This window comes from Pseudovibrio sp. Ad5 (assembly GCF_001623095.1).
In the GTDB taxonomy this organism is placed as follows: domain Bacteria; phylum Pseudomonadota; class Alphaproteobacteria; order Rhizobiales; family Stappiaceae; genus Pseudovibrio.
The window spans coordinates 115,344-161,226 of sequence record NZ_LMCH01000007.1 but is presented as its reverse complement, the minus strand read 5'-3'; the positions used below and the strand labels follow the sequence as shown (position 1 = coordinate 161,226).

The 45,883-nt window shown below is 51.9% G+C and carries 55 protein-coding genes (1 of these 55 running past the window's edge); 22 read left to right on the top strand and 33 right to left on the bottom strand.

Features of this window, described 5'->3' with window-relative positions; translation table 11 throughout:
• Nucleotides 1-94: 94 nt before the first annotated feature.
• Both PsAD5_RS05085 and ggt read right to left on the bottom strand, forming a co-directional pair.
• The gene (locus tag PsAD5_RS05085; RefSeq protein WP_063291295.1) at nucleotides 95-421 is read right to left on the bottom strand and encodes a hypothetical protein; all 327 of its coding nucleotides are present in this window, start codon (nucleotides 419-421) and stop codon (nucleotides 95-97) included.
• Nucleotides 422-982: 561 nt separating this feature from the next.
• The gene (ggt, locus tag PsAD5_RS05080) at nucleotides 983-2,581 is read right to left on the bottom strand and encodes a gamma-glutamyltransferase (RefSeq protein ID WP_063291294.1); all 1,599 of its coding nucleotides are present in this window, start codon (nucleotides 2,579-2,581) and stop codon (nucleotides 983-985) included.
• Nucleotides 2,582-2,696: 115 nt separating this feature from the next.
• On the opposite strand from ggt, the gene PsAD5_RS05075 reads away from it, so the two are divergent.
• From PsAD5_RS05075 to PsAD5_RS05065, 3 genes are all read left to right on the top strand, one after another.
• Entirely contained in the window at nucleotides 2,697-3,128 is a 432-nt protein-coding gene (locus PsAD5_RS05075; protein ID WP_057464711.1) for a GlcG/HbpS family heme-binding protein, read from the top strand.
• Between the two features lie 84 nt (nucleotides 3,129-3,212).
• Entirely contained in the window at nucleotides 3,213-3,845 is a 633-nt protein-coding gene (locus PsAD5_RS05070; protein WP_063291293.1) for an HAD family hydrolase, read from the top strand.
• 101 nt (nucleotides 3,846-3,946) lie between these two features.
• Nucleotides 3,947-4,651, top strand: a complete 705-nt coding sequence (locus tag PsAD5_RS05065; protein WP_208980650.1) for a methyltransferase family protein — start codon at nucleotides 3,947-3,949, stop codon at nucleotides 4,649-4,651.
• Nucleotides 4,652-4,704: 53 nt separating this feature from the next.
• On the opposite strand, the gene phaR is transcribed toward PsAD5_RS05065, so the two are convergent.
• Nucleotides 4,705-5,322 carry a polyhydroxyalkanoate synthesis repressor PhaR gene (phaR, locus tag PsAD5_RS05060; RefSeq protein WP_063291292.1) on the bottom strand — a complete coding sequence of 206 codons (618 nt, stop codon included), beginning with the start codon at nucleotides 5,320-5,322 and terminating at the stop codon, nucleotides 4,705-4,707.
• Nucleotides 5,323-5,673: 351 nt separating this feature from the next.
• Here phaR and PsAD5_RS05055 point away from each other — a divergent pair, with 351 nt between their 5' ends.
• The 3 genes from PsAD5_RS05055 (at nucleotide 5,674) to PsAD5_RS05045 (ending at nucleotide 8,568) form a co-directional block, all read left to right on the top strand.
• Nucleotides 5,674-6,858, top strand: coding sequence for an acetyl-CoA C-acetyltransferase (locus tag PsAD5_RS05055; RefSeq protein ID WP_063286141.1), 1,185 nt, complete (start codon nucleotides 5,674-5,676; stop codon nucleotides 6,856-6,858).
• A gap of 169 nt (nucleotides 6,859-7,027) precedes the next feature.
• Complete coding sequence (gene phbB, locus PsAD5_RS05050; protein WP_057464706.1) at nucleotides 7,028-7,756, top strand: acetoacetyl-CoA reductase; 729 nt, start codon at nucleotides 7,028-7,030, stop codon at nucleotides 7,754-7,756.
• 179 nt (nucleotides 7,757-7,935) lie between these two features.
• Nucleotides 7,936-8,568, top strand: coding sequence for a LysE family translocator (locus PsAD5_RS05045; protein WP_063291312.1), 633 nt, complete (start codon nucleotides 7,936-7,938; stop codon nucleotides 8,566-8,568).
• A gap of 127 nt (nucleotides 8,569-8,695) precedes the next feature.
• Here PsAD5_RS05045 and rpmF read toward each other — a convergent pair whose 3' ends face one another.
• The 3 genes from rpmF to PsAD5_RS05030 form a co-directional block, all read right to left on the bottom strand.
• On the bottom strand, nucleotides 8,696-8,881 hold the full coding sequence (gene rpmF / locus PsAD5_RS05040) for a 50S ribosomal protein L32 (RefSeq protein ID WP_057464705.1): 186 nt from the start codon (nucleotides 8,879-8,881) through the stop codon (nucleotides 8,696-8,698).
• 140 nt (nucleotides 8,882-9,021) lie between these two features.
• Nucleotides 9,022-9,738, bottom strand: coding sequence for a monofunctional biosynthetic peptidoglycan transglycosylase (gene mtgA, locus PsAD5_RS05035; protein ID WP_063291291.1), 717 nt, complete (start codon nucleotides 9,736-9,738; stop codon nucleotides 9,022-9,024).
• Nucleotides 9,735-10,679: a hydrogen peroxide-inducible genes activator gene (locus tag PsAD5_RS05030; protein ID WP_063291311.1), complete on the bottom strand. Its 945-nt coding sequence runs from the start codon at nucleotides 10,677-10,679 to the stop codon at nucleotides 9,735-9,737. Before PsAD5_RS05030 ends, mtgA begins: the two co-directional genes overlap by 4 nt.
• 246 nt (nucleotides 10,680-10,925) lie before the next feature.
• Between PsAD5_RS05030 and PsAD5_RS05025 the strand changes: the two genes are divergently transcribed.
• The gene (locus PsAD5_RS05025; RefSeq protein ID WP_063286144.1) at nucleotides 10,926-11,477 is read left to right on the top strand and encodes a peroxiredoxin; all 552 of its coding nucleotides are present in this window, start codon (nucleotides 10,926-10,928) and stop codon (nucleotides 11,475-11,477) included.
• Between the two features lie 274 nt (nucleotides 11,478-11,751).
• Entirely contained in the window at nucleotides 11,752-12,294 is a 543-nt protein-coding gene (locus tag PsAD5_RS05020; protein ID WP_057464702.1) for a carboxymuconolactone decarboxylase family protein, read from the top strand.
• A gap of 142 nt (nucleotides 12,295-12,436) precedes the next feature.
• On the opposite strand, the gene PsAD5_RS05015 is transcribed toward PsAD5_RS05020, so the two are convergent.
• The 3 genes from PsAD5_RS05015 to PsAD5_RS05005 all read right to left on the bottom strand — a co-directional run bounded on the left by PsAD5_RS05015 (nucleotide 12,437) and on the right by PsAD5_RS05005 (nucleotide 14,667).
• Entirely contained in the window at nucleotides 12,437-12,796 is a 360-nt protein-coding gene (locus PsAD5_RS05015; RefSeq protein WP_063291290.1) for an NINE protein, read from the bottom strand.
• A 150-nt stretch (nucleotides 12,797-12,946) separates the two neighbouring features.
• On the bottom strand, nucleotides 12,947-13,297 hold the full coding sequence (locus PsAD5_RS05010) for a hypothetical protein (RefSeq protein ID WP_208988487.1): 351 nt from the start codon (nucleotides 13,295-13,297) through the stop codon (nucleotides 12,947-12,949).
• Between the two features lie 128 nt (nucleotides 13,298-13,425).
• On the bottom strand, nucleotides 13,426-14,667 hold the full coding sequence (locus PsAD5_RS05005; protein WP_063291288.1) for an SAM-dependent methyltransferase: 1,242 nt from the start codon (nucleotides 14,665-14,667) through the stop codon (nucleotides 13,426-13,428).
• Nucleotides 14,668-14,967: 300 nt separating this feature from the next.
• Here PsAD5_RS05005 and PsAD5_RS05000 point away from each other — a divergent pair, with 300 nt between their 5' ends.
• On the top strand, nucleotides 14,968-15,873 hold the full coding sequence (locus tag PsAD5_RS05000; protein ID WP_063291287.1) for a polyprenyl synthetase family protein: 906 nt from the start codon (nucleotides 14,968-14,970) through the stop codon (nucleotides 15,871-15,873).
• Here the strand turns inward: PsAD5_RS05000 and PsAD5_RS04995 are convergent.
• Nucleotides 15,870-16,421, bottom strand: a complete 552-nt coding sequence (locus tag PsAD5_RS04995; RefSeq protein WP_063291286.1) for a cysteine hydrolase family protein — start codon at nucleotides 16,419-16,421, stop codon at nucleotides 15,870-15,872. The two genes, PsAD5_RS05000 and PsAD5_RS04995, sit on opposite strands and share 4 nt — an antisense overlap.
• A gap of 159 nt (nucleotides 16,422-16,580) precedes the next feature.
• Here PsAD5_RS04995 and PsAD5_RS04990 point away from each other — a divergent pair, with 159 nt between their 5' ends.
• Nucleotides 16,581-16,793: a hypothetical protein gene (locus tag PsAD5_RS04990; protein WP_063291285.1), complete on the top strand. Its 213-nt coding sequence runs from the start codon at nucleotides 16,581-16,583 to the stop codon at nucleotides 16,791-16,793.
• Nucleotides 16,794-16,797: 4 nt separating this feature from the next.
• Here PsAD5_RS04990 and PsAD5_RS04985 read toward each other — a convergent pair whose 3' ends face one another.
• Genes PsAD5_RS04985 through PsAD5_RS04970 form a run of 4 tightly spaced genes read right to left on the bottom strand, consistent with a single transcriptional unit; the run spans nucleotide 16,798 to nucleotide 19,084 of the window.
• A complete protein-coding gene (locus PsAD5_RS04985) occupies nucleotides 16,798-17,271 on the bottom strand; it encodes a YbaK/EbsC family protein (protein WP_063291284.1) in 474 nt (157 codons plus the stop codon).
• Nucleotides 17,272-17,299: 28 nt separating this feature from the next.
• Nucleotides 17,300-17,974, bottom strand: coding sequence for an alpha/beta hydrolase (locus PsAD5_RS04980; protein WP_208988486.1), 675 nt, complete (start codon nucleotides 17,972-17,974; stop codon nucleotides 17,300-17,302).
• Nucleotides 17,971-18,405, bottom strand: coding sequence for a hypothetical protein (locus tag PsAD5_RS04975; RefSeq protein ID WP_063291283.1), 435 nt, complete (start codon nucleotides 18,403-18,405; stop codon nucleotides 17,971-17,973). The genes PsAD5_RS04980 and PsAD5_RS04975 overlap by 4 nt, the downstream gene beginning before the upstream one ends.
• Nucleotides 18,406-18,442: 37 nt before the next feature.
• Nucleotides 18,443-19,084: a DNA-3-methyladenine glycosylase family protein gene (locus tag PsAD5_RS04970; protein ID WP_063286151.1), complete on the bottom strand. Its 642-nt coding sequence runs from the start codon at nucleotides 19,082-19,084 to the stop codon at nucleotides 18,443-18,445.
• A gap of 72 nt (nucleotides 19,085-19,156) precedes the next feature.
• Here PsAD5_RS04970 and gluQRS point away from each other — a divergent pair, with 72 nt between their 5' ends.
• Nucleotides 19,157-20,014 carry a tRNA glutamyl-Q(34) synthetase GluQRS gene (gene gluQRS, locus PsAD5_RS04965; RefSeq protein ID WP_063291282.1) on the top strand — a complete coding sequence of 286 codons (858 nt, stop codon included), beginning with the start codon at nucleotides 19,157-19,159 and terminating at the stop codon, nucleotides 20,012-20,014.
• Nucleotide 20,015: 1 nt separating this feature from the next.
• Here gluQRS and PsAD5_RS04960 read toward each other — a convergent pair whose 3' ends face one another.
• Entirely contained in the window at nucleotides 20,016-20,978 is a 963-nt protein-coding gene (locus PsAD5_RS04960) for an AEC family transporter (protein ID WP_063291281.1), read from the bottom strand.
• 30 nt (nucleotides 20,979-21,008) lie between these two features.
• Nucleotides 21,009-22,037 carry an AEC family transporter gene (locus PsAD5_RS04955; RefSeq protein ID WP_208980647.1) on the bottom strand — a complete coding sequence of 343 codons (1,029 nt, stop codon included), beginning with the start codon at nucleotides 22,035-22,037 and terminating at the stop codon, nucleotides 21,009-21,011.
• Nucleotides 22,038-22,135: 98 nt separating this feature from the next.
• Here PsAD5_RS04955 and PsAD5_RS04950 point away from each other — a divergent pair, with 98 nt between their 5' ends.
• Nucleotides 22,136-23,263: a hybrid sensor histidine kinase/response regulator gene (locus tag PsAD5_RS04950; RefSeq protein ID WP_063291280.1), complete on the top strand. Its 1,128-nt coding sequence runs from the start codon at nucleotides 22,136-22,138 to the stop codon at nucleotides 23,261-23,263.
• Here the strand turns inward: PsAD5_RS04950 and PsAD5_RS04945 are convergent.
• Nucleotides 23,260-23,862 (bottom strand): 2-hydroxychromene-2-carboxylate isomerase, encoded by a 603-nt coding sequence (locus PsAD5_RS04945; protein WP_063291279.1) that lies wholly within the window; start codon nucleotides 23,860-23,862, stop codon nucleotides 23,260-23,262. The two genes, PsAD5_RS04950 and PsAD5_RS04945, sit on opposite strands and share 4 nt — an antisense overlap.
• 211 nt (nucleotides 23,863-24,073) lie before the next feature.
• Between PsAD5_RS04945 and PsAD5_RS04940 the strand changes: the two genes are divergently transcribed.
• Nucleotides 24,074-24,913, top strand: a complete 840-nt coding sequence (locus PsAD5_RS04940) for a phosphatase PAP2 family protein (protein WP_063291278.1) — start codon at nucleotides 24,074-24,076, stop codon at nucleotides 24,911-24,913.
• A gap of 67 nt (nucleotides 24,914-24,980) precedes the next feature.
• Here the strand turns inward: PsAD5_RS04940 and PsAD5_RS04935 are convergent, their stop codons facing one another.
• Nucleotides 24,981-25,466, bottom strand: a complete 486-nt coding sequence (locus tag PsAD5_RS04935; RefSeq protein WP_063291277.1) for a low molecular weight protein-tyrosine-phosphatase — start codon at nucleotides 25,464-25,466, stop codon at nucleotides 24,981-24,983.
• A 155-nt stretch (nucleotides 25,467-25,621) separates the two neighbouring features.
• Between PsAD5_RS04935 and PsAD5_RS04930 the strand changes: the two genes are divergently transcribed.
• A complete protein-coding gene (locus PsAD5_RS04930; RefSeq protein WP_063291276.1) occupies nucleotides 25,622-25,915 on the top strand; it encodes a 4a-hydroxytetrahydrobiopterin dehydratase in 294 nt (97 codons plus the stop codon).
• A gap of 21 nt (nucleotides 25,916-25,936) precedes the next feature.
• On the opposite strand, the gene PsAD5_RS28445 is transcribed toward PsAD5_RS04930, so the two are convergent.
• Complete coding sequence (locus PsAD5_RS28445) at nucleotides 25,937-26,161, bottom strand: sulfurtransferase TusA family protein (RefSeq protein WP_057464685.1); 225 nt, start codon at nucleotides 26,159-26,161, stop codon at nucleotides 25,937-25,939.
• 94 nt (nucleotides 26,162-26,255) lie between these two features.
• Here PsAD5_RS28445 and PsAD5_RS04920 point away from each other — a divergent pair, with 94 nt between their 5' ends.
• The 4 genes from PsAD5_RS04920 (at nucleotide 26,256) to PsAD5_RS04905 (ending at nucleotide 29,600) form a co-directional block, all read left to right on the top strand.
• Nucleotides 26,256-26,828, top strand: a complete 573-nt coding sequence (locus PsAD5_RS04920) for a DUF924 family protein (protein ID WP_063291275.1) — start codon at nucleotides 26,256-26,258, stop codon at nucleotides 26,826-26,828.
• A gap of 364 nt (nucleotides 26,829-27,192) precedes the next feature.
• Nucleotides 27,193-27,531, top strand: coding sequence for a P-II family nitrogen regulator (locus PsAD5_RS04915; RefSeq protein ID WP_063291274.1), 339 nt, complete (start codon nucleotides 27,193-27,195; stop codon nucleotides 27,529-27,531).
• A 22-nt stretch (nucleotides 27,532-27,553) separates the two neighbouring features.
• Nucleotides 27,554-28,870 carry an ammonium transporter gene (locus PsAD5_RS04910; protein WP_063291273.1) on the top strand — a complete coding sequence of 439 codons (1,317 nt, stop codon included), beginning with the start codon at nucleotides 27,554-27,556 and terminating at the stop codon, nucleotides 28,868-28,870.
• A gap of 364 nt (nucleotides 28,871-29,234) precedes the next feature.
• The gene (locus PsAD5_RS04905) at nucleotides 29,235-29,600 is read left to right on the top strand and encodes a YybH family protein (RefSeq protein ID WP_063291309.1); all 366 of its coding nucleotides are present in this window, start codon (nucleotides 29,235-29,237) and stop codon (nucleotides 29,598-29,600) included.
• 76 nt (nucleotides 29,601-29,676) lie between these two features.
• Here the strand turns inward: PsAD5_RS04905 and PsAD5_RS04900 are convergent, their stop codons facing one another.
• From PsAD5_RS04900 to PsAD5_RS04850, 10 genes are all read right to left on the bottom strand, one after another.
• Nucleotides 29,677-30,045 carry a hypothetical protein gene (locus tag PsAD5_RS04900; protein ID WP_208981601.1) on the bottom strand — a complete coding sequence of 123 codons (369 nt, stop codon included), beginning with the start codon at nucleotides 30,043-30,045 and terminating at the stop codon, nucleotides 29,677-29,679.
• 144 nt (nucleotides 30,046-30,189) lie between these two features.
• Nucleotides 30,190-31,008, bottom strand: coding sequence for a carbohydrate ABC transporter permease (locus tag PsAD5_RS04895; protein ID WP_063291308.1), 819 nt, complete (start codon nucleotides 31,006-31,008; stop codon nucleotides 30,190-30,192).
• 224 nt (nucleotides 31,009-31,232) lie between these two features.
• Nucleotides 31,233-32,120 carry a cation diffusion facilitator family transporter gene (locus tag PsAD5_RS04885; protein ID WP_063291307.1) on the bottom strand — a complete coding sequence of 296 codons (888 nt, stop codon included), beginning with the start codon at nucleotides 32,118-32,120 and terminating at the stop codon, nucleotides 31,233-31,235.
• A gap of 168 nt (nucleotides 32,121-32,288) precedes the next feature.
• Nucleotides 32,289-33,032, bottom strand: a complete 744-nt coding sequence (locus PsAD5_RS04880; protein WP_057464681.1) for a DUF1223 domain-containing protein — start codon at nucleotides 33,030-33,032, stop codon at nucleotides 32,289-32,291.
• Nucleotides 33,033-33,154: 122 nt separating this feature from the next.
• The gene (locus tag PsAD5_RS04875) at nucleotides 33,155-33,748 is read right to left on the bottom strand and encodes a DsbE family thiol:disulfide interchange protein (RefSeq protein ID WP_063291271.1); all 594 of its coding nucleotides are present in this window, start codon (nucleotides 33,746-33,748) and stop codon (nucleotides 33,155-33,157) included.
• Nucleotides 33,749-33,753: 5 nt separating this feature from the next.
• Nucleotides 33,754-33,984, bottom strand: a complete 231-nt coding sequence (gene ccmD, locus PsAD5_RS04870; RefSeq protein ID WP_057464679.1) for a heme exporter protein CcmD — start codon at nucleotides 33,982-33,984, stop codon at nucleotides 33,754-33,756.
• Between the two features lie 5 nt (nucleotides 33,985-33,989).
• Nucleotides 33,990-34,769 carry a heme ABC transporter permease gene (locus tag PsAD5_RS04865; RefSeq protein WP_057464678.1) on the bottom strand — a complete coding sequence of 260 codons (780 nt, stop codon included), beginning with the start codon at nucleotides 34,767-34,769 and terminating at the stop codon, nucleotides 33,990-33,992.
• A gap of 178 nt (nucleotides 34,770-34,947) precedes the next feature.
• The gene (gene ccmB, locus PsAD5_RS04860) at nucleotides 34,948-35,607 is read right to left on the bottom strand and encodes a heme exporter protein CcmB (protein WP_181951980.1); all 660 of its coding nucleotides are present in this window, start codon (nucleotides 35,605-35,607) and stop codon (nucleotides 34,948-34,950) included.
• Between the two features lie 11 nt (nucleotides 35,608-35,618).
• Nucleotides 35,619-36,323: a heme ABC exporter ATP-binding protein CcmA gene (gene ccmA, locus PsAD5_RS04855; protein WP_108818758.1), complete on the bottom strand. Its 705-nt coding sequence runs from the start codon at nucleotides 36,321-36,323 to the stop codon at nucleotides 35,619-35,621.
• Nucleotides 36,324-36,472: 149 nt separating this feature from the next.
• Nucleotides 36,473-36,913 carry a cupin domain-containing protein gene (locus PsAD5_RS04850; RefSeq protein ID WP_063291270.1) on the bottom strand — a complete coding sequence of 147 codons (441 nt, stop codon included), beginning with the start codon at nucleotides 36,911-36,913 and terminating at the stop codon, nucleotides 36,473-36,475.
• A 335-nt stretch (nucleotides 36,914-37,248) separates the two neighbouring features.
• Here PsAD5_RS04850 and PsAD5_RS28655 point away from each other — a divergent pair, with 335 nt between their 5' ends.
• The 4 genes from PsAD5_RS28655 (at nucleotide 37,249) to PsAD5_RS04835 (ending at nucleotide 43,306) form a co-directional block, all read left to right on the top strand.
• Complete coding sequence (locus tag PsAD5_RS28655; protein ID WP_275078111.1) at nucleotides 37,249-37,383, top strand: hypothetical protein; 135 nt, start codon at nucleotides 37,249-37,251, stop codon at nucleotides 37,381-37,383.
• Nucleotides 37,380-40,055 carry an aconitate hydratase AcnA gene (gene acnA / locus PsAD5_RS04845; protein ID WP_063291269.1) on the top strand — a complete coding sequence of 892 codons (2,676 nt, stop codon included), beginning with the start codon at nucleotides 37,380-37,382 and terminating at the stop codon, nucleotides 40,053-40,055. The genes PsAD5_RS28655 and acnA overlap by 4 nt, the downstream gene beginning before the upstream one ends.
• 341 nt (nucleotides 40,056-40,396) lie before the next feature.
• Nucleotides 40,397-42,655, top strand: coding sequence for an AAA family ATPase (locus PsAD5_RS04840; RefSeq protein WP_063291268.1), 2,259 nt, complete (start codon nucleotides 40,397-40,399; stop codon nucleotides 42,653-42,655).
• A 378-nt stretch (nucleotides 42,656-43,033) separates the two neighbouring features.
• A complete protein-coding gene (locus PsAD5_RS04835; protein ID WP_063291267.1) occupies nucleotides 43,034-43,306 on the top strand; it encodes a hypothetical protein in 273 nt (90 codons plus the stop codon).
• Nucleotides 43,307-43,493: 187 nt separating this feature from the next.
• Here the strand turns inward: PsAD5_RS04835 and PsAD5_RS04830 are convergent, their stop codons facing one another.
• The 4 genes from PsAD5_RS04830 to PsAD5_RS04820 all read right to left on the bottom strand — a co-directional run.
• On the bottom strand, nucleotides 43,494-44,072 hold the full coding sequence (locus PsAD5_RS04830) for a hypothetical protein (protein WP_208988485.1): 579 nt from the start codon (nucleotides 44,070-44,072) through the stop codon (nucleotides 43,494-43,496).
• 596 nt (nucleotides 44,073-44,668) lie between these two features.
• Nucleotides 44,669-44,860 carry a hypothetical protein gene (locus PsAD5_RS27795; RefSeq protein WP_152986789.1) on the bottom strand — a complete coding sequence of 64 codons (192 nt, stop codon included), beginning with the start codon at nucleotides 44,858-44,860 and terminating at the stop codon, nucleotides 44,669-44,671.
• Nucleotides 44,861-44,918: 58 nt separating this feature from the next.
• A complete protein-coding gene (locus PsAD5_RS04825) occupies nucleotides 44,919-45,371 on the bottom strand; it encodes a GNAT family N-acetyltransferase (RefSeq protein WP_057464672.1) in 453 nt (150 codons plus the stop codon).
• Nucleotides 45,372-45,383: 12 nt separating this feature from the next.
• Nucleotides 45,384-45,883 carry the 3' portion of a carbonic anhydrase gene (locus tag PsAD5_RS04820; protein ID WP_244272061.1) on the bottom strand. 244 nt of this gene lie beyond the right edge of the window, so only the last 500 of its 744 coding nucleotides appear in the window; its start codon lies off the right edge, out of view; it ends in the stop codon at nucleotides 45,384-45,386.

Genomic DNA, 45,883 nt, shown 5'->3' with positions numbered 1-45,883 from the left:
TGGGACGGGTGGCCCGGCCGCAGACCAGCAGGACACTCATGAAGGGCTGTGCAAGGGTAGTTGAGGCAGCCCTTGGAGTGCCGTTCACAGTGATCTAATCAAGAGACACAATATTGGTTTCGACCGGTGGTGGAGAGGCGACGCTGCGTGTCGCGTGACCGGACGATCCTTTAGGGAAGGACGTGCCAGACAACGCATCGGTTAAAATTCCGCAGGTCTTATCAAGTGCCTCTAGGCGGTTACATAAAGCGTAGTGCAAAGTGAATAAAACGTCACGTTCACAACTGTTCTTCATCCGCTCGCTCAGCACCATATGCTGCACATAAGCAAGGTTCTGGAGATCAGAAACAGCAACATTTATTTCGTCAAATTCATTCTGAAGAGTATTTGTGGCGCCACAGGCGCATGCAGAGTCGTCCATTATCAAAGCCTTTCTGACTTGGCTGTTGAATGAACCGCACGACAATGAGCTTGTGACGGCCCGCTGGCGAGCGGGAGGTTCACAACCTGAGTCAGACAGGCGAGTTTATTCCCCCCCGAAGGAGGTGTTGTATTCACCGCCCTCCCGCTCATAGCAAAGGGTTTGCGCCCTCAGAAAAAAGGCACAAAAAATCCGCTAGTTGACGGGAGCGGTTACCGCTGACAAGAGGTTGTGAAGCCTCACATATGAATGTGGAATGGAACCGGCCACCTGTCAACGAAAAGTTGCAAAAGCGAAAGAACTGTTGCCGCAAGGATACGCTGGTGAGACCCCACCACCGTCATCCCGCACAAGCGCAGCGCTATGCGGAACCTAGAGCCCCAGCCCTCTCCCTCGTCTTCCCGCACTTGATGCGGGATCCAGAGCTGCCCTCACCAACACCAGCACCTTTGACACTGGATACCGGATCAGCGCTCCGCTTGTCCGGCATGACGGTTGAGGCCCCAGAGCAACCAACCTGTCACTCTGGATACCCATCACAGCCAACAAAACACCAGTGCTTTAATAACCCAGTGCGCAGCCGTCTTTGCGTGGGTCAGAGCCGCCAATCAGGCCGCCGCCGTTGGCTCGGTCAAACATGATGGCCTGTCCACCGCCGATAGGGGAAGCTACAATAGCAACCTCATGGCCTAAAGCTTGCAGTGCTTCAACCGTCTCCGCTGAGACACTGGTTTCAGCTTGCAAAGACAAGGACTTCTCGTCGATGAACATACGAGGGCAATCAATGGCTTCCTGCATGTTCATACCGTAGTCCAGATGATTGGAAAGCACATGGGCATGCCCGCACGGCTGATACCCGCCGCCCATCACACCAAAGCTCATATAAGGCAGTCCGTCCTTTAGAACCATCGCCGGAATGATAGTGTGCATTGGCCGCTTGCCGCCAGCAATCTGGTTTGGATGCCCCTCTTCCAACGTGAAGCACGCCCCACGGTTTTGCAAAAGCACACCGGATTTCGGTGTCGCGATACCAGAGCCGAAGCCGTGATAAATGGAGTTGATGAGCGAAATGGCCAGACCATTCTCGTCAACCACACTAAGATAAACCGTATCAGACTTCGGTGAGAGCACCTCTTCCGGCTGCCTCGGCAACACAGCATCCGTGCGGATCAACTTGGCAAGACCGTCGATGTAGTCGCTATCAAGAAACGCCTGCGGGTCAAACTCCATAGTCTCAGGATCAGCAAGAAAACGATCACGGCCAGAATAAGCAATCTTGGCAATTTCCATCTCCAGATGGAACCGCTCTGGCCCCATTGGATCCAGATCTGCCCAGTCAAACCGCTTCATCAGCTCCAGCATAACCAGAGCTACAATGCCCTGCCCGTTAGGTGGCAATTCAGCAACCGTCACACCGCGATAGTCCGTGGTGACGGGCGTCAGATCAACAGCCTCATGCGCTGCCAGATCGTCCGCTGTCAGGTATCCACCCTTCGCCTGCACTACTGCTGCAATCTCTTCAGCAATCGGGCCGTTGTAGAACGCATCCGCTCCACTCTTTGCAACAGCTTCCAGTGTCTCAGCCAAGGGAAGGTTACGCATCATTTCACCAACAACAGGCGCACGACCATCCTTCAAAAACAGCTCAGATGCACCTTCATCACGCTTGAGAAAGTCAACAGCACCTTTCCAGTCCGCAGCCACACGCGGGCAGACCGAGTACCCATCACGCGCATAACCGATCGCCCGCTTCAGAACCTTATCGAATGAAAATCGTCCATGGTCTTTGAGCAGCTTCTCCCACCCACGCAAGGCTCCCGGAACAGTCACGGCGTGAATTGAATCCACAGCAACATCAAGCAAACCATCCGCTATCAGCTTATCTGCACTCACATTTTTAGAAGCACGCCCAGAAGAATTCATGCCCGACAACGTACCATCCGGCTGCGCAACAATGGCAAAGCAATCACCACCAATGCCCGTCATATGCGGTTCAACGACAGAATGAACAGCCATCGCGGCCACAGCAGCATCAACGGCAGTACCGCCCTCTCTCAAAATTTCGAGCGCTGCGTTGGTAGCCAATGGATGGGATGTCGCTGCCATTGCATGTGGTGCATAAACAGCGGAGCGACCCGGAGCATGAAAATCTCTAAACACGAAAAATCCCTCTTTGTAATTACCAGTGAATCTCCGGTCCCCTAACGAAGAATTCCCCGTATCATCATCCTCTGCTAAAACAGGGTGATTCAGCAAAACCTATCAGGAAATACTTATGGTGCAATTCAATCTTGATCACGCCCGGACAATCATCTCAGCAGCACAGGCTAAAGGAAGCGAGCTAGGCCTCAAACCACTCACCGTCGCTGTGCTGGATGCAGGCGGCCACCTCGTCGCGCTCGAACGTCAGGATGGCTCATCAATTTTGCGCCCACAAATCGCAATGGGCAAAGCCTATGGCGCCGTAGCCGTTGGCGCAGGGTCCCGCTGGCTCAACGACAACGCCCAAAGCCGCCCTCACTTCGTGCAGGCACTCAACGGCGTTGCAGGCGGTGGCATTGTGCCGGTACCGGGTGGCGTTCTGGTCCGCAACACTGACGGCGAAATTCTCGGCGCAGTCGGCATCACCGGCGACACATCCGAAAACGACGAAGCTTCAGCCATTGCAGGCATTGAAGCAGCTGGTTTCACTGCTGACGCAGGCTGACACAACTTTACCGCAGTTGCTGGACTATATTGCGCCCAGCAACTGCACCATCATCACGGTTCACTTCATTTCAGATTGGTACCCATGCCCATTCGCTTTGTTATTTTTGATATGGACAACGTCCTTTACGATTATGACCACCCCTACCGTCTGAATGTCCTCGCTGACATGACCGGCAAACCAGCCGAAGAGATCGATCATATCGTCTTTAAGGGACCCGAAGAAAACGCCGCCGAAGCAGGCACGCCGCACACTGCAGCAGAATACCTCTCGCAGTATCAACGACTTCTGGGCCATCCTATTTCACGTGAAACGTGGGTCAAAATCCGCCGGGACATGATGACCGAATGGCCGGATATGCTCTCCCATGTGGAAGCAATCAAACAAAACCACGAAGTCGCCCTGCTCACCAACAACGGCATGATGTTGAAAAACGCGCTCTATGAAGTCGCTCCGGCACTTGAGCCAATCTTTGGTGACCGCGGCCATGCCTCCGCTGAATTCGGAACCCGCAAACCAGACCCGAACATCTACCTGACAGTCTGCGAGAAGTACGGCTTCCAACCAGAAGAAACCCTGTTCGTGGATGACCGCCTCGACAATGTGGAAGGCGCACGCGAAGCAGGCCTGACCGCTTACCAGTTCACCACAGAACCAGCGTTCGCCAGTTACATTCGCACACTGGGGCTGATCAATGAGCAGGTTCCGGCGAATTAGAAACATCCCACTAACCGGGTATTCAGCAGACCAGCAATCTGTTCGCCTCAAAGACGGTTTCTCTCCGTAAACTTGTGCAATTGCAACACACGCAAGTTGAGATGGAGAGAAGTCTGTACCTACGTCTGACCATAAGCTCAGCGATGCTCGCGGTCTTCATCGCACTCGCCATCTTGCCATCCATCGCTTTCGCAGGATCATCACTGGCATGGCCGCGGGGCTTGATGATTGTGGCACTGGTTTACTTCGCGCAAGTCGGCGTAGGCTTATGGCTCGCCCGCATAAATCCCTGGTTGTTCAAAGAACGCACCTCGTTCCCCTCCAAGGCCCTGAAGGGAGACAAACGCGCCACTCTCATTCTGTTCGGAGTGATCTTCGTCTACTTCCTGCTCGCTGCTCTGGACGCTCACCTCTGGCATATCCTGCCTCAAACGGGAGACGTGAAACCAATCCTCAGAGGCCTGTTCCTCTTCCTGTGCGGTGTCATTCTCATCGTCTGGACCTTCAGCAAAAGCCCCTTCGCCAAGCCAACACCTCAAATAGACCTGAGCGAGCAGCAATGCGTTGAAAGCTGCGGACCGTACGCACTGGTCCGCCACCCCATGTATCTCGGTCTCATGTTCTGCATCGCAGGCCTTTCCATGATACTGGGCTCAAAACTCTTCGCCTTCCTCGCAATCCCGCTCATCATCCTCGGCTTCCTGCCGCTGATGAGAACTGAAGAAAAAACCCTCACCAGCAACTGCGAAGGTTACACAACCTATACTGAGAAGGTCCCTTGCCGCTTATTCCCGTGGATCTATTAAAAAAGCCGAAGGCATCCCTCCGGCTTCCATAACTCAGCAGCAATGTGCATGTATCAGGCGTCTTTTTTGGCTGCTGCCAAAGCTGCGATCTGCTTTTGCATTTCTGCAAGCTGCTCTTTCAGGTCAGAAATATCGCCGCTGCTGGCCTGCGTTTCTGCAGGTTTAGGCGCAGCTTCCTTTTCCGGCGTTTGAGCTTGCCCCGGCATATCCGCAGGATTAGTACCATCAAACGGCAGGAACATCTTCATCGCACGGTCAAACATATCCGCATTTCGCTTCACCTGATCTTCCAGAACCTCAAAGGCAGAGGAGCCAAAGTTCTGGTTCATCTGGCTGCGCAACTTCTCTTGCTCTCGGGTGAGAGAGGACATGGAGAATTCCAGATAGCTTGGCACGAGGTTTTGCATACTGTCACCGTAAAACCGGATCAGCTGGCGCAGGAAGGTAATTGGAAGAAGGTTCTGCCCCTTGCTTTCCTGCTCAAAGATAATCTGCGTCAGAACAGTCCGCGTGATGTCATCACCGGATTTGGCGTCAATGACGACGAAGTCATCTTCATCCTTCACCATCACCGCAAGATCCTCGAGAGTCACATAGGTGCTGGTTCCAGTATTGTAGAGCCGCCGGTTGGCGTACTTCTTGATGATAGTGGCTTCGTTTGTCTTAGCCATCAGATTTGAGTACCTCAATGCGCTATTATGGCTGATCTGGAACACTATCCCAATTTGCTCCGGCCAGCTCCCCCCTGATCCCATATTTTTTACATACGAGATTAACTAGTAAGCCGCAGAGTAAGCTAAATCCCACCTTTCACGCTAGCGGTTTCATTGGTCTACTATGGTCTTAATTGGAATTATCGAATTCATCTGGCTTTCCCCCCTACAAATTGAATAGTCTGCCCATTAGGTATTCTACGAGTTCGAAGGATCTCTTATGCTGCATTGCACCAGCATGGCTGCCCGCCCTGGTGATTTGCGTGCGAATAAGAAGTCCCGCATTGCACAAATATTGGAGAATTGCACATGACCTCGCCTAATGATGTTGTAATTGTAAGCGCGACACGTACCCCAATCGGATCCTTCAACGGATCCTACGCCAACACCCCAGCTCAAGACCTCGGCACCGCGGTTATCAAGTCAGCACTTGATCAGGCGAAAGTGGAAGCAAACGACGTCAACGAAGTTATCTTCGGCCACGTGCTCACTTCTGGTCTCGGTCAGAACCCGGCACGTCAGGCAGCGATCAACGCTGGCATGGCAGATGATTCGACCGCTATCGTTATCAACCAGGTTTGCGGGTCAGGCCTGCGTGCTGTCGCTATGGGCATGCAGCAGATCCAGTCCGGTGATGCAGATATCATCGTTGCAGGCGGTCAGGAAAACATGACCCTGTCCCCACACTGCCAGAGCTTGCGTGCCGGCGTGAAAATGGGTGACTACTCCATGACTGACACCATGCTGAAGGACGGCCTGATTGATGCATTCCAAGGCTATCACATGGGTATCACTGCAGAAAACATCGCAGAAAAGTACCAGATCACCCGTGAAGCTCAGGACGAGTTCGCTGTCTCCTCTCAGAACAAAGCAGAAGCTGCTCTGAAAGCTGGCAAGTTCAAAGACGAAATCACTCCAATCACCGTAAAAGAGCGCAGAACTGAGCGCGTGGTGGAAGATGATGAATTCATCCGCATGGGTGCTGAAATCTCCGCAATGCAGAAACTGCGCCCGGCATTCAAAAAAGAAGGCACCGTAACCGCAGCCAACGCATCCGGCATCAACGATGGCGCAGCAGCTCTTGTTTTGATGAGCGCAGACGCAGCTGAAAAACGTGGCCTGAAACCGCTGGCAACCATCAAGTCATGGGCAACTGCTGGTGTTGATCCTGCATACATGGGTCTTGGCCCAATCCCTGCTTCCAAAAAAGCACTCGAGAAAGCTGGCTGGGCTATTGATGACCTCGATCTCATCGAAGCAAACGAAGCCTTCGCAGCGCAGGCTCTTGCCGTTGGTCAGGAACTGGGAATCGACTCAGACAAGCTCAACGTCAACGGCGGCGCAATCGCTCTTGGTCATCCAATTGGTGCATCCGGCGCGCGAGTACTTGTAACTCTTCTGCATGAAATGAAGCGCGAAGAGAAGAAAAAAGGCCTGGCAACCCTATGCATTGGTGGAGGTATGGGTATCGCACTGTGTGTTGAGAGAAAATAACCTCAACATTGGTAGTAATGTCACCTAATTGGAATAATTGAGCTTTATGGTCCCTGCGTAAAGTTCAAGTCAATTCCCTAACTAATGACGGAGTTGTCTTTGCTCCGTCATTATTATTACCTGTAACGGTGGGTTCCAATATTTTATTCCTAAGGCGGGGAGTATATCGATGAGCAGGGTAGCAATTGTAACCGGAGGAACGCGTGGCATCGGCGCAGCGATTTCCAAAGGATTGAAGGATGCAGGATACACAGTTGCCGCAACATATGCAGGCAACACGGAAGCAGCTGATAAATTCAGCGCAGAAACCGGCATCAGTGTTTACAAATGGGATGTAGCGGACCCTAAGGCCTGTGAAGCAGGTATTGCTCAAGTGGCAGAAGAGCTCGGCCCGGTCGAAGTTCTCGTAAACAACGCGGGCATCACCCGCGATGGCTGGTTCCACAAGATGGATTATGACCAGTGGACCGCCGTGATGAAAACCAACCTCGACTCAATGTTCACAATGAGCCGCCCGGTTCTGGATGGCATGCGCGAGCGTGGTATTGGCCGCATCATCAACATTTCTTCCATCAATGGACAGAAAGGCCAGATCGGCCAGACCAACTACTCCGCAGCAAAAGCAGGCGTGATCGGCTTCACAAAAGCACTGGCGCAGGAAACAGCGCGCAAGGGCATCACCGTGAACTGCATCTGCCCAGGCTATATCGACACTGACATGGTCGCTGCTGTCCCTGAGAAGGTTCTGGAAGGCATCATCGGCCAGATCCCGGTCGGTCGCCTGGGCAAGGCAGAAGAGATCGCAGGCATGGTCTGCTACCTCGCCTCCACAGCCGCAGCCTTCGTCACCGGCTCCGTCATGACCATCAACGGCGCCCAATACGTCGCAAACGGTTAATACGCAGCGGTGAGGGACCTCCCGCTCTGAAACGTTAAATGACGATCAAACACCAAAACCGCCTCTCTAAGGGGCGGTTTTTCTTATCTGGAACGCACCGACAAAATTTGGCAAGTTTGATGTGTGCAGACAATTCCGATATGACCTCTCGTTTGCATATGAACTCGGGTGGAAACGCAATGCCAGATCTTTCAACGCTGCTTCTGTTCACAGCAGCGTCCTTTGCTCTCACTGCAACTCCCGGCCCAGACATGCTGCTAATTGCCTCCCGCAGTGCAGCTCAGGGAAGACGTGCAGGACTAGCCACCTTTGCAGGAATTGCCACAGGAACATACTTTCATGCGTTTGCCGCAGCCTTTGGCCTTTCACAGCTCTTTCTTGCTGTTCCTATCGCTTATGATGTTGTTCGGTTTACAGGCGCTGCTTATTTGCTGTTTCTGGCTTGGAAGGCATTCACCTCAAAATCAGAGGTCGCCAATACAACTATTGAAAATAAGACGCACTCATCCATTCAGATGTTTCGTCAGGGCCTTTTAACTAACCTACTCAATCCCAAGATGGTCATCTTCATCCTGGCCTTGTTTCCTCAATTTGTGAAACCAGAAGCTGGAAACGTCGCAGTTCAGATAATGATCCTTGCCACCGTGTTGAACACAGTCGGCTTCTTCATCAACGGAACTGTCATTGTCGCAGCAAATCACATGATGCGAACACTCGGAGGCAACGGAAAGCTTAAGTTTCTCGCAAACTATGTTTTGGGTGCCGTGTTTGCAGGCCTTGCAGCAAGATTAGCTTTCGAAAGCCAACGCTAGCAGAAAATCAAAAAAGGCCACCCTTTCACAGAGCGGCCTTTCTTAGTTCAAGCGAAGCACCACAAAAAGAAAAAGCCGCCCCGAGGGACGGCCTTTTCAAAATCAACTCGCGCTGATCGCTTCAGACTTAAGCGTCGTCTTTAGCCTGAAGGATCTGACGACCCCGGTACATACCACTCTTCAGGTCAACATGGTGCGGGCGACGAAGTTCGCCGGAATCCTTGTCTTCCACGTAAGCTGGTTGTGCCAGAGCATCAGTAGAACGGCGAAAGCCGCGCTTCATACGCGATACTTTTTTCTTAGGAACAGCCATTGTAGCTCTCTCTCTCGTCACATGCGCACGCGCCACTCAAGCGCGGCGTTAACGTGCGAAATACACAATCTCTCAGATTGGCGGGGGTTATACAGGCAAACAGAAGGATTTGCCAGTCCTTATACGAAAATAATTTCGCACTACCTCTCCGGCGCCGAAATACAGTTAAGCACTTCGCCGGCCACCTGAGCTCGGCTACGGTTTATACCGGCAAGCCTGCGATGTCCAGAGCTAGGTTTTGCGGGATTCCTGGCAATTGGGTTTGGGAGCGCTGTAGCCAGCAAAGAGGCCTGAGTCGCAGAAAGTTTTGCAGCACTTTTCCCAAAGAAAGTTCGCGATGCAGCTTCCACTCCAAAGATCCCCGGACCCCACTCCGCAACGTTCAGATAGATCTCCAAAACCCGCCGTTTTGACAGCACCGTATCGATGAGCATCGCCAGAGGAACCTCCAGCACTTTGCGCAGATAATCCCTGTCGTTCCAGAGAAACAGGTTCTTCGCAAGCTGCATGGTGATGGTACTCGCCCCCCGAGGGCGCTTGCCTTCAAACAACTTCCAGGCCTGCCCACGCACCGCAGGCCAGTCAACACCGCCATGAGTGCAGAACGTAGCGTCCTCGGAGACGACCACAGAACTTTGTAAATTAATGGAAATTTCTTCCAAAGGCACCCATTCACGCCAAACGGGTTGACCAGTCACAACGCGAAACAGCATCAGACTGGAATAAGGAGGAACCACAGAATACAGCAGGGTCAACACCACCGGCAAAGCCACAAGCACCCCGAGTGTACGCAACACCCAACGCCTGATCCTGCGCTTTAATGGCTCTGGTTTCTCCTTTGAACGCGCTTTCTTCAAGCACTCTTCTCCGATACATCTTGAGGAACCGAGACGTCTCTTTGAGTTTCAACCATAAAGCGTTCCAGAGCCTTGCAAAGTAATTTTGCATTTCCTTCAAAAGAAGATTTACGCCTCCAGACCATTCCAATCGTCCGGCGCGCATTCTTGTCGGCAATCTTGATCAGCTTCAAAGAGGTCCCGCGGTCGATATCTGCATCTACTGCAATACGTGGCACCAAAGTGACGCCGATGCCGTTATCCACCATTTGCACAAGTGTTGATAAAGATGTGGCTTGTACATCTTCATTTGCCGTCAGCATGCGCCCTCCCGTTGCGGCAAGCACATGGTTTCGCAAACAGTGGCCATCTTCCAACAGCAACAACACCTCATCTGCCAGATCTTCCATCATCACTTCATGAGCTCCCGCCAGCGCGTGTGCGCTCGGCACGGCCAGATAAAAATCATCGCTCCCAATCTCGGCAGATTCAAACCCCGTCGTGTCATAGGGCAGCGCCATCAGTGCCGCATCAATGCGCCCTTCCCGCAAAGCAATCATCAGATTGCGCGACAGATCCTCACGAAGGAACAATTGCAGCTCAGGATAAAGCTCTCTGAGCTGAGGCAGAAAGCGCGGCAGCAGAAACGGAGCAACGGACGGGATCACCCCCAACCGGAACCGACCACACAACGGCTTGTTCTGTGCACGAGCCCCCTGCACAAGGTCCTCCGCATCACGCAACAGCAAAGATGCCCTCTCAAGCACCTTCTCTCCCGCTTCAGTCAGAACGAGCGTGCGGCCAGAGCGGTCCAGCAACTCACATCCAAGAATACCTTCCAACTGCTTGATCGAGGCAGAAAGCGTTGATTGTGTGATGAAACAAGCCTCTGCCGCCTTCGAAAAAGACAGGTGTTTGGCCAGCGATTTGAAGTACTGAAGCTGTTTTAATGTGGGTAACATTGTGCGACCAGATGACACAGATCAAAGCTCATAGATTAGAATTTCTCTAAATTTTGGCGGAATTTGGCCAATCCCGAGACAACTTAGCATGCCCATCGAAAAAATCGATGGACTTCTTCGTTATTATCGTTTTGACCGATCAAATCAAGAGTTGCATAAAGACCCCAACGAAGACGTATTTTCCAAGTCTTCATGAGAATCACTAATCGACGCGCTCTGGCGTCATTCCATATTTAGGAGAGTACCATGCTCGGTATCGGCGAAAAGCTTCCAGAATTTGAAGTAGTTGGCGTAAAGCCTGGTTTCAACAACCACGAAGAAAACGGCGAAAGCGCATTTGAAGCAATCACTGAAAAAAGCTTCGAAGGTAAGTGGAAAGTAATCTTCTTCTACCCAAAAGACTTCACTTTCGTATGCCCAACCGAAATCGCTGAATTCGCTCGCCTTGCAAGTGAGTTTGAAGACCGTGACGCAGTTGTACTCGGTGGTTCTTCCGACAACGAATTCTGTAAGCTGGCATGGCGCCGTGATCACCCAGATCTCGATAAGCTGCCAATCTGGGCATTCGCTGACACCAACGGTTCCCTGATCGACGGCCTCGGCGTTCGCTCCCCAGACGGCGTTGCATACCGCTACACCTTCGTTGTCGACAACGAGAACACCATTCAGCACATCTACGCAACCAACCTGAACGTTGGCCGTAACCCTAAAGACACCCTGCGTGTTCTCGACGCTCTGCAGACCGACGAACTCTGCCCATGTAACCGTGAAGTTGGCGGCGACGTAATCGCAGCTTAAAGCGTATTCCCGAAAAGTGGTTCCGGTTTTCGGGTAAGAATACGCGAGAAAATAAGGACTTAGAGCTTGGTGCGTGAATGCATATGAAGGCGCCAAGCTCTAAGTCCGGAACGATCAGGACCGGAGCACATAAAGCGAAAAATCGCAGGCTCCGGTCTTTTTTAGCGTACTTCCGAAGACAATAAAAAACAGGTTTCGGAAGAGTTTGCGCATCAAAAACTAAAAACCATCACTTTGCACGTGGCCCATTGCTAAAATCATTAGGAGAAACATCATGTCCATCGATTCCTTGAAATCCCGCCTTGGTGACTTTGCTAAGGACGTTCGTTTGAATCTTGGCTCTATGGGAACTGATGAATCTCTGACTGCTCAACAGAAATACGGCCTGATCGTCGCTTGCGCCATCGCCACCCGCAACGCAGACGTGAAAAAGGCCCTGATTGCAGAAGCTGCTCCGCACCTGTCCGCAGAAGCGATGAGCGCCGCCAAAGCTGCTGTGTCAATCATGAGTATGAACAACATCTACTACCGCTTCGTACACCTCTCCTCAAATGAGCAGTACGGAACCATGCCTGCCAAATTGCGCATGAACGTGATTGGCAAGCCGGGCGTAGACAAAGTTGATTTTGAATTGTGGTCGCTTGCTGTATCCGCCATCAACGGCTGTGGCATGTGCATCGATAGCCATGAAGCTATCCTGCGCAAAGCTGGAGTAACTGCCGAGATGGTGCAAACAGCTGTTCGTTTCGCATCAATCATCCAATCTGCTGCTGTCGCCCTTGAAGCATCAGAACTGGAATTGGAAGCAGCTGAATAACCACAAGCACCTCTCTATAGGGTTTCGCCCTGTTTAATCCCCTCCCAGGATTATTCGTGCCCCGAATAACAGGCGATACCTAAACTGGCTCCAAGAGCTAAGCCGAAGCCCCCCAGCTTCGGCTTTTCTTTGTAATGGGCCTCTAACGAACCTCATTCGGCTCGGAAGGTGTATTGAACACTCCCACAAGGATGATCAGAAGATCAACGAACGCCCACGCAGAGACAATCATTCCCAGCCCCAAAGCTCCACTGACAACGGCCAGCATTCCGTTTGGATCCAACGTCTCCATCCGGTTCAGACCGCTCACAATCAGAAAAGCCGTAATCAAAGAGAGAACAAGCATCACTGCTCCGCTCAGCGGCTTCCCAAGATAAAACCGATGCAGCCCCAAGCCGCCCAAAAAGAGTGACAGGATCACCGTCACCACAGCAGATTTGTGCGGATTCTTGAGATAAAAGAAACCTCTTTTACTAGGCGGAATGACGGTTTGATCGCTCATAACTACGACCTCCGGTGAGCTTTGATCACACTCAGAGGCTGACACGCATTATCGATCAACACATCTCTCGAAATTTACGGTATCGAACTAGGGGCTATGAGTTCTTCCTAGGCAAACCTGAAGAAACCAAGACGCCGCCTCACAGCTGCCCTAAAAGCTCTCCCGAATAAGCAATACAATCAGCACGATCAGATCGATAAACACCCAAATGTTCGCAATCATCGCCATGCCGATGGCAACGCCGAAGCCAACCCACTCGCCTGTCGTCAGATCAGCAATCAAATTATGCCCGTCCAATCCCATCAGCAACGGGATCAGGATCAAAACTGCTGTAATGTTCAGGCAGTTGATAACAACAGCACTGCCAAGCTTGCGCAGATAAAACCGGTGGGCCGCGAACTGCCCAAGCAAAACGGCATAAGCTGTCAACTTACCCGGTTCGGAAAAATTGAAAATGCCCTCTCGCCGCCTTTGCGAGGGCAATGGAATATCATCAAACACCAACGACCTGCTTTCACCCATGCATTCTAAACATCAGGAAAGTAGCCAATGATTTTACTGGGCGTCGATGATCCAACCCAACAAACCCCGGAACTAATTCCGGGGCCATTTCTTTAATACAGAGCAGCTTAGGCCGTTTTTCTGCGATCATCACGATGAGAGATCATCGCCTGCTCATTGTCACCAATGAAGTCACGGATAATCGGCACTGCATCCCGTTCTTTAGAAAGGATCAACTGGAACACCATGAGCCGCCCGTGCAGGAAGTTCATTTCGCAGCCTGACAGATAGAACTCCCACATTTTGCAGAAGCGCTCGTCATACAGCTCTTTGATCTTGTCTCGGTTACGCTCAAAGTTAAGGCGCCAATCTCTCAGGGTGTAATAATAGTGCAGCCGTAAGATCTCGTTATCACAGACCCAAAGACCTGTTTTTTCAATATCGGCAAAAGTCTCTGAAAGAGCAGGACAATATCCACCTGGGAAGATGTACTTACTCAGGAACGGACCCGTTACACCCGGAGGTCCACTGCGACCAATTGAGTGAATGACAGCATAGCCATCCTGTTTCAGACAGTCTCTGACCTTAGCAAAGTAAGCACCCAGATTGCCGTGGCCAACATGCTCCATCATGCCGACAGAAACAACGCGGTCAAACTCACCTTCAAACTCGTTGTAGTCCAGACAGACAAAATCAACCTTGCCCTCAAGACCGGCAACTTTCACCCGTTCTTCAGCAATTTTGATCTGCTCGGTAGAGACATTGAGAGAGGTCACCTGCGCACCGGTCTGCGCCATGCGAATGGCCAGAGAACCCCAACCACCACCAATTTCAAGCACTGACATACCCGGCTTCAGGTCCAGCTTGGCAACCAGATGATCCAGCTTGGCCTGCTGGGCTTCTTCAAGTGTGTCTTCAGGTGTCCGGTAATAAGCGCAACTATAATTGAGCCCGTCATCCAGAAACAGCCGATACAAGTCCGTCGACAGATCGTAATGATGACGCACCTGCGCTTTGTTTTTCTTCAGGTTCAGGCCAAGTCGCCGCCGCGTATGGCCGTCTTTCATGAAGGTTAGAATTCGTTGAATAGGATGTTCTGTAAGCAGGCCATCATTCGCCATGAATACAGCAACCAGATCATTCAAAGTGTGACCCGGCTCCATGGTGATCAAGCCATCCATATAGGCTTCGGCTGCTTTCAGCTCAGGATCAATCAGAAGTGTGTAGGGAAGTTTCTGACTGTGAAAACGCAATGCAGCGGAGGGGCCGCTTTCATCGCTACCAAAAACATGTTTTTTGTCTTTGACATCAAAAATTACAAGTTGCCCTTTCTGGACAAAACTCGACAAAATCTTCGAAAGTGCACGCATTTCTATTCCCCCTATCATCTCTTATAGCTGACTTACTAGGGCGCCTTATTGCGAGGCTCTTATTATATGACCTTAGGTAACTTTAGATTTAACCTAAAGAAAAAAACAGCCACAAGGCAACTCCGCAGGAAATCTCAGCCGAATATATACGGGGCGAAATTCCGCAGGAACCTTACGGTAACACGCCATTTCACTTGACGTTGAGCTGTTTTCAGGACAAACGATCAACTTGCTATCTGTCGAATAGGTAAGCACTTTCAAATCTGTTGTATTTTAATTGCTCGTTTGGGATGGGGTTCTGTGTCTGTTGCTTTAAAATCGGTCATCACCGAAACCGCTCAGTCTCTTGAAGAAAAGCTCACCTCTCTATTAGGGGAGACAGTTCGTTCTGAGGAGTTGGCCCGCCCTGAACGCTTGTTGGAAGCGATGAACTATGCAGCGCTGTCCGGCGGCAAACGTCTGCGCCCGGTTCTCATGGTGGAAGCTGCACGCTTGTTCGGTCACGAAGATGAAGGCACGCTTGTAGCCGCGTCAGCACTGGAATGCATTCACTGCTACTCCCTCGCCCATGACGACCTGCCTGCAATGGATGATGACAATGTGCGTCGTGGCCGTCCAACAACCCATAAGGCATTTGACGAAGCAACGGCGATCCTTGCAGGCGATGCACTGCTCACGATCGCATTTGATTTCATTGCTGATGAGCAAGTGCATCCTGATCCGGCCATCCGTCTACGTCTGTCGCGGGAATTGTCCCGCGCATCCGGCATTGGCGGCATGGCAGGCGGTCAGATGCTGGACCTGGCCTCTGAGCACCGCGACAGAACAGAAGCTGAGATCCGTCAGCTTCAGGCGATGAAGACCGGCGCACTCATTCGTTATGCATGTCGTGCAGGCGCAATTCTCGCAAATGCCACAGACGACGACATCGCTCGCCTCACCCGTTTTGGTGAAATCATCGGTCTGGCATTCCAGCTGGCAGATGACCTGCTGGACTTGACTGGCGATGCAGAAGTAGTTGGCAAGGCAACAGGCAAAGATGCAGAAGCTGGCAAGGCAACCCTCGTCAGCCTGCTGGGTGAAAGCCACACCCGTCAGGAGCTCTCACGCTTGATTGCAGAAGCAGATGAACTGCTGGAGCCATACGGCGCAAAGGCCAACACCTTGAAGACGCTGGCCCGTTACATCGCTGATCGCGAAAGTTAAGCCGTCACTGCCTGCGCAAATTCAACGTCAGCTTCCAGTAAAACAGCAATACTGCCCTCATACCCACGAAGAAAAACGAGCGTATTGTTGTGATGCTCTCTGATTTGCTGTCCGGTAGCGTGCTCTTTGTCGTGCGTGGTGTGCGCGTCATTCACCAGTCGCAGGTTAAACCCAAGCGAAGCCGCACGGCGGAACGTGGTATCCACGCAGAACTCCGAGGCAAATCCGCAGATCGTCAGATCAGTGATGCCGCGCTCATCCAACAACTCTTTCAGATTGGTTTTGTAGAAGGAATCCGGTGCAGTTTTCCGCACTTTCAAATCACTGTCCGTTACAACCAGATCTTCCGGTAATTCCCATCCGTCAGTACCATAAGCCAATTGATGGTTTGCCCGTTCATGCTGAACAACGATAACTGGCACATCTGCTTCACGAGCTTTTGCACTCAGCCTGTTGATACGAGCAATTGTTTCATCCCGCTCAAACGGGTGCGGCTCCACATCAAACAAATATTTTTGTACATCAATAATAATAAGCGCGGTGCTCATCGTACCCTCATTTATCGGAGGAACAAGCGCCTCCGACTTCCCCTAAAAATATGCCCATGAATTAGTCATAAGCAATTGTAATCAATAAATATTTTCTTTGACCTTTGTAACCATCAAACAGATAGTTGGTCCTGAAGCAGATGGACAGGAGGTCGTCACATGAATCATGAAATGATGATGGAAGGCTTCGCCCTTTGGCAAGTCGTCATTATGATTGTCTGGATATTGGTTGTCGTCATTCCAATCGCGAGAATCCTGAACCGTCTCGGCTTCTCAAGGATCTGGACCATTCTGGCTTTCATTCCCTTGGTCAACCTGATCTTCCTCTGGATCCTCGCATACGTTCATTGGCCAGTCGAAGACAGAATGTAGCCTGTTACTTCACGCTGATAACCTGATGATCTCCCAAAATGTCCGGCAGATTTCCGGGCATCATAAACACTGCATTCGGCGTTCCGGCAGCAGCCCACACTTCATCAAAGCTCAACAGATCTTCATCCACGAAAACCGTCAGCTCCTGCTTATGTCCCAGCGGTGGGATACCGCCAATAGAGAATCCGGTGACGTTTCTGACGAACTTGGCATCAGGCCGCCCGATCGGCCCACCAACGACTGTAGAAATGGCGTCTTCGTTGACACGGTTCGTCCCGCTCGCTAGCACCAGAATAGCTTCCTCGGTATCCAGCTTCTGAAAGACAAGGGATTTGACGATCTGCTCCTGAGCGCAGCCCAGCGCCTGCGCAGCCTCTGCAGCAGAACGTGAAGACTCTGGCAACTCAACGACTTTCAACCCAAGCCCACGATCATCCAAAAAACTCTGAAATTGCTTTGCACGCTTACTTTGCAACATATAACCCCTCCTCCGGCCTGTGCTTCCTTTAGATAGTGGTTGGCGCTGAAATTCCAAACCGCTCTTTCAGGAACCGGAGCGCCAATGCCTGCGTTTCACCATTGATGGAGTGATCCAGCCCCGCCAGATCATGCGCTTCCACATCAAACCCTGCATTCTCCAGCGCCGTTTGAGCAGTCCCAAGATACGCCACCGCCACCACATCATCCTCACTGCCATGCAGAAGCATCACTGGAGGCCGCACCACCATCTGCTCCACCAGATGCTCAGGTCCACCCAAAACACCGGAGAAACTTAGCAGGCCTGCCGCCTCAGAAAAACGCCGAGGCCCCACATGCAAAGCAACCATAGCCCCCTGCGAAAAGCCACCCAGCACCATGTCCCGCTCCAGCAGACCATAATGCTCCAGCTCGGCATCCAGCACCCGGTTTATCAACGGCGCAGCAGCCTGCACACCAATCCAGATTTCCCGCGCATCAAACTCAGAGGCCGCAAACCACTGCCGCCCCTCAACCCAATGCGCGCATGGCTCTGGCCCATTCAGGCAAACAATTGCGGTTTCAGGTAGCCCGTCGCGTAAAACACGCGCTGTCGGCTCCATGTCCCCGGCATCACCGCCATACCCATGCAGCAACACCAGCAGTTTGCGCACCGGTGCATGGCTCGGCTCCAAGCGGATGCACTCAAGCTCGTGCATACTCATTCAGCCTCTTTCATCGTCATATGACCAGTAAGGTCTTGAAGCAGACCATCCTTCAAAAGGGCGTGCATCACCTCACCATCATAATAGCGCTCTTCAACAACCTTACCAGCATCCCAGCGTTGCCAGCACAAACCGTCAATCTGCTGCAACACACCAGCACCATCTACAAACTGGCTGAGATTGCGGAAGGCGCATAAACCACGCGCCTCATCAATCACAACATCTTCAATCTTGCCAATGATGGATTGCGCTGCAGAAATAAACGGCTCTTGCTTGGCACGGCCTTCAGCAGCGCCATCCGCAAACAGCACATCATTGGCATACATCTGCACAGAGGACGCAAAGAAGGCATCAAACGCTTCAAGCGGCTTCCCATCGCGAAGCAGTTCAATCTGTGCGTCCACAGCACCCACAAAATCATTAGATTCCATCAAACAGCTCCCCATTTGGTGATTGGCTCAGCCCTCTTTAAACCGGCAAGGTCTCGCGTCCTTCTTTCATCACGCGATAATAAGACCAGAACAATCGCGCCGCAGTTCCACGATGAGGAGACCATGCCTCAGTAATTTCGGCAAGCACCTTTCCCTTGGGGCGCTCTTCCAGATCAAACGCATGCTGTACAGCCGCCTGCAAAGCCACATCACCAACCGGAAACACATCCGGATGCCCAGCGCAAAACAGCAGGAAGATATCTGCGGACCACGGACCAATGCCCTTAATCTCACAAAGCCGCTTGTGTGCGACCTCACCCGGCCAGTCCACCGCCTCGTTCAAACACAAACCAGCCTTCAGCTCTTCAGCAATGGCCTTCAATGTTCGCAACTTGGCATTGGAAAGCCCAACACCCAACAGTTCCTCATCGCTTTTGGAAAGCAGCACATCCGGCTCAAATGGCACCACCAGTGCCTCCAACCTTGCCCAGATGCTCGCCGCAGCCGCCACAGAAAGCAACTGCGCCACCACGATATTGCAAAGTCCGGCAAAATCAGCTGAGCGCCTGCGCAAAGGCACCTCACCTGCAACATCAGCAACGCGAACAAGCCGCTCATCTAACTGTACAAGAGACGCGAGCTCCCGCTCAATATCCTCAAGCGTATTTATAGGTCTCAACGCCCCCTCCTCAAGCAAGCAAAGATGCTCTAATAACAAGCTGTCCATATTCCAAGTAGAACCATTTCGCAAATGAACTCGCCTGTCTATCGCTTTGCCCCTTCACCCAACGGCCACCTCCATCTTGGCCATGCCTATTCGGCCATCCTCAACGATGCAGCTGCAAAGCAAAACAGCGGTAGGTTCCTGCTGCGCATCGAAGATATCGACACAGTCCGCTGCACCCCGCAACTGCAAGAAGATATGCTGGAAGACCTGAAATGGCTGGGCCTGCACTGGGAAACGCCAGTTCGCAGGCAATCAGAGCATTTCAGCGAGTACGCCAAGGCACTCGCACAGCTGGAAGCAATGGGCCTTGTCTACAAAGCCTACCTCACCCGCGCCCAGATCAAACGCTTCGTCGCGAAGCAGGATGCATCGGACACGCCATGGCCACGAGACCCTGACGGCGCCCCACTTTACCCCGGAGACAGCAGCGTTCTCTCAGAACAAGAACAAAAAGCCCTTCAGAACTCCGATGCGTCCTATGCCCTGCGCCTCAACATGGCCAAAGCCATTAAGTTAGCGGGAACATCTCTTACTTGGAACGAAGCACATCACGGAAAAATTCAGGCCAACCCGGCAGCCTGGGGCGATGTCGTCCTTGCCCGCAAAGACACCCCAACCAGCTATCACCTCTCAGTAGTCGTAGATGATGCCCTACAAGGCATCACCCACATTCTGCGCGGCAAAGACCTCTACCACGCCACCAGCGTCCACCGCCTGCTGCAAACTCTACTGGACGTACCAGAACCGCACTACGAACATCACGACCTCATTCTCGACAAAACAGGCCGCAAACTCGCCAAATCCGCCAAGGACACTTCCCTCCGCGAACTAAGAGCAAGCGGCGTCACTTCTGAACAAATCAGAGAGAGGTTGGGTCTGTAGCTCAATACCCCTGTACCTGAATGAACCAGAGCCAGAAGCTTACGGTGAAAACCGAGATGCCTGTGGTGATTGCGATGCCGTTGGTGGACATAGCATGACCGGTGCCAAACTGGTTGGCCATGATAAAGGAGAACACGCCTGTCGGGCACGCTGCGATCAACGTTGCCACACCCACCCAGACAGAAGGTAGGCCCACCACGTGTGCAGCAACTACAAACACCACAAACGGCATTAGGATCGACTTGATGATCGCCAGCACGCTGCCAATCGCCAGATTACCGCGGATACCGTAGTTCACCATGCTCATTCCCACTGCAACCAGCGCCACAGGTGAGGCAGCTTTCCCCAGTGGAGCCAGAACGTCATCAGCCAACTTTGGAATTTCCAAACCTGATACATTCCAGAGCAGCCCACCCACAACACCATACAGGATCGGGTTCGCCAACAAGCCTTTGCCAACTGCAATCAGAAGCTCTTTCTTGGATCGCGGCGCTTTATGACCATCAATCACCACCGCGCGCTCCATCAATACAGAAGACGTCAGCGCGGTTAGCGGTGCGTGGAACACAATGAGAAGCGAAATCAAAAGCGTTCCCTCAGCTCCATAAACCGCATCAATCAACGGAATACCAACCAACACGGTGTTGGAGAAAGACGCCGTCAGCCCGGCAATCACCGCTGCACGTGCTTCCCGCTTAAACCCAATGCGGACAAGCAGGCCACCCAGAAAAGCAACCACAATCATGGAACCGTAGTAAGTCGCCCAATACCCCCAAGGCGAAATGCCATCCAGGTCAGCGGAACCAAGGCTACGGAACAACAGGATAGGAATGAGAAGGTTCACGCAGAATTTGCTCAGAATATCGCCAAGACTGCGATCCAGATATCCAACATTTGCAACAACATAGCCAATGCCAACAAGAGCAAAGATCGGAAAGACGACGAAAAAGACCTGAACAATCATGGGAAACTCGAAAGAGGGTGCAAGACCTTCTTAGTAGCCCAGAAAGTTTAAGATCCAAAGCCAGAAGCTCATTGTGATTATTGAGAAAATGGTCGTCAGGCTGATGGAGTTCGCACTCATGGCATGCCCGGTTCCAAACTGGCTGGCATAAAGGTAGGCCACAACACCTGTTGGGCAGGCCGCCGCCAGTGTCGCCACCGCCACCCAAAGCGGTGAGAGCGGGAAGACATAAGCACCCAGAGCCAGTACCAGCGCTGGCATCAGCACAATCTTGAGCAAACTCAGCACGCTGCCAATGGCAATGTTCCCACGCACACCATAATTGAGCAGCGTCATTCCTACAGAGAACAGCGCAACGGGGCTGGCAGCTTTTGCCAGAGGATGCAGCACACCATCCAGCAATACAGGCAATTCGTAGCCCGAGAAGTTCCAGCCCACACCCAGCAAAATAGCAATAACCAGCGGGCTCTTGATCAGCGTGGTGAACAGCGAATGCATAACGTCTTTGAAAGGCCGTGCTTCCTGATAGCCGTCCACCACCACCGCCCGCTCCATCGCCAACACAAACACCAGTGTTACGGACGGCGCATGCACGGAGATGATCAGCGAAATAGGAACCAACGCTTCTTGTCCGAATGCTGAAGTGATTACTGGGATACCAACCAACGACATGTTGGAGAACGCCGCCGAGAACCCGCCAATGCAAGCAGCTCTTGCTTCCCGACCGAACACCTTGCGCACCATATAGCCACCCAGCACGGCACTGGTTGCCAATGCTGTGTAATAAGTGCCCCAAAGCGCCCATGGGCTCAGCCCGGCAAGATCAGATGTCGCCAGAGTACGGAAGATCAGAACCGGAATAAGCACGGTAATGCAGAAGGTGCTGAGATTGTCACCGACCTGCTTGCTCAGCAGCCCGGCATATCCAAAGCCATACCCCACACCCACTGTCGCAAAAATGGGAAACACCACCTGCAGCGTACTAAACAGCATTCCGTGTCCGCTCTCTTTCCACCATACAGCACTCTCCCAAAGGGCAAGCAGGTGCGCTTGCAGCATCAAAAAACAAAATCTCGGTGGATCCTTGCCAGAACTGGGCGAACTTTTCCTGCCAGTGTTTTAGGCTCTTCTTCGAGGATTGATCAAGGAGTTATCTCATGCCTGCGCCCAAACTGGCTCCAAAGCAGGATGTTGCAAGGCTGGTGCACGACCTGAAGACACCACTGTCTGCCATGAAAACGGCTTCGGATCTGATCGCACAGGAACCACTCAGCGATCGGCAGCAACATCATCTGAACACCCTGCAAACAGCCATCAACTCACTTGCGAAGCTGACAGGTGCAATCCTCGGCGCAAACACACAGGCTGAGCATCATAGCCATGCAACAAGCAAGGCAGGGCCTCAAGCAAAATCACTTTTGGATCAGCTCACCTACATTGCAGATTTGTTTTCACCACAGGCAGCAAGCTCTGGTCACACCCTCACCCACCGCTGGTCACGAGAAGCGATGTCAGCCTACCAAACCCAGTCAGATGAACTGCAGCGCATTCTCGCAGTCCTGGTTGATAATGCTATTCTGTACAGCAATACGGGCACCATCACGCTCAGCGCACATATCAAGTTCTCAAACCATCAACCCAACATCGTGGTAACGCTCAAGGATGCTGGCCCAGGCCTGACACCAGAGCAAGCTTCACATCTGGACGCCGCCCCAACGCCAAAACGTAATTCCGACGGCCATGGCCTCGGGCTCTGGAGTGCGCGGCACCTTGCCTGCGACCATCACGGAGACCTGAGGCTCATCACCAATACCGAACATGCTGCCTGTTTTGAGTTGGTTTTGCCAATCCAAGAGATCGAGCAGACACAGCAACTTTCTACTCCAGCCCAAAATATGACGCGCTCCAAGCTTTCTGGCTCTGTGCTGGTGGTTGACGATAATGAACCAAACCGGGAGTTGCTAGCAGCAATCTTCTCATCATTTGGCCTGACTGTGCGCATCGCAGACAGTGGAAAGCAGGCGTTGGCTGTACAGTCAAAAACTCCATCCGACCTGATCTTTCTGGATCTGAATATGCCGGAAATGAGCGGCTCGGAAACACTCACTCAGATGCAGGCAAACGGACACGCCAAGGATAGAGCTAGCTTCGCGATCACGGCAAGCATCGCGCCGGAAGACCGCCCAGCGCTCTTCAAACAAGGTTTCACGCAAATTCTGGAAAAGCCTATCAACCCGTCAGCCCTCTACAGCCTGCTGGAAAGCACGCTTCAGAAGGTCAGCTAGCCAATCCGCATGAAGGAAGCATCCAGCGCTTCATCAAGACGGTCGTTGCCCCAATAAAGATCGCCCTTTTCGGTGATCATGCTTGGCGCTCCAAACACACCTAACGTCTCCGCCTCAGCAACTGCTGCCCGTAAACCAATCTTGACCTCAGTGGTTTCAGCCTGACGCATGACCTTATCTGCATCCAGATCCAGCTCACGCAACAAGGCAATCATCAACTCTGGCTTGGAGATATCCTCGTCCAATGCAAAAGCCATATGAAACACAGCGCGGGTAAACGCACCGATCCACGGTTCTTTACGTCCCGCAAAAGCAATACGAGAGGCAAACAGACTGTGCTGTGGAAAGATCTGTGGCTTCTTCCAGGGCAAGCCGAGGTTTGCAGCGGTACGCGCAACATCCCGCCACATATAAGCCCCCTTCTTCGGGTTCTCTAAAAATGGAGAGCTCTCTATCCCCTGACGCCGGAAGATCGGCCCCAACAGAAAAGGCCGCCAATCAATATCGATGCCCCTGTCTTTCGCAAGCTGTTCAATACGTGCTGCGGTCAAGTAGGAGTATGGGCTGGCAAATTCATAATAAAACGCGAGCCGAGGCATTTATTCTCTTTCTGATCCAATAGACCGGTAAGACCCAACCTACGGCAATGGAAACAATTTGAATTTATCTCGCAGGCCCCTATATGGGGGTTTGGCACTGCGAGACGTAATCTTGCTGAGCACCAATGGAATTTCAAGGCAGCACATTGGCGCAACCTTCGAAAACAAGTATACCGCCTTGTAACCCAAAAGAGCGAACTCAGGAATTCCCGTGGCAAAAGACGGTTCGAAGACTTCAATCCTAAATAAAATCATTAGTTTCTGCGGAGAACGCCCGTTCACGGCAATCCTGACATATATCCTTGTCGTCTCAGCAATCTTTCTGATTTTCCCGAGGCTGGATATCTGGGCCTCCACCTTCTTTTATGACGGTGAAGGCAGTTTCCCTGTTTCAAAAGACCCGTTCTGGCGCGGTCTGCGATACTTCGGCGTCTACATCTTCCAGTGGGTTGCAGGCCTGTCCTTGTTTGTGATGCTCTTCAAGCTCGCATTTCCAAAGCTGAAAGCGCTGATGGATTTGCGCCATCCGATCTTCGTCGTATCCACGCTCATTCTCGGACCGGGCCTCGTCGTCAACGCATTCTTTAAGAACCTGTGGGGCCGCCCACGCCCGCGCGAAACGGAAATCTTCGGCGGAGACCTGCCATTCATCGGCGTGTGGCAACCTACTAACCATTGTGATAGTAACTGCTCGTTTGTATCCGGTGAGGCATCAGCATCCATCTGGTTGTTCGTGCTGGTCTTTATCGCCCCCAAATCCTGGCGCACTCCTCTGGCGACAGCAATCGGGGCATTGGTCTTTTTCCTTTCCGCCAACCGTGTGGCTTTCGGCGGACACTTCTTTTCAGACACCCTGCTCTCCTGGGGCATCACCATGCTCGTAGTTGTGGGCGTCTATCACTACCTGTACCAGCGCACGCCAACATGGGCTCAGCCAGCTAATCTGGATACCTCCTTCACCAAAGGGGGCCACTGGCTGCGTGCTAAACTTGGCCGCGCTGCCTGCTGGTGCGCACGAAACAGCAAAAGCTTCCTGCGCAAATTCAAATAGTCAGCCCGAAGACAAAAAAAGCTCCGCAACCAACTGCGGAGCTTTTCTTCAATATCCTGCAAAGAACCTAGATCTCGGTCGGTTCCATCTCCTCACGGATCTCCTGAAGCAAATTATACGTCCCGTTGCTCACCAGATCGTACACCTCATCAAAGCCCTCATTCGCTCCGTAATACGGATCAGGCACATCCTTCTGCTCATCCTGAAGCAGCAAGCGCACATTTGCTGTATGCAGATACGGCGCTTTGGACTGGATGTTCGCTAGATTGCTGGCATCCATCGCAATGATGTAATGAAACTTCTCGAAATCCTCATCAACCAGCTGGCGCGCTTCTTGTTTAGAAATATCAACGCCATGCTTTTGCGCTGTCTGGATGCTGCGGATATCCGGCTTTTTGCCACTATGCCAGTTCGCAGTTCCCGCGGAGTCCACGTAAATCTGCTCTTCCAGCCCAGCTTGTTTGACATGATGACGGAAGACACCCTCTGCCAACGGACTACGACAAATATTGCCAAGACACACAAACAGTACACGACGCTGCAAAAAGACCACTGCTCCCTCCAAATCTGACTGCCCGAATATTTAACCCAGCCGAAATCTTTGCTCCAGACTTTCGCGCTGATCTACTCAAATATCCATGGATTTTGCGAGTCAGAAAAACCTACTAAATCTGAGACACCCCTTGCAACAAAACCAAAGGTGGTCTTGTGTCCGAGCTGTTGACCTCTACCGCAAAAGAATTTGCCCTCGCAGAATTACCGCATTGGACCTTGTCTGAAGATGGCAACGCGATAGAACGCACGTTCACCTTCCGGTCCTTTGCACGCGCATTTGGCTTCATGGCCAGCGCTGCAATTCTGGCAGAAAAGATGAACCACCATCCTACATGGACGAACACCTACAACAAAGTGGATGTGTTACTTACCACCCATGATGCAGGTGGGCTGACCGAGCTGGATTTCAAGCTTGCCCGCAAACTGGACAGGCTTTGCGACGCTTAATCATCTTCAGGAAGAGTGCAATCAGCATTCAATCTTGAACTGACGCACGTCACCTACCATCTTATTCTCAATCAGCACATGGCCGTCTTGCTGGCACATATGTGGAATATCGATTGCAGACATTGGATCAGTAGCTTTCACAACAAGCTGCTCGCCTTTTGCCATACGCTTAAGATGCTTGCGCGTCTTCATCACCGGCAGTGGGCAGTTGAGACCTCTCAGGTCCAGAATATTTGAATCTTCCACCAATGTTTCACCAGGTACTCGAGTGTGGCACTGTGTTTGATGCTGGGCTAACGGAACTTTGCGCAACAGTAAAGTGAATATTGGGGAGTAGACCATGGCGACGATGGAACTGGACGGAAAAACAGAGACCAGCAATGCGCTTGAGATTCTGGACTTCTGGTGGACGGCAGGCGGCCCCAAATGGTTCAACGGCGGCGAAGCGTTCGATCAGGAAATTCGTGAGAACTTTGAAGCCGACGTAGAAGCCGCCAATCGCGGAGATTACGACACCTGGACAGCGACGCCTCACGGCACTTTGGCCCTCCTTTTGCTGCTCGACCAATTCCCGCGCAACATCTATCGCGGCTCCTCAAAAGCATTTGCATCCGATCCCAAAGCTGTAAAAGTCGCTCTTGAGTCATTGAACAAGAACTTCCATACCGCCTTTCCTATGGGCTATCGCATGTTTTTCTTCCTGCCATTTGAGCATTCAGAAGAGATGGACATGCAGGATTTGAGCGTGGACTTGTTCCGCGGCCTTGGTGATCAAGACACCTACCATTATGCGCTGATCCATATGGACGTGATCCGTCGGTTTGGCCGTTTTCCTCACCGCAACGAAGTGCTCGGTCGAACCTCAACGCCAGAAGAGACCAAGTTCCTCGCCTCTGGTGGTTTCAGAGCATAAGCAATCTGATCAAAAATTAACCACGCATCAGACGTGATTACAAAATAGGCAGAGTCAAATTATGGCTCTGCCTATTTTATTGACAGACATATTCTGCGCATCCCAGCCATTCCAGCGTCACAACAAGAAAATTTAATTTCAATCAAGCCGCTGAATTTTCAAGTTTATTCCAACGCCTCCATCCTCCGGAATCTACACAAAAATCGATATTTCTCAAAACTGGCACGCTCCTTGATAGAGAGAGGGCAAGCGTGCCGGCCGGGCATTCTGAGAACGACCAGATAACTGGCACTTTCCCGGTCCTGAAGAGGTCTCCAGAACTCTTTACGGCGCAATCGATGAGAGAGGGGAACGGGAATCTGACATGAAAATCATTATGGCAATCATCAAGCCCTTTAAGTTGGATGAAGTGCGCGACGCACTCACCACTTTAGGCATCCAGGGGCTCACGGTAACCGAAGTCAAAGGCTATGGCCGGCAGAAGGGGCACACCGAAATCTACCGCGGCACAGAATACGCCGTCACCTTCCTCCCAAAACTAAAGGTCGAAGTCGCAGTTGCAGCAGACATGGCAGACAAAGTTGTCGAAGCCATTGGTAGCGCAGCGAAGACCGGCCAGATCGGTGACGGCAAAATCTTCGTCTACTCCATTGATCAGGTCGTCCGCATTCGCACCGGCGAAGCCGACGCAGAAGCAATATAATGAAATGAAGGGGACAGAGAATATGAAACGCACCTCCACCCTTGTTGCCGCAGGCTCACTCCTGGCACTTTCCGCAGGTCCAGTCATGGCAGAAGAAAAGTATGCCTTAGCTGTCGACACCGCTTACATCTTCAACACCCTGCTCTTCCTGATTGGCGGCTTTCTGGTGATGTGGATGGCTGCAGGCTTCGCCATGCTTGAAGCTGGCCTCGTCCGCACCAAAAACGTCTCCATGCAGTGCCTCAAGAACATCGCTCTGTACTCCATCGCTGGTCTGATGTTCTGGATCACCGGCTACAACCTCATGTACACCGGCGTTGACGGCGGCTTCATGGGTTCCTTTGGCCCATACTCCTTTGACCCTGTCGGCGGCGACGCACTGGACGCAGGTTACTCGACAGCGTCCGATTGGTTCTTTCAGATGGTCTTCTGTGCAACCACAGCCTCCATCGTGTCGGGCACCATGGCAGAGCGCATCAAGCTCTGGGCTTTCCTGATCTTCGTTGTCATCCTCACAGGCGTTCTTTACCCAATCACTGGCTCCTGGCAGTGGGGCGCTGGCTGGCTCTCAGAAATGGGTTTTGCTGACTTTGCTGGTTCCACTCTCGTCCACTCCGTTGGTGGCTGGGCAGCTCTTTCCGGCGCAATCATCCTCGGCGCGCGTAAAGGCAAGTACGGCAAAAACGGTCAGGTCTATGTCATGCCGGGTTCCTCTATGCCACTGGCAACTCTGGGCACCTTCATTCTGTGGCTCGGCTGGTTCGGCTTCAACGGCGCATCCCAGCTCGCAATGGGCACCATTGGTGACGTTACAGACATCTCCCGCATCTTCGCAAACACCAACATGGCTGCTGCGGGCGGCGTGGTCACCGCAATTGCCCTGACACAGGCCCTCTACAAGAAGGTCGATGTTACAATGGCTCTGAACGGTGCATTGGCTGGTCTTGTTTCCATTACCGCTGAACCACTGGCTCCAAGCGTGCTCCAGTCTGTCATCATCGGCGGCGTTGGTGGCGCAATTGTCGTCTTCGCAGTGCCAATGCTCGACAAGTTGAAGATCGATGATGTGGTTGGCGCAATCCCGGTTCACCTGCTGGCTGGCATCTGGGGAACGCTCATCGTGCCGTTGTCCAACTCTGACGCATCTTACGTCACTCAGTTCATCGGTGTTGCAGCCGTCGGCATCTTCACCTTCGTGGCCTCCACCATTGTCTGGTACGCAATCCAGCTGGTGGTCGGCCTGCGTGTTACAGAAGAAGATGAAGCCATGGGCCTCGACAAAGCTGAAATTGGTGTAGAAGCCTATCCAGAATTCGGAACCGGCTCCCAGCGCCTCTGAGTTCGCACCAATTCTGGGAGGATCAAAACACTCTCCCAGAACTAAAAGATGAAATCACAAAGCCCGGCAACCACCGCCGGGCTTTTTCTATGGCAGCATTTGCCAGTCTATCATTTTCTCTCAATAGATAGCTCTGTGTTCAAACGCTAAATACTACAAAATCAAAGCAACCCAAAAGCTTAGGAATGTTGATACCCCAGCTTACTAGTCGGTTCAAATCCGCCTACCACATTTGAAAGACGGACTTCACCTTTCATAGGTGGTACTTTCAGGAATGCCATATACGTCCATTTCTAATCAAGATTCGCTCTTCATCCTACGTCCAAACAAAGAGGCGCAAGCGCCCGAGCTTTGGAGTCCAATGATGAACAGTGAGTTGGAAGCAGCAGTTAAAGAGGCCAGCCAGAAGTGGCAGAACGCGTTCAATGCGGGTGATGCTCAAGCTTGTGCCAACTGCTATGAGGCAAACGCTGTTATGGAGGCCAAACCGTTTGGCACCTATCACGGACGAGCCGAAATTCTCGAGTTCTGGCAAATGCTCATTCGGGAAGGCTTCTCAAAAATCGAGTACATCAACCCCAAAATCGTCGCATCAGGTGAAAGCTCCGCAATCCTTTCTGCTGACTGGAAGATGAACAAAGCCCACGGCAACATCTCCAAAGAACTCTGGGTTCTGCAATCAGACGGTACCGCGCTGCTGCGAGAAGACTACTTCAGCGCCGCATCTTGAGATCACGAGGCAGATCACAAAAAAGCCCGGCACATGGCCGGACTTGGTCGCATCGCTCGAAAGCTGAGGCACTTGCTCAGCAGTCGCGATAGTAAAAGTAGTCCAGACGATCTGCGATATCATCCAGAGCAAAGGAGTAGCCGCTCCAGTCCTCATCGATCCACGCATCTTCAAGCCGGTCAACCGCGCGGTCCAGCTTACCATCACCCTCCAGCTCGCTCAGCAAGCGACCCACATCAATCAGGTGACCCAGAACGCCATCAGCACTTGAGCCTGCACGAACGCTACCCTCAAAGAAGACTTCGTCGGAAATATCATCGATGTCCGAAATCGTCGCATTCAGATCCGAGCAGCTCAACTCACCCCATGCATAAGCAGGGCTTTGAGAGACCAACCCGACAAAACCGATTGAAGCAGCAACAGCAAGTGCTTTGAAACCACGCATTATCATTCCGAGACCTTCTTCCGTGAGACGCATCTGGAGCAAAGCTCTCAAGATACCTGTAACCCAAACAGAAATAGCAAGGTCGCAAGGCGGCGCTGTCTCAAAGAAGACAGAAATTATGGTCTCTTTGAGATTTCTCAGTGATCACTGACGCCCGTCAGTCAGCCCTTTCACAAAGGCTTTCTGACAGAAAACCACAAGCAGGATCGGCGGTAACATGGCCAACACAGCAAGCGCCAAACCTTGCGGGCTTGTGCGCCCGACCAAGCTAAGCCCCTGCACCAATGTCATTCTGGTCTCCTCACTGGAAACCATCACAGGCCACAGATACTGGTTCCATCCCTGCACAAACATCAGCAGGCCGAGCGCCGCAATCATCGGCGCAGACGCAGGCACCAGAACGTCTTTTAGAAACTTGATCGGCCCTGCCCCATCAATCCGCGCAGCCTCAGAAAGCTCAGTCGGCACCCCCAGAAAAAACTGGCGGAAGAAGAATGTCCCAACCGCAGAAGCCAACAGCGGCAACATCAAACCCGGATAGGAGTTCACGAGCCCCAGCTTGCTGGTCACAGCATATGTCGGCAGAAACCGGGATTCCAGAGGCAGCAGCAAACTGCAAAGGATCACCCAGAAAAAGAACGTCCCAAAGCGCACCCGAAAGAACACCAGCGCATACGCCGCCAACAGAGAAACAGCCACTTTCGCCAGCGCAAACCCGGCGGCCAGATAGAGCGAGTTCAACGCCATGGTTATGCCAGTGACACCGCCAGTAAACCCACGCCCTTCAAACAGCGCTCGGCTATACACCTCCACCCCATATGGCCCCGGCAGAAACTGAAGGCCATCCTGACCAAGCGTAGCGCCAGAGTGCGTTGAAGAGAAAGCGATCACGATCACCGGCCCGACGATCAAAAACACGCCGATAAGCAGAATAAGATGATCAAAGAAATGTTTGCGGGGCATATTCATCTCAGAAACGAAGCGCAGTCCCCCACCACGAAGCATGGTTTTCGAAGACAAAGACGCAATCAACAATACTGAAAGCAGTAGGAGTGGCCCCGTTTCCGGGCAAACTGCTTTAAAGGATCGTTCCAGAGAGAAGGCAAAAGGCAGCCAGACCAACAGAACGCAGCAACAACGGAAACACCGTAGAACTACGCAGTCCAGGTTTCAAGCTCTCTAAGTACCTATAAAACCACAATTCCTGAATGCTTGGCGTGATTTTCCGGCTCAACATGGATGGTCACACGTGCGCCCGGCATCTTTTCTGCGATGCCTTCCTCAATACGATCGCAAATCGCATGGGCATCCAGAACGCTCATCTCACCCGGCACAACCAGATGAAAATCAACAAACGTCACATGTCCAGCATGGCGGGTCCGCAAATCATGAGCCTCCAGCGCACCATCTCCAAACTTGGAGATCAACGCCCGGATTTCCTCCTGCTCCTCTTCAGGAGCCGCCTCATCCATCAGGCCACCAACAGATTCACGCACCAGCTTCCAACCGGACCACATGATGTTGACCGCAACAATCCCCGCAAGGATCGGATCAAACATCTGCCAGCCTGTTGCCCACACAGCAGCGATACCAACAAACACACCGAGAGATGTATAAACATCCGTCATAATATGCCGGGCATCCGCCTGCAGCGCAGGTGAGCGATGTGCCTTACCAATGCGCATCAAGGCCATTGCCCAGAACAGATTGATGACGGAAGACAGGAAGTTCAGCGCGATACCCTGAAAATTGACCTCAAGCTCATACGGCTCAGTCAAACCCATATAGGCTTTGCGCAGGATCAGGATTGCCGCCAGAACAATTAGAACACCCTCAAGAACAGCAGCAAAATACTCTGCCTTGTAGTGCCCATAGGGATGGTTCTGATCAGCAGGTTTGCGCGCCAGATATAAAGCACCGGCAGCAGCAGAAGCACTGGCAATATTGATGGAGGTTTCAAGAGCGTCAGAATAAAACGCAATGGAGCCAGTCAACGCAAAGGCAAAGTATTTAAGAGTAAATACCAGTATGCCAATGACGATGCTGCCCAGCGCAAAGCGCATGCTCTGGTCCATGTGCCACATCCACCCTAATTCAAACTCGACGACTGCTTAGAAAGTTATCGTCCTCTATCAGGTTTCAGTGGCATATTAAACAATGGAACAGGGTCAAACAGCCAGTTTTTATGCTTATTTGCACTCAATGTTTGCAAATGAAAATCACTCGCAATTTATCGGCCAATTCTACTTGTCGTAAAAAGCTGCACCAATGATTTCGCCTGGCATCTCACCGGAGTTTGTCTGAACCAAAACAGCCCAGTTCTTGGAATCGAACATCTTCAAAGCGGTCCGTGGCAAACGGAACACTTCAGCGGTACCAGACCACATGCCAATCGGCATGATGCTGCGCACCACGTTCTTATAAGTCTGCGTTGTACCAGCGTTTTCACCGCGCTGGATTTCTACAACCGCTTCCTTGTCAATTCCAAGAAGATAAACGTCAGCCTTTTTATCTGGCTGCTTCAAAGAACCAGAGAGCTGAACTTCAAGCGCATTGTCATCAAGCATCGCCTCAACCTGAACGCTCATGCCAGAAGATTTGCGGATCGCGTTCTTCACAGAACCACGATCACTGCCAACCATATGCCCCCGGCCATTCACAACAACCTGAGGCGTATAGATCTGCGCATCACCACGGCTCTTGGCATAATCCTTCTGGCGCTGAGTGAACACGGGAGAACCCAAAGTGTCCTTCCAGCCAAAGTAATCCCAATAATCTACGTGGTAAGAGAGGGTGACCACATCCTTCTGGTCTGAGACAAGCTCCTCCAGAAACTGGTCCGCAGGTGGACATGACGAGCAGCCCTGGCTGGTAAACAGCTCAACCACAGCCTTTGGTGTTTCCGCCTGAGCTGAGAGAGAGGTCGCAAAACCAATTCCCGCTGCGAGAATAACACCCGTCAATCTATTTACAGAAAACCACCGCATTTCGGCCCTTCGCAATTGTTCAAGTCATCGCTGATGCAGCGCTAACCTAAACAATAACCAGATAACTGTAGAATCACATCACAGTGAGCCCCTGAAAACCGAAGGCATCAGGGGCACTGCTTCTATTTGGACTCAGTCAGCACTTTTTCAAGCTCTGGTAAGAAGACATCACGATAACTGGCGGCACTCAAAGGTCCGATAAACTTATAGCGGATCTGAGCCTTCTCATCGACGATGAACGTCTCAGGAACCCCGTAAACGCCCCATTCAATGCCAGCCCGGCCAGTGTCAAAACCAACGCGATCATAAGGATTGCCCAGCTCAGCAAGGAACCGGTTCGCCTTAACATCCGTGTCCTTGTAGTTCAGACCAGCAATCTCAAAACGATCATCCTTGGCAAGATCCATCAAGTATTTGTGTTCTGCACGGCAAGGCGCACACCAGGATGCAAAGATGTTCACCACAGTCACCTGACCAAGCAGATCACTGCGCTGGAACCCGGGAACCTGCTGCCCATCACGCTCCAGCCCTTTAACGGGAGGAAGCGAAAACTCAGGTGCCGGCTTATTAATCAAGGCAGATGGCAGTTCTTTAGAGTCATGGCCTGACAGCATCATGAAACCCATCAGAACCGCAAGAGCACCAAAAACAATCAGCGGAAGAAGAAACAGCGGAGAAATGCCTGATTTCTTTTCCTCGTCCATTTCACTAGCCATTCCTGTTAGCTCTCACTCTTTTCATCAGAACCTGCAGAGACCACCTGGCTGACAGAAGGACCAGCGCGGCGTGTGGAACGACGACGAATACCGCTTGCTTCCAACGCCTGCATCTCTTTGTCCAGCTGAGTTTTGTCTGAGCGCACCCAGACAATCAGCACAGCAATAACAAGTGCAGCCATCGCATAAGCAGCAATCACATATTCAGCGTGACGACCAAACTCTGAAAAATCCATTGTCCTTACCTCGCACCAGCAGGAGCTGCTTTCGTGACCGTGCTGCTGGACGCAGCCGGAGCAACAGATGCTGCACGCATCCGCATTGCTCTGATCCGACGGCGCATAATCTCGTTACGCATGCTCATCAGATGCAAAGTCACAAACAAAAGCACAAAAGCCAAAGCCATCAAACCAAGCGGGATAAGAATGGAAGAGTGAATGGCAGGGCCGTCAGCACGAATAATGCTCGGCGGCTGGTGCAGTGTGTTCCACCACTCAACGGAAAACTTGATGATGATGACGTTGATCACGCCAACCAACGTGATAATCGCATTTACTTTTGCAGCTTTGATAGGATCTTCAATCGCCTTCCACAGCGCGATAATGCCAAGATACATAATCAGCAGCACAAGGAAGGAGGTCAATCTTGCGTCCCAGACCCAAAAGGTGCCCCACATTGGCTTGCCCCAGACAGCGCCAGAAAACAGAGCCAGGAATGTGAATGCAGCACCAATAGGTGCAGACGCCTTGGCTGAAACATCAGCTAGCGGATGCTTCCAGACCAGAGAACCAATCGAAGAAAGTGCCATCATTGCATAACACATTAATGCAAGCTGGGCAGCAGGGACATGCACAAACATAATGCGCACTGTCTGGCCTTGCTGATAATCTTCAGGCGCAACAAAAAACGCGAAGTACAAGCCAACTGCAAGCGCAGCGACCGTCGCAACGATAAGCCAGGGAAGCACAGCTTTCACAAGCTTCAGGAACCGGGTTGGGTTTGCAAGATCGTATAAGGTCATAGAGCCGTTCTAAACTGAGAATGACGAAGCATCAATGTGTACATAGTGTCACGGACCCATCACAGTCATTGATTACGCGCAATTTGACGCTTCACTTCTTCGGGATTTCACCCATTTTAGACGATTTTACATAGACTTAACGCTTCTGGCAATTTCAGCAGCCTCACGGCTGCCGTCATCAGTCACCAGAAACGCGAAGCGCTGCAGCTGCTGCAAGAGGTCCAACAACAAGACCAAAAAGTGTCAGGGCACACAAAAACAGGAACGGAACGAGGAAGTTATTGGAGTCGATCGCTCCCGCTGTCGCGGCACTCACACCAAAGATCAGGATTGGAATTGCCAGCGGAATAACCAGAATGGAGAGCAACACCCCACCCCGCCGCATGGACACGGTAACACCAGCACCAACCGCACCAACAAGCGTCAATGCGGGGGCGCCAACAAGCAAGGTCAGGGTCACCAGAACGATGCTCTGGAAATCCAGACCCACAAACAAAGACAAAACCGGCGTCGCCAACACCAGCGGCAAACCCGTCGCCGCCCAATGGGCAGCACATTTAATCAACACAACCAGCTCAAGCGAACGCCCGGACATCACCAGAAGTTCGAGACTTCCATCCTCGCGATCAGCCTGAAACAGGCGATCCAACCCCAGCAAAGTTGACAGCAATGCGCCAATCCAGAGGATAGCAGCACCAATGCGGGACAGCAGGATCATGTCGGGGCCGACACCGAACGGAAAGATCGTCACCACAGCCAGAAAGAACAGAACACCGATCAGCGCACCACCACCAACGCGGTTCGCCAGTTGGTATTCACGAACAAAAAGACTCTTCATCCAACTCATGATCAGCCCTCGTCCTGCTCGTCTTCGTCGAAATAATCGTCCAGATCCGCTCCGGCAAACATATGCTCACTCTCGGTCGTCACAGGCGACAGATTGAGGAACTTGGTGTTTGGCAGGTTGAGCGGCAGGTGCGTCGCAGCAATCACAAGGCCACCAGCGTGGATGTGATCGGCAATCAACCCCAGCAACACTTCTTCAGAGGCTTTATCAAGCGCGGATGTCGGCTCATCAAGCAACCAGATTGGACGCGGCACCACCAGCAAGCGCGCCACAGAAAGGCGTCGGCGCTGTCCGGCACTCAAGTACCCTGCTGGCAAACTGGCAGTATGCGCGATACCAAGAGTATCCAGCGCTTCCAGCTCGCTCATGCTCTCACGCACTTTGCCGCCACCAAAAGCAGCAGGCTCAAAGAAATCACGCCAGAAACTTAGGTTTTCAAGGACGGATTGCAACGGCTTCAATGCATCAAGATGCCCGAAATAGTGTGAATGCTCGGCAACGGAGCGCTCGGGCATGCCACCTTCCAGCTCAATCGTGCCGTTCGCTTTTGCAACCAGTCCTGCAATCACGCGCAGCAGACTGGATTTGCCGACACCATTGGGACCCTGAACAATCAGAGCTTCGCTTGAACCAACTTCAAAGTCGACATGGTTCAAAACTCTGCGTCCACCGCGATCACATGCAACACCCTGACAGACTAACTTCAATTGGTTCATCGCGCCCGAAACCACCACAGCAGCTCACACTGCTTACCAAACTGACGGCGTATCCCGAAAGTGGATCCGATTTCCGGATAAGATACGCTCCAACAAAGAATTAAAGCAGTTTGCATGATCCCGTCTTTGCGCAAACCACTTTATTCAGGAGGCCGTATCACATTCGGCAAATCCTTCGCTCCCATAAACACAGCTAGAATTCGCGTTGGCTCTGTTCCGGTATTCTTACCGTAGTGCCAGGTATTAACGGCCTCAATAAACGCCTCCCCCTTTTTAAAGGTCAGAGGAGCCTCTTTCTCATAGGTGATCGTCAGCTCACCATCAAGTATATATCCGTGAAGAGGAATGGGATGCATGTGCTCTTTAACAGCCTCTCCAGGTGCCAGCGTAATGATGAGGGATGTCACCTGAGCCTGCCGACCAGTCGGATAGAACAAAGGCTGCTTTGTAATCGTCGTCTCGCTCTTATCCAGCAAAACCTCGGTGTTCGAATAAGCCTCTCCATTCTCCTGGGCCAGGGCGCTGACGACATATCCGCCCAACACCAGACAACAAGCACCAACCAAAACTGTAGATTTCATGGGAAACGCCTTTCTGTTGTTTTCAGCTATTCTCTGCGCATTTTTTCGCCACTTCCGGCGATTATTCTTAGGTGAACCAGAAGCATCCTACCGATAATCCCCTTCCGAGCCTTTAAAGCCACAAAGGATCAAACCATAGGCTAGACACATTGTATACCATTGTATATAATGTGATTCATACAAACCCAAAACCGCTTGATCGGGCGCCCCGTTCCGGCCTAATCTCACCCAAGGTAAATTATTAGCCTTCCGCTGCGGTTCAGCTGGAACCTGCGTCAGAAAGACGCTATAGGGACGACAACTATAAGCTGATTGAATTTCAAGAAGCGCTTTTAATGCATTTGTTAAATGATCAAGCCAACGCCATGACGGCGAACCGCCAAACTCCGGGAGATATCGGAGAGGTTCGCCAGCTCAAAGCTCCGTTTCCTGTTCACAGCGGGAAACGAAATAAGGAGATCGCCGAATGACACAATCTCTAGACAGTTTTAAAGCCAAACAAACGCTGCAAGTCGGCGGCAAGTCTTATACTTATTTTTCCATTCCCGAAGCAGAAAAGAACGGCCTTAAGGGCGTCTCCCAGCTGCCTTTCTCTTTGAAGGTGGTTTTAGAGAACCTGCTGCGTTTTGAAGATGGCCGCACCGTCACCGCAGACGATATCCGCGCCGTTGCCGAATGGCTCACCACCCGCACTTCCACCCACGAAATCGCCTACCGCCCTGCCCGCGTGCTCATGCAGGACTTCACCGGCGTGCCAGCCGTTGTTGACCTTGCCGCCATGCGCGATGCTGCCGTCAGCCTCGGCGGTGACCCTAAAAAGGTGAACCCGCTGGTTCCCGTTGACCTCGTCATCGACCACTCCGTCATGGTGGACTACTTCGGCACCACCTCCGCCTTCGCGCTCAATGTGGAACGCGAGTACGAGCGCAACAACGAGCGCTATGAGTTCCTGCGCTGGGGCCAGTCTGCGTTTGATAACTTCCGCGCTGTTCCTCCAGGCACCGGCATCTGTCACCAGGTCAACCTTGAGTACCTCGCCCAGACCGTCTGGACGAAAGAAGAAGACGGCGAAACCGTCGCTTATCCTGACACCCTCGTCGGCACCGATTCCCACACCACCATGGTCAACGGCCTTGCTGTCCTCGGCTGGGGTGTGGGCGGCATTGAGGCAGAAGCGGCCATGCTGGGCCAGCCGATCTCCATGCTGATCCCGGAAGTCGTCGGCTTCAAACTCACCGGCGAAATGGCAGAAGGCATCACTGCAACCGACCTCGTGCTCACCGTGGTTGAAATGCTGCGCAAGAAGGGCGTTGTCGGCAAGTTCGTAGAGTTCTACGGCCCCGGCCTCGACAACCTCTCGCTGGAAGATGAAGCCACCATCGCCAACATGGCACCAGAATACGGCGCCACCTGTGGTTTCTTCCCGGTGGACGGCGACACCCTCAAATACCTCAAGTCCACGGGCCGCGACGCCCACCGCATCGCGCTGGTGGAGGAATACGCCAAGGTGCAGGGCATGTACCGCGACACCCACGCGGAGCCAACCTTCACCGACACGCTAGAGCTGGACATCTCCACCGTTGTGCCATCCATCGCTGGACCAAAGCGCCCGCAGGATCGTATCTCCCTCGCTGATGCCTCAGAAGGCTTCGCCAAAACCATGGCGGAGGAATTCAAGAAGGCAGGCGAAGAGTTCACACGCGCACCCGTGGAAGGCCGCGACCATGACCTTGGCAATGGCGACGTTGTCATCGCCGCGATCACCAGCTGCACCAACACCTCCAACCCGTCCGTGCTCATCGGTGCTGGTCTGGTGGCTCGCAAAGCCCGCGCCAAAGGCCTCAAGGTTAAGCCATGGGTGAAAACCTCACTGGCTCCCGGCTCTCAGGTGGTGACGGATTATCTGGAGAAAGCTGACGTTCAGGAAGACCTCGACGCCCTCGGCTTCAACCTCACCGGCTACGGCTGCACCACCTGCATTGGTAACTCAGGCCCACTGCCACCGGAAATCTCCAAGTCCGTCAACGACAACGACCTCGTGGCCTGCTCCGTGCTGTCGGGCAACCGCAATTTTGAGGGCCGCGTCAATCCGGATGTACGCGCCAACTATCTGGCCTCTCCGCCACTGGTTGTCGCTTATGCCATCGCAGGCTCGCTCAACATCAACGTGGCCAAAGACCCGCTCGGTAACGATCAGGACGGCAACCCCGTCTACCTGAAGGATCTATGGCCAACCACGGAAGAGATCACCAACCTCATCCGCTCCTCCATCACGGAAGAGATGTTTGAAGAGCGTTACGGCGATGTGTTCAAGGGCGATGAGCACTGGCAGAACATCAAGGTGGAAGGCGGCATGACCTACGGCTGGCCGCCAGCATCCACCTACGTGCAGAACCCGCCTTACTTTGAAGGCATGACCATGGAGCCAGCACCCCTCACGGATATTGAGGGTGCGGCAGTCATGGGCCTGTTCCTCGATTCCATCACCACCGACCACATCTCTCCAGCTGGGGCGATCAAAGCAGACAGCCCGGCAGGTCAGTACCTTGAATCCCATCAGATCTCGCCAAAAGACTTCAACTCCTACGGCTCCCGCCGTGGCAACCACGAAGTCATGATGCGCGGCACCTTCGGCAACATCCGCATCAAAAACCAAATGGTACCGGGCGTGGAAGGTGGCTATACCACCAAGGATGGCAAGCAGCGTTGGATCTACGACGCCTGCATGGAATACAAGGAAGCAGGCACCCCGCTTGTGGTGTTTGCTGGCAAGGAATACGGCACCGGCTCCTCCCGCGACTGGGCGGCAAAAGGCACCAAACTGCTCGGCGTGCGTGCGGTCATCGCTCAATCCTTCGAGCGCATCCACCGCTCCAACCTCGTCGGCATGGGCGTCCTGCCCTTCACGTTTAAAGAGGGCGAAAGCTGGCAGTCCCACGGCATCGATGGCACTGAGCGCGTAACCATCCTCGGCGTAGCAGACCTCAAACCCCGCCAGATGGTCGACATTCAGGTCGAATTCGCTAACGGCTCAAAGAAAACCATCGAAGCCCTCTGCCGCATCGATACCGAAGACGAACTGGAATACATCAAAGCTGGCGGCATCCTCCACTACGTGCTGAGGAACTTGGTCTCCGGCTAAGACTGTCCAGAGTAACGCAAACACAAAAACGGGCCCTTCAAGGCCCGTTTTTTATTGGCTGCCCCACCTTCTGAGCCACCACCTCCACCGATGTCATCCCACACAAGCAATCCCCTCCGACATCATCCGGCACAAGCCCCCCTCCGACGTCATCCCGCACAAGCGCAGCGCGATGCGGGACCCAGAGCCACACACTCAAACCTTAGCCACCCCCGCGCTGGATCCCGCATCAAGTGCGGGAAGACGGCGGGGGTCTCCGGTTTCATGAATAACATTCATTTATCACATTAAGAAAATTCTATTAAAATTCAAACACTTTTCCCTCTGAGAGAGTTAATTCAATGAGTAACTCACCCGAAAACCCAATCCTCGTTAGAGAACTCGAAATCTCGAATGTCGCATCATTTAACGAACCCCAGAAAATTGAGCTGAAGCGATTCAACTTTTTCTACGGGCTAAATGGATCGGGTAAGACAACTGTATCTCGACTACTAAAAAATAACGCTGCAGGAGAATTTTCAGATTGCAAAATCACTCTTTCTGACCCTTCCGAAGTCCCCGAGTATCTTATTTACAATGAAGACTATATTCAGAGGACCTTTCACGCAGAAGAGACACAGAAAGGGATTTTCACTCTAGATGAAGCCAACAAAGATGCAGTCGAGGGTATCAAGAAAGCTCAAGAAGAGAAGATTCCCCTCATTGCTGATCTCGCGACAGAAAACGATAACCTAACCAAAAAAGAAAACGAGATAACAGAAGCAAGCAAAAAAATAGAGAGCGATCTTTACTCATATAAAAAGACATTTGAACAAGACGCCGCACTTAAAAAATGTATGACGGGCTTTTTAACGCCCGCATCTAAATTTGCAGATAAGATACGAAATAGTGCTCAATCACCAATCTCAATTGATGATGTCTCAGCTCGTATTTTAGAAATTTCGCATGAGTTCAGAGAGTTATCGGATGGCAATCAACAGGATAAACTCATTTACACGTCATCATTGCCCACGCAACAAAACATTGAAATCGACCCAATTTTTGCGAAACAATTGGCAGGCAGTAAGGATGGCTACCTTTCAGACATCGTTGAAAAGCTCTCTCATGGCGACTGGATAACGGAAGGTATCACAAAGTATCTTGATGCAACCAAAGATTGCCCATTTTGCAAAAGAACTCTCAGTATCGATTTAAAAGCTCAAATACGCGCGCATATCGACGATGAATATCAAACGCAACTTGAGGCGCTTGATATTCTTAAGTTAAATTATTCAACGTTCAAAAATGACATTGAACAACAATTACTTGAATACGAAGAAGATTTAACTCTAAAATCAAATACATTATTACAAACAAAAGTTCAAAATCTAAAAGGACTTATTTCATCAAACCTAGCGCGAATTTCAAACAAATGCACAAAACCAAGTGATGTTGTTTCTCTAGAAGAGACATCCTCAATAATAAACGAAATTATACTTATTATTAAAGAGAAAAATACAGAACACAAAGCCTTCAACCAAAAGCTTTCCAATGCATCTATTGAAAAGAAGAACTTGGTAAGCGAGTTCTGGACGCTCCTTCGCAAACTTTCTGATGCAAAGATTTTGCAGTACGAAGAAGCGAGAAAATCTCTCTTGAAAGAGAAAGATGAAGTAGCTGCTAAAGTCCGAGACTTGAAAAACAAAATACTGCTAAAAGACCAGCAAGTCTCCACCTTCCAAAAGCAGACAAAAAACGTCGAAAAACCACGCAGGTGGATTAACGATCATCTGGGCCTTCTAGGATTAAGTGGCTTCTATATCGAAGAATTCTCGAAGACCGATAATGGTAATGCTGTACCATTTCTGAGATTACGACGAAAAAATGAAAGCTCGAAGGTATTTCATAGTCTAAGTGAAGGAGAAAAAACCTTAATATCGTTTCTTTATTTTGTTCAATCTTGTATTGGTGTAGATGATCCCGATCGAAGCATTACTCTTTCGAAGAGAGTTATTGTAATTGATGATCCAATATCAAGCCTCTCTTTTAATCACGTTTTTGACGTAGCTTGCATGGTTAAGCGGTTTTTCCTCGTCAAAGACAATCAATACGGCCAGGTATTGATTCTGACTCACCATCTATACTTCTTACATGAGTTATTTCAGCAATCCTTTCGGGGAAAAAAGAGTGTGAACATTCAGAGTGAAAGTAATATTTTCCGAGTGCAAAAAGCTGAGAAAACTCAAATCACAAACATCAACCAAAGTGAAATACAGAATAACTACGAATCTTATTGGCAAACGATCAAAGATGTAAAAAATCAAAAAGCATCATCAATCATCCTTCCTAATGCGATGCGCAATATTCTCGAACATTATTTTGGCTTCATCAAGGGTGAAGATAAGCTACAAGCAGCTCTCGAGAAACTGAGTTTAGACAACAACGATGTTAGCTTCAGTGCTTTCAATAGATATGTAAACCGTGAATCTCATTCTGATCAGATTAACCACACTGATGCCAAAGAAGTTGATCCGGAAAAATTCTTAGAACATTTTGAGGCTGTATTTAAAGCAACAAATTTTCATGAACATTATTCTGTGATGATGTCAGATGCATCTTAACTGATGCAATTTTCTATCTTGAAGAATTGTGCCGGGTTTATCCCGGCACTAGTCAATCCCCCACCATCCACACCCTCGTCAAAACCGACAATTTGACAACCTCAGGTTTTCATTCCACATTCATACATGAGGCCTAGAAACCTCCTCTAAGACAGCGGTAACCGCTCCCGTTAACTGGCGGATTTTTTGTGCCTGCTTTATAGGTAGCGCGCAAACCCTTTGCTATGAGCGGGAGGGCGGTGAATACAATACCTTCTTCGGAGGGGAATAAACTCGCCTGTCTGTCTTACAGGTTTCTAGCCTCCCGCTCGCCAGTGGGCCCTAGAAAGTCGAGCTGTCGCGCGGTTGTTCAACCCTGTAAAGACAAAGGGATTGAGAATGACCGACTCCGCATGTGCCTGTGGCACCACAAATACGTTCCAAAATGAAATAGACGAAGTCCTCGTCGTTGTCTCTGATCTGCAAAATCTCAGCTATATGCAGCACTTACTGCTGACTGAGAGACTGCAGCACAGCAGCGAACGCGATGCTTTGTTCACTCTGCATCATGCCTTCCACGACCGACTGGAAGCACTCCAAAAACGCTGCGGAACTTTAGAGCGGGTCGCTCATCCGCAGCCGATAAACACCAAAATTCCGCTTCCTGAATAAGCCCGCCCAGCGCTCCACAAAGCAAGGGAACCTGCCCACGTGGAGCATGTGCTGGCGCACTGTGTAAGAGCATTTGGCAACACTGCCATCCGCTCCGGTGCCGGAAGCGAGAACGCACCTACACCCCGCATCCTCGCGGAAAGCACCCTGCTGGCCTGCGGCGCCACCACCCTCCGCAGGCCAGCGCTTATTTACCAGCGCAAATGCCAGCTTTTGTCAGGGTCAGTTGCCATGCAGCAGCGGCATCAAACGGCGTGACCAGCCCGTCATCGTCCTTGTTCGTAAACGCGCCCATACCATGCGCAATCATGTATTTGGGGTAATAATCTGGCGCATCCTGTCCCTGCAGAAAGTCACAGGCCTCGGCAATGCCATCCTTGCTGTAATTTTCCAGCGCTGCACCAAACGCAGTGCGCTGCGCCTCGTTCATCCTTTGAAAAGTCACCATCCGCAGCACAGAAAGCGCCTGATACGCGCTCTTATCCTTCACCCGCTGCATATCAAAGGTGCCACGCGCAAACGCCATCACATAAAGATCAACGGCAGAGCCATACTGCTCCTTCTCAATGCAATCAAAAATCGACGCATAAAGGTCAGCCGGAGTGTAACTCGTCTTGGCGTCTTCCCGCGCAATACAGCCCACATCATGGGTCACCTGCAGGTTTCCCTCGGCCTGATGATTGGTGATTTTGCCTTGCGCCTGCGCACCACCGGCAAACAACATTGCCCCACCCAATAGGCTGAGAGCCAGATACGAAACTTTCAACGAAAACACCTCTCTAATCGCCCGGAAAGCACCCTTCCCGGCACCTCGCCACTACAATCTGCAGGTCCCACTCATACACCCGTCACCCCACCCCTCACTTGACCTTAGCCAAACACACACCCGGTTATCTGCCAAAGTGCGCAGAGTTCTCATCCGCAACCTCCCCCGCGTCATCCCGGGCGCAGCAAAGCGAAGACCCGGGACCCATAACCATAACCCTCTCGGCTCCACTCACTCATGCTCTCCCACACACAAATGCTATCGCTGCCTCACAAACACCCGCACACATTATGCAGCAACTGCCCCTGAGGATCGGGCTAACACAGGAGGAGCCTGCAAAAAACTTATCCCCCTTGGCAAAAGATGCCGCCATACTAACTCCCATGCCTACGTAACGGGCTGCTGGCGGACCGTCCGTCAGTTTGTCGTAGGCTGGGTGGGGCTTTTGAGAGAAGTAACGTATCTTTCAAAGGTCCGGTGGAACCGATTTTCAAACGTGACCGCATGGTTTGAGAGGAAGGGCCCAAGTCTGAAGGGCATCACGCGGTGACACGAACCGGTCAGAGTGGTTGCGTGTCAGGGATGAAGGAACTGTTTTAGTAAGGAAACTTGCTGGAATAAGCCATCGTCCTTCCAGGAAACTGGCTATCGTGTCTTTCAGGATAAGAGGCGATGTTGTCCATACCAAAATGCCCGGGCAAGGCGACAGCCAATGCCGAAGACTCATAACCAATAAAATGCGCAGGCACTGCCTGCTCGCCTTGCCCTCCCCATTTTGGGAGTTTCACGTGAAAACACCGCCGGACATTTCCAGCGGTGCTAAAGCTGTTTGCAAAACAGGAAGGCTCACGCCGCCGCCTTCTCCTTGAACATGTGAAGCCGATCCGTATCTTCCCACTGCAATCTATAGCCAAGCTGCTCAATGAACACCTTCGCAGGGTGGGTCTTGATCGGGTTGAACGTCCACTGGCTAAAGCCCTTGCGCTGAATATCTTCCTCCGTGCGCTCAAGCAGATACTTCGCCAAACCATAGCGGCGAAAATCCGGATGCACATACACGTTGAAGATATGGGCACTGTCATTCAGAAGCCCCCAATAGCAATAGCCTTTGATGTCATCCGCCATTTCAGCGGCAAAAGTGCGCAGCAAAGCCTCTTCCATCCGCTTGCGATGCACAGCCTCACACGTCTTCCACCGCTCAAAGTTCTGCGGTTCCAGCTCCGCCATATAATGCGCTTCAAGCTCCAGCAAAGCCGGAAGATCCTTCGCTTCAGACACCCTGATTATGGGAACAACCATCTGCGATCCCTCTTATGTCACCATTGTAACTTTGCCCGTATCAAGGTCATACACCCCACCAACCACCTTCAACGTCCCCGCCTTGAAGTGCTTGTCCAAAATAGGCGATGCCTGCTGCAAAGCCGTCACGCCCCACTGTACATTGGCTTTGATGGCATTAACGAGAACATCCCCCTTCTCACCCTGCGCCTGCTGCACAGGAGGCCGAAGAAGCTCAACAAGCGTTTGAATATGACCGGGAAACTGGTTGCCACTCTGAACAGAAGAAATCGCCGCCTTCACAGCACCGCACTTCTCGTGACCCAGCACCATGATGAGCTGCGTACCAAGCACATCAACACAAAACTCAAGGCTCGCAAGCCCTTCCGGCGTCACAACATTACCGGCGACACGCACGACAAAGAGATCCCCACGCCCCGTATCAAACGCCAGCTCCGGCGCCACACGGGAATCCGCACAGCCAAGGATCGCCGCAAACGGGTTCTGCCCAGCAGCCAGTGCAGCACGTGTAC

Bases quoted from the DNA above. Each gene is read 5' to 3' on its own strand.
- PsAD5_RS04915 (WP_063291274.1), top strand. From the start codon at position 27,193: ATGAAAATCATTATGGCAATCATCAAGCCCTTTAAGTTGGATGAAGTG.
- PsAD5_RS04865 (WP_057464678.1), bottom strand. From the start codon at position 34,769: ATGACCTTATACGATCTTGCAAACCCAACCCGGTTCCTGAAGCTTGTG.
- PsAD5_RS04905 (WP_063291309.1), top strand. From the start codon at position 29,235: ATGAACAGTGAGTTGGAAGCAGCAGTTAAAGAGGCCAGCCAGAAGTGG.
- PsAD5_RS04920 (WP_063291275.1), top strand. From the start codon at position 26,256: ATGGCGACGATGGAACTGGACGGAAAAACAGAGACCAGCAATGCGCTT.
- ccmB (WP_181951980.1), bottom strand. From the start codon at position 35,607: ATGAAGAGTCTTTTTGTTCGTGAATACCAACTGGCGAACCGCGTTGGT.
- PsAD5_RS05085 (WP_063291295.1), bottom strand. From the start codon at position 421: ATGGACGACTCTGCATGCGCCTGTGGCGCCACAAATACTCTTCAGAAT.
- PsAD5_RS04945 (WP_063291279.1), bottom strand. From the start codon at position 23,862: ATGCCTCGGCTCGCGTTTTATTATGAATTTGCCAGCCCATACTCCTAC.
- PsAD5_RS05070 (WP_063291293.1), top strand. From the start codon at position 3,213: ATGCCCATTCGCTTTGTTATTTTTGATATGGACAACGTCCTTTACGAT.
- PsAD5_RS05020 (WP_057464702.1), top strand. From the start codon at position 11,752: ATGTCCATCGATTCCTTGAAATCCCGCCTTGGTGACTTTGCTAAGGAC.
- PsAD5_RS04840 (WP_063291268.1), top strand. From the start codon at position 40,397: ATGAGTAACTCACCCGAAAACCCAATCCTCGTTAGAGAACTCGAAATC.
- PsAD5_RS04985 (WP_063291284.1), bottom strand. From the start codon at position 17,271: ATGTTGCAAAGTAAGCGTGCAAAGCAATTTCAGAGTTTTTTGGATGAT.
- PsAD5_RS04835 (WP_063291267.1), top strand. From the start codon at position 43,034: ATGACCGACTCCGCATGTGCCTGTGGCACCACAAATACGTTCCAAAAT.
- PsAD5_RS05045 (WP_063291312.1), top strand. From the start codon at position 7,936: ATGCCAGATCTTTCAACGCTGCTTCTGTTCACAGCAGCGTCCTTTGCT.
- PsAD5_RS04990 (WP_063291285.1), top strand. From the start codon at position 16,581: ATGAATCATGAAATGATGATGGAAGGCTTCGCCCTTTGGCAAGTCGTC.
- PsAD5_RS04995 (WP_063291286.1), bottom strand. From the start codon at position 16,421: ATGAGCACCGCGCTTATTATTATTGATGTACAAAAATATTTGTTTGAT.
- PsAD5_RS05075 (WP_057464711.1), top strand. From the start codon at position 2,697: ATGGTGCAATTCAATCTTGATCACGCCCGGACAATCATCTCAGCAGCA.
- ccmD (WP_057464679.1), bottom strand. From the start codon at position 33,984: ATGGATTTTTCAGAGTTTGGTCGTCACGCTGAATATGTGATTGCTGCT.
- PsAD5_RS05030 (WP_063291311.1), bottom strand. From the start codon at position 10,679: ATGTTACCCACATTAAAACAGCTTCAGTACTTCAAATCGCTGGCCAAA.
- PsAD5_RS04875 (WP_063291271.1), bottom strand. From the start codon at position 33,748: ATGGCTAGTGAAATGGACGAGGAAAAGAAATCAGGCATTTCTCCGCTG.
- PsAD5_RS05065 (WP_208980650.1), top strand. From the start codon at position 3,947: ATGGAGAGAAGTCTGTACCTACGTCTGACCATAAGCTCAGCGATGCTC.
- PsAD5_RS04960 (WP_063291281.1), bottom strand. From the start codon at position 20,978: ATGATTGTTCAGGTCTTTTTCGTCGTCTTTCCGATCTTTGCTCTTGTT.
- PsAD5_RS04980 (WP_208988486.1), bottom strand. From the start codon at position 17,974: ATGAGTATGCACGAGCTTGAGTGCATCCGCTTGGAGCCGAGCCATGCA.
- phaR (WP_063291292.1), bottom strand. From the start codon at position 5,322: ATGGCTAAGACAAACGAAGCCACTATCATCAAGAAGTACGCCAACCGG.
- PsAD5_RS05055 (WP_063286141.1), top strand. From the start codon at position 5,674: ATGACCTCGCCTAATGATGTTGTAATTGTAAGCGCGACACGTACCCCA.
- PsAD5_RS04910 (WP_063291273.1), top strand. From the start codon at position 27,554: ATGAAACGCACCTCCACCCTTGTTGCCGCAGGCTCACTCCTGGCACTT.
- PsAD5_RS04895 (WP_063291308.1), bottom strand. From the start codon at position 31,008: ATGCCCCGCAAACATTTCTTTGATCATCTTATTCTGCTTATCGGCGTG.
- phbB (WP_057464706.1), top strand. From the start codon at position 7,028: ATGAGCAGGGTAGCAATTGTAACCGGAGGAACGCGTGGCATCGGCGCA.
- PsAD5_RS05015 (WP_063291290.1), bottom strand. From the start codon at position 12,796: ATGAGCGATCAAACCGTCATTCCGCCTAGTAAAAGAGGTTTCTTTTAT.
- PsAD5_RS05025 (WP_063286144.1), top strand. From the start codon at position 10,926: ATGCTCGGTATCGGCGAAAAGCTTCCAGAATTTGAAGTAGTTGGCGTA.
- PsAD5_RS28655 (WP_275078111.1), top strand. From the start codon at position 37,249: ATGCATTTGTTAAATGATCAAGCCAACGCCATGACGGCGAACCGCCAA.
- gluQRS (WP_063291282.1), top strand. From the start codon at position 19,157: ATGAACTCGCCTGTCTATCGCTTTGCCCCTTCACCCAACGGCCACCTC.
- rpmF (WP_057464705.1), bottom strand. From the start codon at position 8,881: ATGGCTGTTCCTAAGAAAAAAGTATCGCGTATGAAGCGCGGCTTTCGC.
- PsAD5_RS04950 (WP_063291280.1), top strand. From the start codon at position 22,136: ATGCCTGCGCCCAAACTGGCTCCAAAGCAGGATGTTGCAAGGCTGGTG.
- PsAD5_RS04885 (WP_063291307.1), bottom strand. From the start codon at position 32,120: ATGGACCAGAGCATGCGCTTTGCGCTGGGCAGCATCGTCATTGGCATA.
- PsAD5_RS04975 (WP_063291283.1), bottom strand. From the start codon at position 18,405: ATGGAATCTAATGATTTTGTGGGTGCTGTGGACGCACAGATTGAACTG.
- PsAD5_RS04850 (WP_063291270.1), bottom strand. From the start codon at position 36,913: ATGAAATCTACAGTTTTGGTTGGTGCTTGTTGTCTGGTGTTGGGCGGA.
- PsAD5_RS05005 (WP_063291288.1), bottom strand. From the start codon at position 14,667: ATGCGTGCACTTTCGAAGATTTTGTCGAGTTTTGTCCAGAAAGGGCAA.
- PsAD5_RS04955 (WP_208980647.1), bottom strand. From the start codon at position 22,037: ATGCTGCAAGCGCACCTGCTTGCCCTTTGGGAGAGTGCTGTATGGTGG.
- PsAD5_RS04900 (WP_208981601.1), bottom strand. From the start codon at position 30,045: ATGCGTGGTTTCAAAGCACTTGCTGTTGCTGCTTCAATCGGTTTTGTC.
- PsAD5_RS04825 (WP_057464672.1), bottom strand. From the start codon at position 45,371: ATGGTTGTTCCCATAATCAGGGTGTCTGAAGCGAAGGATCTTCCGGCT.
- PsAD5_RS04880 (WP_057464681.1), bottom strand. From the start codon at position 33,032: ATGCGGTGGTTTTCTGTAAATAGATTGACGGGTGTTATTCTCGCAGCG.
- acnA (WP_063291269.1), top strand. From the start codon at position 37,380: ATGACACAATCTCTAGACAGTTTTAAAGCCAAACAAACGCTGCAAGTC.